The sequence below is a fragment of the Maridesulfovibrio salinus genome (assembly GCF_055394525.1).
Genome location: NZ_AP042461.1, coordinates 2220515 through 2278185, shown reverse-complemented (window position 1 = coordinate 2278185; position 57671 = coordinate 2220515). Strand labels below are relative to the sequence as shown.

Genomic DNA, 57671 nt, shown 5'->3' with positions numbered 1-57671 from the left:
GCGAGAGCTGTTGCGGAAGCAGCGGAACCGGTGATAAATCTGTCGGCGGCATAGGTTGTGGTCATACCCTGTGCAGGAAAAGTGTCCATTAAAAGTTTTTTACCAGCGTAAGCTTCTGCAGCTCCTTTCTGTGGAAGAGCCATGCCGTCACCGATAAAGAAAAATACGTACTTGGCAGGTTTTCCCTTGTAAACACGGACTTTTTTGCCCTTGGCCTGTGCGGGAACTGCAGCAATCAGCAGTACACAGACGAAAAGCAGCATCATCTTCTTGATGGAAACTTTCATCACATTCTCCTAAATTCTTGATTTAATTGATTCAGACCCCGAAGAAGGACTCTTCTTCGTTCAAGAGGGTAATTAACAGTATAATGTTTCTATTACGTCACAGCCTGAATACAATTTAGCAACCACACAACAACAGTTAGTCAGGAATAATTCAGGACTTATAAGGTATGAAAACTACAATAATCATATTGTAAATAATATTAGTAAACAGAAGAAAGCGAACACGCAAATGTTAAACTGCGACCAGAGATCTAAAGCTGTATTCATATTTTAGACACATGACGTTTATAATTTGATTTTATTTTAAATTATATTACTTTAAAATATTATATAAACAAGTTATTATCGCAAAACCATGTTTACAATCCGACAAGACTCTCCACACATAATATATTATCTCGAATATTTTTATTGACCCAAACTATCCATTCACACTCACAAGTTTATGCTGGACAAATTCCGACCAGTTCCATATAGAATAGATAACTAAGATTCTTTACAAAATGAGGATGGACTGTTGAATAAAAAATTCATTCCCGTCTCAATTGTGCTTGCAGTCCTGCTGGGGTTGTCAGTCGTTGGATACGTAACACCGGAAGAAAAACAGGAAATGCCGGTGCGAATTCTTTTCCGCAACAGTGGCGGAAAAGTCATCTTTACTCACATAAAACATCACCGGGACTATGAAATCCCCTGTGACAGCTGCCATCACGAAAAACGGGGGGAGTCACAGGAACCTCTCGCCTGCGGGTCATGCCATCCTGAAGCATTTGACCGAGATTATGTGCGTGATCACATTAACTCGTTTCCTGACAATAGTTACTGTGTGCAGTGCCACCATGCCGAGCTGGGAAAGCTAAATTTCGACCATGCCGCTCATGAGGAATATGCCTTTGACGACTGTCAGGCCTGTCACCATTCCGAAGACATTGAAGATGAACCGCAAAAATGCGGGAACTGTCACACAAATGCCGGAAGCAAAGAGATACCGAGCGTTCGCAATGCAGCACATGCCCGTTGCATAAACTGCCATGATGATATGTTCGAGGAAGGTCTTAAGGGCTGTACCCCGTGTCATAGAATGCGCAACATGGACAATTACAAGGGAGATCATACTCCATGCGCCCAGTGTCATGAACAGAATAATGGCAAGGACCTTGTTCTGAACCGCGTAAGCGCCTTCCACGACCAGTGTAAGGATTGCCACAGAGAGCTCAAACGCGGTCCGTATAAAGATGATGATTGTGCCCAGTGCCATTTAAAATAAGGTGGATGAACAGTATTATGAATCCTCTTTTCTCACTTATCCCGTCAGAACGCGGACCAATAGTGAATATCAGGGAACAGGAGCTTGCCTCCTTTGAAATAACCCTGTGCGTAACCGGGTGCAGACCACTGGTTCAAAAAGATGAGCAGATAGCAAAGGGACAGGCTGTAGCTGTTGACCCGGCAGGTTTGCTGCCTTCCGTGCATACATCTGTTTCAGGAACGGTAACCGACGTCAAAAAAGATTTTATCGGGGTCAGACAGGAAGGAACTCGCATAGCCGCTCCACTTGAATTCAACACAGCCTCACCAATGGAAATGCTCAACTCCCTGCGTAGCGGTGGTATCAACACCCGCCCCCTCAAGGCCGGAAGTACATTGATCATCAACGCGGTTCCTGCCGAAGCTGGGCTTGATGGACATCGTTTTCTCATCGAAGAGTTCAATGACATCATGCTTGAAGGGCTGGCTTATCTGAAGGAAGCCCTTTCACCTAAAGCCTGTGCCCTTGCTTTGCCCAAAGGAATGAACTGGACACTTGCCGGTTGTACGGTTCACGGCATAACTCCGGTCTACCCCAACGGCCTCAACCCCATGGTGGTAAAAGCGGTGACAGGCAGGGAAATACCCGCTGATGTCTGTGTAATCGATGCTGCCACTCTTTACAGAATAGGACGCACTCTGCATGGAAAACAAGCAGTAACGGACATCATAGTAAAAGTCGGCACGACCCTTTTCCTTGCACCCGTTGGAACTCCGGCAGGAGTTCTGGCACGCCTTGCGGGGTTCAAGATTTCTGATCATGACCGGGTAATTCTAGGTGGACCGCTTTCAGGGGATGCAGTTTATACTCTCAGACACGGAGTGACTCCTGAGACACAAGGTGTGACTGTTGTAGCGACAGGGCCCGAGCCAACAACCAAAGACACTCCATGCGTCGGATGCGGAGAGTGCGTGATCAAATGCCCGGCCCGGATTCAACCCAACATGATTTCCCGTCACGCTGAATTCGGGTTATTCGAGAATACTCTTGAATATAATATTGCCTCCTGTTTCGAATGCGGACTTTGTACATACTGGTGTCCGGCCCAGCGTCCGGTTCTCCAGTATATCAGACTGGCCAAAAAAGAACTTTCCAAGCAACCCATACTAGAGGATCTTCGGAAACAGTCATGAGACCCATAACCGGATCACCTGTTTTAACAGTTTCTGCACCTGCACACGTCCACTGCGGAAGGACCATTAAAAATTCCGCACTGGAAACAATACTTGCCCTGCTTCCTGCGGCAGCGTTTGCTGTCTGGCACTACCAGATGATGGCTGTGAGGGTATTGGCCCTGTCCTGCTTCACCGCTGTCATTACTGAGACCATATGTCTTTACATTATGAAAAGAGATGTGGAAGCGGACAACTATACAACTCTGCTCTCCGGGCTACTTTTCGGCTTCCTGATTCCCCCGGCCTCCCCGTGGTGGATGGTGATTGCAGGAAGTGCAATATCCATAATAATCGGGCGCATGATTTTTGGAGGACTGGGGACCAGCCCGCTATGCGCGCCGCTGGTCGGCTGGGCAATTCTGACAATATCCTGGCCGGACCTTATGGATTTTGACATGACCATGTTAGCTTCAGAACTGACCTACCCGCTCAGCCAGCTCAAGAATTTCGGGCCTGAGACTCTGGCTGAATATCCTTTGAAAGACCTTTTTCTCGGTCTTCAACTGGGAGGAACAGGAGCGGCACAGACCGGAGCTGTTCTGCTGGGTGGTATTTATCTGCTATCCAGAAAAGTGATCAGACCGGATATTCCATTCTCCTTTGTGACGGGGGTGACCCTCGCCGCATTCATTTTCTACCTTGTCAATCCTTTGGAATATGCTTCGCCGGAATATCACCTGCTCTGCGGATCAACTCTTTTCGGAGCTTTTTTTCTGGCAACAGACACTTCCTCCTCCCCCGTAGGACATATCCCCATGATTACCTACGGCCTTACAGCAGGGATACTTGTCATAATAATCAGGACTTATGGAATTTATCCTGATGGCGTTCCATTTGCCATACTTCTTGCAAACCTCATGACCCCGCTTTTTGATAAAATAAGGCCTAAGCCTTTCGGCGGTGTCACAAGTATCCACATGCAGAGGTAATCCATGAATGAAGCAATAAAAATGATCGCGGTGCTAACTCTTTTCTGTGGGCTGTCCAGTGTAACTCTTGCCAGCCTGAAAGATGTTACCGGAAACCGCATTGAAGAACAGGTGTTAACCTATGTACAGGGTCCGGCAATAGAGCAGGTACTCAAGGGTTATGAAAATTCTCCGGTTAAGGATCGTAAAAAATTTATGATACCGGGAACCGGGCAGGAAATTACAGTCTTTCCTGCAATAAAGGACGGCAGACTTTCAGGAGTGGCCCTTGAAACAGCATCCAAAGGATACGGCGGAGAGGTGGGGGTCATGGTTGGATTCAATATAAAAGACCTGAACCTTTCCGGCATCGGAATCACTACGATGAAAGAGACTCCGGGCGTCGGATCACGGGTTGCTAAACACGGCTTTACCAACCAGTTCCGCAAGCATCCCCTTGAAGTTGAACTGACCTCCAAAGGTGGTAGTATTGAAGGAATCGCCGGGGCCACAATTTCATCTACAGCCTCTGTCGAGGCTGTCAAAAAGGCTGTAAATATTTTCAACAAAATAAGGCCGCAGCTGAATAACGCATGGGCACAGGGGTCATAAGGGGTCATAGATGAGCAGATTATGGAAAGAATTCTCCAAAGGACTATGGACTGACCTGCCACCGTTCAAAGTTGTACTGGGGCTTTGCCCGGTGCTTGCGGTAACCAAGACAGCTGACAACGGATTCGGAATGGGCATGGCTGTTATCTTCGTGCTTACCATGTCCAACATTCTTGTCTCGATGTTTCGTAAAATAATCCCCCCGAAAGTCAGAATCGCCTGCTTCATTGTTATTGCCGCATCGCTTGTTGTGGCAGTCGAACTGCTTATGCAGGCTTTTGCTTACCCATTGTATCAGCAACTGGGAATTTTCGTACCCCTTATTGTGGTAAACTGTATTATTCTGGGAAGGGCTGAAGCCTTCGCGTCAAAAAACGGAGTGCTGCTTGCGGCTGCAGATGGACTTGGCATGGGGATAGGTTTCACCGCTTCACTCACATTGCTGGGCGGCCTGCGGGAAGTTTTCGGTTATGGGACCTTTTTCGGTAACCAGATAATGCCTCTGGATTACAAACCATTCTCATTCATGGTTGAAGCTCCCGGAGCATTTGTGTGTCTGGGTATTTTACTTTCAGCAATGAACGCCTTCACCAGTTGGGACCGTAAACGCAAAGGCAAGAAAGCACTTGATAACCCCACACACGAATGCCGGACCTGTGGCATGTGCGGCAGATAGAGCCGTTAAATTGATGATATTCTGCACCGATAAGACTCCTCAGAGGGCTACACGCCCGGACGAGTCCGTCAGCAGAAAATCCGGAGACTAAAATGAAAGAATATTTTCTCCTTTTTATATCAGCCATTTTCGTGAACAACATTGTTCTGGCTCAATACCTTGGCAACTGCCCTTTCATCGGCACTTCCAAAAAGATATCAGTGGCTGTCGGAATGGGCGGTGCGGTTGTATTTGTTGCAACGATGGCTGCCTCAATTACCTGGGCCGTGCAGAAATTTCTACTGGACCCCATGGGACTTGCCTATCTGCAGACACTGACCTTCATTCTGGTTATCGCTTCACTGGTGCAGTTTGTTGAAATGTTCCTGAAAAAGGCAGTGCCTCCCCTTTACAAGGCTCTGGGGATTTTTCTCCCTCTCATCACTACAAACTGCGCGGTGATGGGTATTGCCATTATCTGCCAGCGAGAAGAGTTTACCTTCGTAAAAACTGTGGCCTTTTCTTTCGCTTCGGGGCTGGGTTTCATGCTGGCGCTGGTGGTGCTTTCCTCCATACGCGAACGGATTGAAGTCTCAAGAGTACCGAACGCCATGAAAGGCACTCCCATTGCCCTTGTTATGGCGGGACTGATGTCTCTGGCATTCTTCGCTTTCAAAGGCATGATCTCTTAATATGGCAGGTTAACTAATGATACTTTCATCACTGCTTGTTCTTATGGGCCTCGGATTCACCGCCGCTACAATTCTGGCTGTGGCTTCCAGAATCCTGCATGTAAAAGAAGACCCCCGCATTGCTCAAGTGGAAGGAGTTCTACCGGGAGTCAACTGCGGCGGATGCGGATATGCCGGTTGCGCCGGAGCTGCCAATGCTGTTGTGGAAGGCAAATCCGGAGCAAATGTCTGTGTCATCGGTGGTATTGAAACGGCCCAGGCCGTGGGAAAGGTTATGGGGATCGAAGTTCTGGACATGGAACCGGAGCTGGCCTTCCGCGACTGCACCGGAGGAGAACGGGCCGAAGAACTTTTCAATTACGAGGGTGCCGGAGACTGCCGCGCTCAGGCTTTGCTTTATGACGGGAGCAAGACCTGTCCTGAGGGCTGTCTTGGCTTAGGAACCTGCGTAGCAGTCTGTCCCTTTGATGCAATTGATATGGGGCCGGAAGGACTGCCCATTGTGGACCCGCTGGCCTGCCGGGCCTGCCGTAAATGTGTTGAGGCATGTCCCCGTGATGTTCTTTCCATTGTGTCCATGACCTCAAAACTCATTCACATGGAAGAAGTGAATGACTGCCTTGCTCCATGCCAGCAGAAATGCCCGGGACAAATCAATATCCCCCGCTACATCGAAGCCGCCAACAACGGTGACTACGCCGCTGCCGTGAATATCATACGGGAGCGTAACCCGCTGCTGCTGGTCTGCGGCCGGGTATGCCCTAGGCCCTGTGAAGATGTCTGCCGCCGCATCCATGTGGACAAGCCGGTCGGCATCAACATGATAAAACGTTTTGTTGCTGACTGGGAAATGAAAAACGACCTGCGGCTGGAAATACCCTGTGCCAACGACACAGGACGCAAAGTAGCTATCATAGGCGGCGGGCCAGCAGGACTTTCATGCGCTAACTTCCTTCGCCGTCTTGGTCACAGCCCTACTATTTTTGAGGCAATGCCGGCACTTGGCGGACAGCTTCGCTACGGAATTCCCGAATACCGCCTTCCCAAGAAAGATCTGGACTGGGAAATACAAGGGATTTTGAATCTGGGGATAGAAGTCCGTTATAACCAGAAATTCGGTGCCAACCTGACAATAGAAGAAATGGAAAAAGAAGGGTTCGAGGCCTATTTCATGGGTATAGGAGCATGGGACAGCGGATCACTTAGGATTGATGGAGAAGACGCTCAAGGTGTTATCCCCGGAACTGAGTTTCTCACTGCTGTAGGTCTTGGACAGATCCCCAATGTCGGCCCCAGAGTAATCGTGGTCGGAGGCGGAAACACTGCTATTGACGCGGCACGGACAAGCATCCGTTTAGGGTGTGAGGTTACAATGCTTTACCGGCGGACACGGAACGAAATGCCTGCAAATACGGAAGAAATTGATGCAGCTGCTGACGAAGGAGTCAAATTTGTATTTCTTTCCGCTCCTACTAAAATTATTATGGATCATCAGGGGAAGGCAACACACCTTGAATGTGTAAAAATGGAACTTGGTGAACCGGATGAATCAGGACGGAGACGCCCGGTTCCCGTAAAAGGTTCCGAGACTAGATACCCTGTGGATACAATCATTTCGGCAATCGGGCAGAAGCCTGAGCTGACCTGTTTTTATACCGAAGGGGAAGAACAGTGCCAGATAGACTTCACCCGCTGGCGCACAATCAATGCAGACCCTGAGACCCTGCAGACTTCCATCCCTTATATATTTGCCGGAGGTGATGCTTTCTCCGGACCCGACCTCGTCATTTCCGCAGTTGGAGCAGGACGGAGAGCAGCCAGATCTATCCATCACATGCTCACAACTGAGAGCATTCCTGTTGCTGACAACATCATGCGGGACCTGATCCCCTATACCCTTTTCAAGGATGTTGACGGCTGCAAGCAGAAGGAACGTAATAAAATGCCCCACCTATGTGAAGGCAAGGAACGTGTCAGCACTTTTAATGAAGTTGAAGGATGCCTTTGTGAGGATGATCTCCTGCGAGAAACATCAAGATGCCTGCGCTGCGGGCTTATCTGCTATGACCGGGACGTTCCGCTGGAAGATGTAGTCACGGCCCGGGTGGGAGAAAAAGTCGAATAGCTACACTTACCCTGAGAACCCGGGTCTTGGCACATGACGCCTTTGATCCTGTACTATCGAGAGTACTGTTGCCATCGCTAATTTCAAATTGTTGTCCCCGCTTCTGTTAAGCCCCGATAGTAATCCCTGAGCAAAAGACAGAGACATTACAAGTTACTGGTTTTGAAACTTTATATGATTTTGACAGTTATTCAAGTTCGTCCGGCCAAATACACCATCCCAATTGAATTGATATTCTAAAGAGCATTAAAAAAGGCGCAGCGGTTAACCGCTGCGCCTTAAACTTTGAAAAATCAAAGCTATTATTTCTGGAGGCCGGACTGAACGTCCTTGAGGAGCTCCTGAACCTTTGCAAGTTTGGCCTGCTCTTCTTCACTGAGCTGAGCACCAACGTATGCTGCTTTCTGGTTCATTTCTTCGATAATGCCGTCCATGATAATATGTCTGGTCTTAAGGGGAAGCTTTTCAAGTTCCACCAGTCTGCCGTCTACAACTTCCATCTGTGCATTAAGGTCTGCAACTTCGCCGCGTACGGACTGCAGATCTTTAACTTCAGAAGTGAGGCTGCTAAGGTTCTGGTTAAGACCGTAGAAAAAAACTACGAGAAGTACGGAAACCATGATGGAGATGAGCATTGCCACTTTGCCCATGTCTCTCTGTGCGGTATCGCCAACGTTTGCTGCGATTTCATCACCCATTGCTTCTACTTCGGATTTGTTCTGATAATCATCCATCTGGTGCACCTTTTCAGTTGCTGCGCTCATTAGTTAAACCTCCTAAATGATCGTGTTAAAAACGGATCTCAACATACGTCAAGGACCATTTCAAATCAAGAAAATAAACTTGTTTAAAAAAATAATCCTCACCCAGAATTCATTAGGTGAATCTCATAAAAGGACAAAATCCGCAATATTCACAAGCTTAAAATTGAATTTAAATTCAATCGCGAAGGTTTTCCAACTATACTTACACGACCTCTGCCCGAAAAAAGATCGTACATACATAACCTCCCCTGATTCACAACCTAACAACAACACTGCGGCATACATCATGCATAATCTTAAGATAAATTTAAAAGCGGAAAAGATTTCTTAGCAGTTACTTAAGGAGTGGAAATGTACACCAGTTCAATTTTAAGCGGTGGAAGCACAGCGGGGAGCTACTTCACCAATATCGCAAACAGCCCCTCTGCTTCTCAGAAACCTAATATTTCCAGCAATATGACATCCTCGCAGATTCGTCGACAGCTCCAAATGCAGTTTGCGAGCATGAGCTTTGGCCTTACCTCGGATGAACAGCAGCAGGTCAACTCTTACTATTCACAGCTCAACGGTATCTATGGTGTCGAAGATTCATCTGTGCGTGAAGAACAGGAAAAAAAATTAGCTTCTCTTAAGAAAGAGCTTGATGAGCTTTACGGGATCAGTGGCGAACCCAAGGAACTGACTCAGGCGGAAAAAGAAGAACTGGACAAAATCCAGAAGGAACTTGACGAGCTATATAATATTCTGCCCACCAAAGAACCTCAGGGAGCTGAGCTGAGGCGCGCCGAAAGCCTCAAGTGGGAACTGAAAAAGCTCTACTATCCTGAAGGAAAGACCCTTACCGCTGCGGAAAAGAAAAAAGAATCATCTATTCAAGATGAATTAAAAGAACTGTTCGGTATTGAGGGACCTAAAGAACTCACCAAGGAAGAACAACTCAAAGCAGATGAATTGAACAAGCGCATGGATGAAATAATGGGAACCCTCAAGAAGGACCTCACCCCGGAAGAGGAAGAAAAAGCTGACGCAATCATTACCGAGATGGAAAAAATCGTCGGCAACCTCGTTACCCATGGACTGAGCAACACTGAAAAGAATCTTTTCTACACTATGGACGAAGAAGTACAGCAGCTCAAGGACACAGCAAAAGAAAGAGAACTGACCGATACAGAGCAGGATAAGCTAGCTGAACTTAATAAAAATATTGATACATTACTTGAAAAAGCGGCAAGAATTCAGGAACAGCAGGACATGCAGGCAAAACAGGTCCATAATCAGGTCGGCGGATTCTTCTCCCAGCTTGGGATGATGGGCGGCGGGACCCTTCTTTCAAGATCAATTTAATTTCATTGCCAATCAAAACACAGCAAAACCGACTGCTCAATCAGGGTGTGAAAAGGATGTTCTACTGCACTGGATGAAATCCGAAGGCAGCGCGTACATCCTTGAATCTTCCGGTATTATTTTTTCTTGATAAGCGCGCTGTTTTTCCTTACGCCTAGGTCTTGAACAATAAGGAGTACGTCTCCTCATAAATATTACAAGACAGAACAGGAGAAACAGATGCCTATTTACGAATTCAAATGTTCAAAATGCGGTAAGGATTTTGACGAATTAATTATGCCCGGCAAGGAAGCCAAAGCTGATTGTCCGGAATGCGGCAACAAGGACTGCGAAAAGCTCGTTTCCATGGGCAATGTAAGACCCCACGGTATCCCCAAAGGAAAAGGCGGATACTCTATGCCTCCATGCAAGGGCTGCGGAAGCAAGTAATCCCGGCATTAGCTGAAACATTTCGGGGAAGACGATCGTCTTCCCCTTTTTTATTTACCTGAATTCAGGTTTGAAAATAAGCTGAAAAATTCAAATCATCTTTCAGAATTTTCTTCCTTTCTGTTCTTGATCCGCTCCATATCTTCTTCAAATGAGTTGATATTCCAGGGGAATGATTTACGGGCTGTCATAACGGCAAAATTTTCCACTTCCTGTGCCCACTGCCGGTAATCCTCAAGAACTCTCTCTCCCAGCGGAGTCAGACTGCAGCCTTTACGGCCACGGGTCTTCAGCACAAGGGAATCTCCTAATACATCCTCAGTATTCTTCAATCTTCCCCAGGCCGCCCTGTATGACATGCCGAGTGCTTTTGCCGCCTTATTCAACGAGCCCTGTTTTTCTATCTGTTCAAGAAGCTGCGCCCTGCCTAGCCCGAACAGCATACCCTCCTCTGTTTCCAGCCAGAGGTTTAATCTCACTCTAGGGCAGAATTCATCATCACCCGACATTCCATATCCTCCTAATACTAATTATCATGCAAATTGTATGTTTCACTTAACATAAATCGGCATAACTGAAAACAACCCTTGCATTTATCAAAACTGTAATTAACTTAAAGCCCCTGCATGAAATCAGACTTTACTCTGATCACATATAGTTTTAATTTAAAATACGCTTAATATCAGCTTTTTTATCAATCTGGAGAATTATCACTACTATGAATATTAGCACCGATGACATGACCAACTCCCCATACAGGACAATATGGAACCTGTCATGGCCGCAGATATTGATGATGATTTTCCATTTGATGATCGGTCTTGTGGATGTGTGGGTCGCGTCCAAACTGGGGCGCGAGATACAGGCATCCATGGGAATGATAAGCCAGTCGCTTTTTTTCTTTCTGGTTATTGCCGTGGCAACGGCAAACGGCTCAGTCGCTGCTATCAGTCAGTCAATAGGAGCCGGGAAGATTCTGCGGGCCAAACGCTATGTAGGACTCTGCTGCATCCTTGGGGCTGTAATGGGGACATCCATTTTTGTTTTCGGATTCCCTTACCGCAACGGCATACTCAGTCTGCTGCAGGTTCCTGACGCAATGCGTTATGTAATGGAGTACTTTATAGAAGTGTTCCTTTATCTCGTTCCAATATACTACATGCTTATCATCACCAATGCGGTCTTCAGAGCTCAGAAGAAAGTCATGCTTCCTCTTTACAGCATGATCATTGTCACAGTTCTCAACACGATAGGAGATTTGGGACTTGGGATGGGCATGTGGGGCATGCCGGAAATGGGGTACAGGGGGCTGGCCTGGGCTACTTTCGGGTCTATTACAGCCGGAGCTATTTTCAACCTTGGTGTACTGTACCGGTCAGGTTATCTGCGCCGTAAATCGCTCGCTCCATTAAAATGGATGAAGAAAGCCTTTCCTTATCTATTCAAGGTTGCATGGCCCAACGGCTTGATGCAGTTGGTCTGGCATTCGGGCTACATGGTGCTCTATTCCATAACCGCCAGCCTACCCAATGAAAATGTTATTGCCCTTGCCGGAATGACAGCTGGTATTCGCATTGAATCCATACTCTTTCTTCCAGCATTTGCTTTCAACATGACTGCATCAATTATTATCGGTCACTATCTTGGTGATGGAAAACCTGACGAAGCCAAGAAATTCGGGTATAGAATATTGTTTCTGGCAATAGGATTCCTGAGTGTTATAGCTTTAGGGCTCTGGCAGGTTATTTATCCGGTGACATCAATAATCGCTCCGGATCAGGTTGTTCTTGATGAGGCTGTAAACTATCTGTATTTTAATATGCTTGCCATACCGTTCACCCTGACATCCATGATCATGGCCGGGGCTCTGAACGGTGCAGGAGCAACAATTTACAACCTGTTCATTTTCGCAGTAACCGTCTGGGGCTGTAGAATCCCGCTGGCATACTATCTGGGACATCAGGTTTATGAATCTGCGACCGGAATATGGATGGCGATGCTCATTTCACAGGGCGTGCAGGCAAGTATTATTTTTTACACTTTCTCCTGCCGCAATTGGCAGAAATTCAGCATGATAAAAAAAAGAAATAAAAGGATTGCACATGCATAAAGAATTCAAGGCTATCACTCTTGAATGTCAGGATAAATTTGATGAAGCTATCATGGCCTGCCCCCAGCGGACCTCAGATTATACTTTCGCCAACATCTGGGGATGGACCGATCACTACGGTCTTGAAATAAGATGCAGTGATTCAGGGTTGATCCATGTAAGACAGACCAAGCCGCAAGTTATCAACTGGGCTCCCATCGGTGACTGGTTCAGCGCAGACTGGACCAAGTGCAGTCTGATGAACACCCCGGGGACAAAATTCACCCGTGTTCCTGAAAAACTGGCCATGCACCTCAAAGATATCTACGGAGACAAGCTGCTGATCGAAGAGAACCGTGATCATTTTGACTACGTATATTCAGTACAGGAGCTGATTGAACTCCGTGGCAACAAATTCCACAAGAAGAAAAATCTATACCGCCAGTTCATGAAAAAATACGATTTCGAATACCGGGAAATTACAGCGGACTGTGTGGAAGAAGTTCTGGAGATGCAGCTCGAATGGTATCGCTGGCAGGAAGAAAACAACTTCTCCCCTGCTCTGGTTGCCGAAAATGAGGCAATCGCCAAAGTCCTGAAGGAAATGGACACCATAAAGAACCTTACCGGCGGAACCCTGCGCATTGACAAACGTATCATTGCCTACACCATTGCCGAACCACTTGGGGACGACACCATTGTTATTCATTTCGAAAAAGGGAACACATATTTCAAAGGTGTTTATCAGGCTATCAACCAGATGTTCCTCGAAAACAACGCAAGTGACAAAAAATTCGTTAATCGCGAACAGGATCTCGGAGAGCCCGGACTGCGCAAGGCCAAGCAGTCGTACAATCCAGTTGATTTCATGAAAAAGTACGAAATTACTGTTTTATAGTTTTCTGATGCTTTTCACTTCAAAAGAAAGAAAAAGGTTCGTAGTATTGGGGCTGGATGGACTTCCGGCCTCTCTTGCTTTGAAGTGGGCAAAAAAGCTGCCCAATCTGAGCCGCATTGCCGGAAAATGCGGTTCAATTTCAGCTGAAATACCGGAGCTTTCCCCGGTGAACTGGACCTCATTCTTCACGGGCCGCAAGCCGGGAAAGCACGGGCTTTACGGCTTTACCTCGATTGATCCTCAAGAATACAGGCTTTCCATTAACAGCTTCGAACAGGTTCTCTGCCCGACCATTTTTGAAATGATCGGGGAAAAGGGATTGACCAGCAAAGTCATAAACCTGCCGAACACCTACCCGGCTAAGCCTTTGCGGGGTATGCTAGTTTCAGGATTTGTTGCAGAATCCATGGATAAGGCAGTCTATCCTCCCTTCCTGCTCGGCCCGCTCCAGAGCTCAGGCTACCAACTTGAAGCAGATACCTCACGCGGAATAATGGATCCGGATTACCTTTTTAAACAGGTTGAAAAGACTCTTGAAGGCCGCCTCAAAGCCCTTGAGCTGCTTTGGAACGATCTGGCATGGGACCTGTTCACAATAGTTTTTACCGAAACTGACAGACTGTTCCATTTTTTCTACCCCGCATTTGAGGACGAAAATCACCCTCTACACGAAAAAGCAACAAATTTCATGGTCAAATGGGATCATGCGATCGGTGTGGTTCTTGACAAATTCGATTCGCTGCCGGGACAGAAAAAACTCATATCATTTGCTGATCATGGTTTTGCTGCCCTTGAAACAGAAGTGGACCTCAACACTTTTCTGGTTCAAAACGGCTATCTTGAATACAGCCGCCCTGCAGCAGACCAATGGGATTCATCAGTAATAAGCCCATCCAGTAAAGCATTTGCCCTTGATCCCGGAAGAATATATATCCATACCCCGGATCGATTCTCACGAGGATCGGTCGCCAGTGAACAGGTTGAATCTATTGCGGATGGAATCGCCGAAAAACTCAGAAAACTTGAGTTCAACGGAGAAAAAGTTATGGACCTTGTTTTGACCGGGCAAGAGGCTTACGGTGATAAAGCCATCGGCAATCCACCGGACTTGATCTGCATTTCCAGACCCGGATTTGACTTGAAGGCTAAATTTGACAGAAACGAAATTTTCGGATTCCACGGCAGAACCGGAACCCATACCAGAGGCAACGCCTTTTACTACAGTTCCGATGGGCAGCAGATAGAGCATATACATCAGACCGGACAAATGATTCTTGACTGGTTCAACATCTCTTTGCCAGAGTAAGCTGCTTGCGACTGGCCCGATGGGTTCCCCCTGACAGCATAAGGGGAAGTGCCCCTTTGACAAAACACAAAGGAGTAATCCCATCCATTTAAGAATCCTCATTCCCTCTCTCCAAACGCTTTTTAATTGAGCTTCGCAGGGGATGCGGACAATATACAGAATCCCAAAAACATACCCGCTTTTTTTCGCGGGAGATAATTTAAAAATATAAGTCCCCAGTGGCAAAACCCTAAGAAAAGGTTTTGAAGAAATGGGGTCTGGGGAAGGATAACTATTGCAAAAGTGTCCCTCCTCCAGCCGCCGGAGGCATCAGATAACCATGATAGATTTTCAGAAAGAATTAAATCCTGCTCAGTTTGAGGCAGCAACACACCCGCAGGGTCCTGTACTGGTTATTGCCGGTGCAGGCAGCGGCAAAACCCGCACCATCGTTTACCGCCTGGCATGGCTTGTTGAGCAGGGAATACCGCCCGAATCCATCCTCTTGATGACCTTTACCCGCAAGGCTGCGCAGGAAATGCTGCAACGTACTGAGCATATCCTTGGCCGGCCGCTTCACGGTACTCAGGGCGGAACATTTCATGCCTTTGCGTTTTATGTACTGCGTCAGAATGCTGCGGAAATAGGTTTCCCCAACGGTTTCAATCTCATGGACCGCAGTGACTCTGAGGGAGCTGTCAAAGAAGTAAAAGACAACCTCGGCTTTGGTAAAAAGGATAGATCATATCCTAAAAAATCCACACTGCTGGACATGATTACCAAGTCACGCAACAAAGAAATTTCCATCGACACCCTTGTCAACACAGAAGCCTACCACCTCGGTACTTATGCTCAGGAAATGGAAGAAATAGCCAAGGCTTACGCTGTATATAAAAAGCAGCACGGCCTGATGGACTATGACGACCTGCTATTCTATCTGGAAGAACTGCTGGAAAATGATAAATTCCTGCGCAACTCCATGCGCAGCCGTTACCAGTATATCATGGTGGACGAATATCAGGACACCAACCTTGTGCAGGCACGCATCGTCAAACTGCTGGCGGGAGAGAAAGGAAATGTCATGGCCGTTGGCGATGATGCCCAGTCCATTTATTCCTTTCGTGGCGCGGACGTAACCAATATTCTTAAATTTCCTGAAATCTTTGAAGACGTTAAAATTGTCCGGCTTGAACAGAACTACCGTTCTACCCAGCCCATTCTGGACCTGACAAATGCAATTCTGGATGGTGCGGCAACCAAGTTTGACAAAAAACTTTTTACCGAACGCACATGGGGCAACAAACCGCAACTCATGGTTCCTCTCAGTGACTTCAGCCAGTCCAACCGGGTTCTGGACAAGATCATAGAATTGCAGAAAAAATTTGGCCCGGAAGAAGTGGCGGTACTCTTCCGTGCCGGCTACCAGAGTTACGGTCTTGAAGTGGCTTTAAAAAGACTGGGCGTGGGATTCAAGAAATACGGAGGCTTGAAATTCAACGAAGCCGCACACATCAAGGATGTATTGGCTTTCATGCGCCTTGTAAGCAACCCGGCGGACATCATCGCCTGGCAGCGCACATTAGGACACATCAAAGGTGTTGGCCCCAAAACCGCTACAAAAATAGCCAACGCAGTCATTGAAGCAGACAGCAAAGCGCTGGGCAAGTACACCAAGAAGTATGCCCTGCTGCAGGAAATCCTGACTGACCTTGATGGGTTGCGTAAAAAAAATTCCTCTCCCGCCACCTGCCTTGAAGTAATTGTACCACTTTACAAACCCCTGCTGGTTGCCCAGTACCCGGACGATTACCCGCGCAGAGAAGCCGGTATTGAGCAGCTTGCTCAGATTGCGGCCAACTACGATGAAGTTGAAACATTTCTTGCCGACCTGTGTCTTGATCCGGATCAGCACAGCGAAGAGGAAAAGAAAGAAAATGTTGTAACTCTTTCCACTATTCATTCCGCCAAAGGTCTTGAATGGGATGCCGTAATTCTGCTTGATCTGGTTGAAGACCGGTTTCCATCCCGCAAGTCCATGCAGAAGCCTCTTGAGTACGAGGAAGAACGACGCCTGCTCTACGTGGCCTGCACCCGGGCTAAGCAAGAACTTATTATGTCCGCTCCGGCTTCCATCAACCGCAAGAATACTGATTTTTCCGAACCCGCAGTGCCCAGTCCATTTGTGCGTGAATTGGATACCGTTCTTTTTGACGAGCTTCAGGAGTCCTATTCCGGCGGATTGACCAAGAAAAAAAACAATCCCGTTCCACCGCCGGCTTACAGGTCCAGTGCAGCAGATGCAGGCTCAGCGCCCAAACCTAAATCCGCAAATATTAAACTTGGACATTGCAAGCATAAAATTTTCGGACGTGGTAAGATTGTAGAACGCATTGAGCCAAACAAATTAAAGATCAACTTTCCGGGATTCGGATTCAAGGTTATCGTCGAAGACTTCGTTGAGTTGCTTTAGCCGGCAGGCCAACTCCCCGGTGGAGCCTACAGCATTATATATTTGAGGAGAACTGCGGTTTAGAGCTCAATCTTTCAGGAATCCATAATACCGTAGACTTAAGAAAAAAACATCCTGCCCGACCTTTACGGCGATTGACGATTTAATAGATAAACCCTTTGCACTCCCTATTAGTATAAAATTTTTCAAATTGTTCTTTCACTTACAGGACTAGATCAAAAACTATGACCAGATTTTCATCCGAACAGGATTTTCTTGCTCTTATTGATAAATACTTCCCGTCTGAAAACGGGCATGTAACCCTTGGACGTGGTGATGACTGTTCTATCCTGCGTACACGAAAAGATTTATGCATAAGCAAAGATTTATTTCTGGAAGATGTCCACTTCAGACGTTCATACTTCTCTCCCGCAGATATCGGCTACAAGTCTCTGGCGGTAAATATAAGTGATATTGCGGCCATGGGCGGGCAACCGATGGGATTCGCCCTCGGCCTGATCATTCCTGCAGACTTGGAGGTAGAATTCTGGGACCCGTTTTTTCAGTCCATGTCTTTTCTTGCCCAGGAAAATGGCTTGATTCTCGCCGGAGGAGATCTGTCCGGTGGTCAATATCTGGGAATTTCCGTTACGGTTTGGGGAGAACCTGCACAGAAAGGCAGCTTTCTTTCCCGCGGTAATGCCTCCCCCGGAGATATTCTTTTTCTTCAGGGTCCTGCAGGGCTTGCGCGGACTGGATTGTTAGCTCTCGAAGAGATGGGGCCACAGGCAGCAGCCGCTTACCCTGAAAGTGTCAAAGCTCACCTGCGGCCTCCCATGCGGGTTGAAGCAGGGCTCAAGCTTGCATCCTCACCTCACGTCCGTGGCCTCATGGATCTTTCTGATGGACTCGCCAAAGACCTGCCCCGTTTTCTCGACTGCTGTGCCGGGCCAGTAGGAGCTGATATAATTCTTCAGGAAGACTCTCTCCACTCTGAAATCACAACCTACGCTGAAAAAAAAGGGATAGCTCCTGCCGAACATGCATTTCAAGGCGGAGAAGACTACGCCCTTTTGGGTGCGGCAGCTCCAGATGGATTCAAAGAGCTCTCCCGTCATCTCCCCGGACTTACGGCAATCGGTACTATTACCGACCACCCGGTAACCCTTCTTAATGGCATAGAATTCACAAATAGCGGATTTGACCATTTCTCAAAATAGGGAAATTCATTAGCCAGAAATATAAATTCTGTGCTATCAGGCATACTAAATAAATTAAAAGGCTTCTCAGCCAATAAAGATCCCTCAAGCTCACCCAGAATTTCATTTTTTGGGAGCTTAACGGTATTTGAATTTAGCGCCATTCAGCCAGTGAATTAAATCCCCGTCTGCGTTATCAGGAACATGAGTGAAGAAGCTCTGGAGGAGAAATGGATACAAATCTTGATATTATAGGCTACGTCAGTTCTTCAATTAAAACCCGTGAAGAAGCCCCGAAACAGGGCAGCGAAGGCGATATTGAAGCTATTGTGGAAGTAAAGAGAGAATATGCAGCGGCGATGGAAGGACTTGAACCCGGCTGCGATATCATACTGCTTTCATGGCTGCACGAAAGTGACCGCACCTGCATGAGAGTTCACCCTCGTGGAGATCACTCCAGACCCAAGCGGGGAGTATTCTCCACCCGCTCTCCAGACAGACCCAATCCAATAGGATTGCATCCGGTGAAACTGCTTGAAATTGATGGAACGCGGCTGAAAGTACATCCGCTGGAAGTTATTGACGGCACACCTATAGTCGACATCAAAAACGCCGACAGGCCGCAAAAATTCTGTCCGCCAGAAGCGAAACAATAAAAGATTAAAATAAATCAGCTACCACCATCCCACGGGGTCGATCAAAAGCCACCGACCCCGCATGGGGGTATTCCATTTAATGGAATATCGTGAAATGTCGAGAAGTGTTTACTACCGGGGGCGGTAAGTAATTCTTCCGCGAGTAAGATCATAAGGGGACAGCTCAACAGTGACTTTATCACCGGGCATTACTCTGATGCGGAATTTACGCATCTTGCCTGATATATGAGCCAGAACCTCATGACCGTTCTCAAGCTCCACACGGAACATTGCGTTAGGGAGAGCTTCTTCCACGGTACCGTTTACTGAAATGCCTTCTTCTTTAGCCAAAACTTATCCTCGTAACCTTTTAAATATAGTGCAGGAAAAAGCCCGCTTACGCATATGCGACAGCGGGCTCAACTTTCGATTATTCCCGGAATCCGGAAAAAATCAAGACTGTCTTTAGGTACAATATGGTTTAAGTGAGAACCCTTCGTCCTCACTAGCCCAAGAGGGCTTTATACCAAATCGTGACAAATTACCAGCGTCTGGGACGTGGTTCGCGGGGACGAGCTTCGTTTACTTTGAGATTGCGGCCACCGAATACACTGCCATCAAGGTTTTCAATAGCCTGAACAGCGCCCTCATCTTCCATTTCAACAAAACCGAATCCACGGGGGCGGCCTGTTTCACGATCGTTGATGAGTTTAACAGAAATAACTTCACCAAACTCTTCAAAAGCTGCCCTTACATCTTCCTCAGATGAGCTCCAGGGAAGATTACCCACGTAAATGTTCTTCGACATTCCAAAAACTCCATAAAACGTTAATACTTAAAACAACCCAGACAGCCGGCCCGAATCATAAAATTCGTCACCACACTTTGGCCTATCTAACAGTTTCGAACCCGATTATAGACCATTCAACTAAATACCCATAAAGACAACCTATGATATTCGGCTGAAATCCGGTTTCCTAACTACGCCCTTACCTCATTATAGAGAAAAGAGCAATAGGCCCACAAAAAAAAGATTATTAAAAAATCACCTTTTTTTACGTGGGCCTATTAAATATTATAAGAGTCCTGCTATTTTTTCAGCCAGCTCATCATTTTACGGAGTTCGCCACCGACCTGCTCAATCTGGTGCTCTTTGCCGATACGACGCATAGCACTGAAGTGGGCCTTGCCGGTCATGTTCTCAGCGATGAATTCCCTTGCGAACTCACCCTGCTGGATTTCCTTGAGAATCTTCTTCATTTCCTTACGGCTTTCCTCGTTGATAACACGGGGACCGCGGGTAAGATCACCGTACTCAGCAGTATCGGAAATGGAATCACGCATTTTGGCGAGACCACCTTCGTAGATGAGGTCGATGATCAGCTTGCACTCGTGCAGGCACTCGAAATATGCGATTTCAGGTCTGTAGCCTGCTTCAACCAAAGTTTCAAAACCGGCTTTGATCAGTTCGGAAAGACCTCCGCAGAGAACTGCCTGCTCACCGAAAAGGTCCGTTTCAGTTTCTTCGCGGAAAGTGGTTTCCAATACACCTGAACGGGTTGCGCCGATACCTTTGGCGTAAGCAAGAGCGATATCAAAAGCTTTACCGGATGCATTCTGGTGAACAGCGATGATTGCCGGAACAGCTCCACCTTCAGTGTAGGTACGGCGAACGAGATGGCCGGGGCCCTTGGGTGCAGCCATGATGACGTCAACATCAGGAGTGGGCACAATCTGCTCAAAATGAATGTTGAAACCGTGTCCGAAAGCAAGAATATTGCCGGGCTTGAGGTTGGGGGCGATGTCATTTTTGTAGACATCAGCCTGAACCTGATCGGGAAGAAGAATCATAATGAGGTCTGCCTGTGCAGCAGCTTCAGCAGCACTTACGGGCTCGAAGCCGTGTTCCTTGGCAAGCTCGTAGTTGGGACCGCCGGGACGCTGGCCGATAACAACCTTGATACCGGAATCGCGAAGGTTCTGTGCGTGGGCATGGCCCTGGCTACCGTAACCGATGATCGCTACAGTCTTGTCTTTGAGCAGACCCAGATCAGCGTCATTTTCATAATAAACTTTCATTGCTTTCTCCTGATTTTTATCTTTGGCTCGGACACGAAACATAAGTGCAGTAAACTGGCTGGCCCATCCTTGAAAAAGGCCATCCGGTTAAATGCTGTGCCGATTTTGTTCGAAATTCAATTACCCTTGGAGGGCTCTCTTCATGGCGACGGTTCCGGTGCGGTGGATTTCCTTGATGCCGAATCTTGACATCAGATTGATCAGAGCTTCAATCTTGCCGTGGTCACCGGTAACCTCGATAGACAGTTCATCCACGCTTACATCAACTACCTTGCAGCGAAAAATATCTACAATCCTTAGTATTTCTGCACGCTTGGCATCTTCAGCATTTATCTTGATCAAAGCCATTTCCCGCTCAACAGAATTGTGCTCAACGAGATCAACAACCTTGATGACAGTAACAAGCTTGCGGAGCTGCTTAACAATCTGCTCCACAATCTGCTCATCTCCGACAGTTGTGATGGTCATGTGGGATACGCCCTCCTCAAGGGTGGGAGCAACATTCAAGGACTCAATATTAAATCCCCGTCCACTGAACAATCCTGCAACTCTGGAGAGAACCCCGGGCTCGTTTTCCACTGTGATGGATAATGTATGTCTCATTACATCCCCCTAAACGAGCAGCATCTCGGTTAACGAAGCACCGGCAGGAACCATAGGATACACGTTCTCTTCCGGATCAACACGGACATCGATTATGCAAGGCTTGTCGAGAGCAAAGGCCTCCCGGAGCACAGGTTCGACATCCTTTTCCTCGGTAACCCTGAAACCGGCAGCCCCGAACGCTTCAGCCAGCTTTACAAAATCAGGCTGCGCATCCATGCAGGTTTCACAGTAGTTCCGGTTGTAAAAAAGCTCCTGCCACTGGCGGACCATACCAAGATAACCATTGTTAAGAATAACGATTTTAACAGGCAGGTTGTTGCAGACGGCTGTCATCATTTCCTGAATATTCATCTGAATCGAACCGTCTCCGGCAATATTAACAACCAATTTATCCGGGAAGGCCATCTGAGCACCTATGGCTGCGGGAAATCCGTATCCCATAGTTCCCAATCCGCCTGATGAAAGGAATGTCTTGGAGCTTTTGAACTTGTAAAATTGGGCAGCCCACATCTGGTTCTGTCCGACTTCAGTGGCGATAATCGCATCTCCGTTGCTGATTTCGTAGACTTTCTCCACGACAAACTGCGGTTTGATATGATTGTTATCGCTTTTTTTATAACGCAGAGGATGAGTTTCGGACCATTCCTGAACCTGACGGACCCACACGGCATGAGCGACTTCCCAGTCGATCTCGCCAGTCTTTGGTTCCATTTCACTCTTTAATGCTGAAAGTGCGCTTTTGCAGTCGGCAACCAGCGGCACATGTACGGCTACGTTCTTTTGAATTGAAGTGGGGTCAATATCGATGTGAACAAGAGTGGCTTTAGGGGCAAACGTGCTGACTTTACCAGTCACACGGTCATCGAACCTCGCCCCGATAGCCAGGACGAGGTCCGCGTTATTTATGGCCATGTTTGCGGCATAGGTGCCATGCATCCCGAGCATCCCCAGCCAAAGCGGGTCAGTTCCGGGAAAGGCGCCCAGCCCCATCAGAGTAGCGGTCACCGGAATGTTCAGGCTCCTGGCAAGCCAGGTCAAATCATCCTCAGCTCCAGAGCTGATAACTCCTCCGCCGGCATAAATCAAGGGCCTTTCTGCCTCTTCGATCAATTTTGCGACTTTTTTAATCTGTCGCGCATGCGGCTTGAGGTTGGGGTTATAGCTTCGAAGCGACACATCTTCAGGCCACTCAAACTCGAATTTCTGCTGCATAATGTCTTTGGGAAGGTCTACAAGAACCGGGCCGGGTCTTCCGGAACGGGCGAGATAAAATGCCTGCCGGATGGTGTAAGCGAGATCCTTGATGTCCTTGACCAGATAATTATGCTTGGTACAAGGTCGGGTAATTCCCACAATGTCCACTTCCTGAAAAGCATCGTTTCCAATCAGAGGAGTGGGAACCTGCCCGGTGAAAATAACCACCGGGATTGAATCCATATACGCTGTTGCTATGCCGGTTACCGTGTTGGTAGCCCCGGGACCTGAAGTCACGAGGCAGACTCCTGCATCGCCTGTAGCACGCGCATAACCGTCCGCAGCGTGGATTGCACCCTGTTCGTGCCTTACCAATATGTGCTTGAGCGGATAATTGGGCAGTTCGTCGTAGATATCGATAACGGCTCCTCCCGGAAACCCGAATACGACGTCAACACCCTCCTTTTTCAGACATTCAAGAAATATCTGAGCTCCGGTGAGCTCCATAACTACTCTCCCTTCTAGTTACGCTGATCGAGCAAAGCCTGCAGCTTAGTCTTTCCAGCCAGTTTCTTCTTTTTAAGTTCTTTAACTTCCTGAGATTCAGTCTCACTCAGGTAAGATTTGGATTCCATTTTCGCGATGAGTTTCTTGTATTCATTATGCTGAGTCCATAGGGCATTGACCTGGCTGTCCTGTGCTGCTAGCTGCTCGATTCTTTCAATGTCTCTCTGTTCCATTTGAAACTCCTTTACAAAGGGTTGCAATTCAAGCGCCGTCAGGAATTATTCCGTTCCAGCGCGGTTCAACATCGGACTCAACCAGTAAAACCTTTTTACGGTTGGTCTGTCCGGATGCAATGGAAATATTGCGTGATTTGATGCCCAGACGGGCTGCGATAAACTTGGCAAGAGCCTTGTTGGCCTTGTTATCAACAGCTGGTGCGTTTATTCTGACGCGAACGCTGTCCTGATACTCCCCGGTGACACCTTCATTTTTGGCACCAGGCTGCACCCATACGGAAACCTTCCATGAATGGTTTCCGCAGGGCCGGATGTAAGAGGGGAGTTCTGTTATAACTTCGGTCACTTGGCTTTTTTAAAGAATTTAAGTTTAGATTCTATTGCTTCAACTTTCTCAAGCTCGGGATCACCGATCTCAAGAGTTTTGAGGTGGGATTCAAGCAACGCTTTCAGCTCGACCTCAAATCTTGTTCTCTGCCGCTTAAGTTCGTTGATGTCTTCATGGATCTGCGCCAGCCTGTTATGAGCCTGCTGCAATATCCCCTCCGCCCTTGAGTGAGCCTCGTTTATGATAACTTCAGCTTCCTTTCTTGCGGTGGCCTTAAGATCATCAACCATTTTCTGAGTAGTCATCAGGGTATCGCGCAACGTTTCCTCACGCTGGCGAAATTCCGCTATTGTATTGTCGCGTCGGCCCACTTTTTTAAGAAGCTGCTTTTTCTCGTCAGCAGAAGCTCCGAGAACCTCGGCAAGCTCCACCATAAGCTGGTCCACTTCGCTTTTCGAATACCCGAAAAATGATTTGGAGAACTTTTTATTAAGAAGGTCAATTTTGGAAAGACTCATTCCCACCTCCGGGTTTTACATCCCGTATGCCACTCTGGCTACGCCTCGAACAAGGATATTGTTCAGAATCTGAATAACAACAAGAACAACTATGGGAGAAAGGTCAAATCCGCCGATGTTAACAAAGGGAAGAAACTGCCTTACTTTGGCAAAAACAGGCTCGGTTACACTGCGGAGAAAACGAACAATGGGATTGTAAGGATCAGGATTGACCCAGGTAATGAGAGCGGAAATGATAACCACCCACATGTAGAGACTCAGAAGGGTGCTGATAACCTCTACCAGAGACATAATAACTATATCCATGAAATTAACTCCTTACGGACTGGACCGGAGAGGCGACCCTCCAGCCTTGACTTTAAATTGTCACAGCAGGGGCCAATAATCAACTCTTTTCAGCCCCAATAAGTGATTTCTGGTCAATTTAATAATTAAAAACCGGACAAATAAGCTTTAAGAAGCCCAAAAATCCGGATTTATTCAATATCCAACTAACAGGAACAGCTTCCCCAGACCTGATTGCGGGCTTTTTCAAGCAGATTGCAAAGCGTCCAGTAGCTGTCTATGTGCAGACGGGCATTAAGTCCGGGACTTCGATAGGCCCAGAATTCAACTCCCGCCCTTTCAGCACAACTTTCATCAACCCATGTGTCGCCGATGTAAACAACTTCCTCCGGCTTCATTTTCCATTTATCAAGGATGTAATGGACTCCGGCCGGATGTGGTTTTGTCACCGATAAAGTCGTAGAGGTAACGGCTGGATTAAAAAAATCTTCAATGTTGAATTTCTGAAGCACCATTGGAAGAGTATCAGTGCGATTGGTGTTTATTCCCATTTTGATTCTGTTGGTTCGCAACCATTCAAGAAGCCTGCTCAACCCGTCTTCAACCTGAATGTAGTTGAGCCCTTCCCTCAGTTCAGGAAGACCACAAAGGCTCATGGCCTCCTCCAGCGAATCAGCGGGCATTATATGCTTCATGGATTCGGCATGAGTGTGGGCGTGAACGAACTTCTCCTCTTCGGAAGTCATTGGCTCAAGTCCAAACCTGTTTTTAAACCAGTTGTAATACCATTTGTTTGCTTCAAATGAATTGATCAGCACACCATCACAATCAAAAATAATTCCTTTGACCTCTTTAACAAAGTCAGGAGGGGTGATGTCGCTGATGTGTATGGATTCCATCTTAAGGACAGCTCCGTTTAATAGTTTGCGGAAATCATCGTGCCAGTATGTTGTCCTGACTATTGAGAAGCCTAATCGGCAACAAGCGCGATAGTGAACTCACGATCCAGCCATGGTTTCTCTTCAGGCAATGAAGACATTCCGAGAAGCTTCCAGGCTTTTTCGCGCAATGCCAGGGTCTTGCCGCTCAAAAGGTCTTCTTTTTCAAAAATTTCGATATCCCTGTCCCGCCAATAGGAAACAGCTTCAGCATCAGATGTAACCAAAGCAGTATTTTCAGGAAGCAACAGTGCAAATCCTTCCAGAACCTTCTGCCAGGGAAGTTGAAATGAACCGCCGCCGATGCCCGGGAGATTAGCCATCAACCCTCCCAGAGCCATTGTTTTCCGGTCATCTTCACTTTCGACATCAAGTCCGAGACTCTCACCGAAGCCGGACCATTTTTCGCCAAGGCTTTCCTCAAGCCCTTTAAGTTCGATATGCTTAGCCTCGTAGGCATACACAAGAGCAAGCACAATCTGATTCTGTTTTCTGACCGCTTCATCTTTTACAGTGTCAACGGTCGGGTCCAGACTTGCGAGAAGAGCGCTCTGAATTGCGGAAGTTCTCTCTCCGAACTGATCCTTATCTGCAGACTGGGGATTTGCAATCACCTTGAACATATCCCCTAAGCTCTCACCGTAGCTGACAAAGTCATCTACCATACGACGGCAGGTAACAGGCTCCACAGGCAGGTCATCCGGTCGAAAAACGGGTATTTCGCCACTCTGCTCCCGGTCAATACCCGGATCAAAAAGTACAGCACCCTCGACTTTCTCCGAAACAAGTTCCTCATGCATTTGCGGGAAATATATCAGCACGGTAAAACTCCCTTACATTTACTTATAGTAAAAAAATAAATTCTGCGGCTGTATCGGACTGCCATTTGATAGAAACTTAAACTATCAGTCCCTTTCAAGTTCGAACTTTTTGCAGATTCCCATACAGTTCTCAAGTTCAAAAAGACAGACTTCATCATACAAAGCAGCGCAGAACGGATAACCATCCTCTTCGGAAGGAATCATTTTGCGACACACAACCGAGGATTTCAAGTGTTCTTCGATCCTATGTTCCCAAAGCTCGGTAAAAGCCTGTTCATCCAGCCTGAAAGCTTCCGCCTGCCGCAGCAGATTGTCATACTCGCCTTCGAGCTCTTTAATCACCCGGCAACGCCACCCGCGATTATACCCGGGATTAAGCATCTCTTCATAAAGGCATCTGCCGGAGACAAAATAACGGCATTTGCGCCCCGGCATTTTAGTAACTTTAGCCAAAAAAACCTCCGGGCAATCCTTTTCCAATCGACCATTGCCCAATTTCGCTTCAACTGAAGAACTATGTTCGCATCTGCGGTTTGTAAAGTTTAAAAATGTATATTTTCCGTGCCGTTCCGGGATAAGAAGACATTCTTGACCTTACTCCCCTGCCCGTGTAGAAAGTGCGTAACCGTCTATCATTGGAGGAAGAAAATGTTCGGTCTTGGAATAACAGAAATACTTTTAATTGTGGTCATTATCGTATTGATTTTCGGTGCCAAAAAGCTGCCCGAAGTCGGAAGCGGACTGGGCCGCGCCATTCAAAATTTCAAAAAAGCAAGCAGTGAACCTGAAGAAATTGACGTGACACCGTCAAAAGATAAGGACAAAGAAGCTTAAAATCTACAGGATGTTAAACTCTTAAGCTGTTAGCCAAGCCCCGGTCCGTTGAAAAGCTGGCCGGGGTTTATATTACCCTTCTATCTCCGCAAACATGGCCATCCCTCTCTTAAGATAAACAGCCCCGGAAATAAGCGTGAACAAAGCGGCCGTAATTTCCAGCCCCGGCAGGACACCCCCGACTTCCCAACCGAAAGCCAAGCCACAAAGCACTATAAATACAACCATTATTTGCAAAGCGGTCGTTATCTTACTGCTCCATAGCGGGTCAATTCTTTTCTCTACGTCCATACCGTAAAACTTCAACAGACTGAGTCCGCCAACTATCACAAGATCCCTGAATATCACCAGCACGGTCAGCCAATTCGAAATAAATCCCTGAGCTGACAGGCAGAGAAAAGACGTAATAAGCAAAATTTTATCAGCCAGCGGGTCAATCATGGCCCCGAATTCAGTCCTCTGCCTGAGAATCCGGGCCAGAAAACCATCCAGTGCATCTGAAAATCCGGCCACCATGAAAAGCAGCCATGCCGCGACAAAATTCTGATCCAGATAAGCAATCACAAATCCCGGAGTCAGTAAAATCCGGAAAATAGTTATCAAATTAGGTATGGTCCAGATTTTTTGTCTCGACACACTTTCTGCCTTCTATTGCTCCGTTTCCAACCCTTCCAGGTTGAAACTCAGCCCACGGGGGGGGAGGTAATCATTAAGATAGCTGCGCAGTACCCACTGATCAGAAACTTCCAGAGACCAGCTTGCCGAGACTGAGGTGGGTTTCATTTCCACATCCTGCAGCACGACCTCCTGTACAGCGGAATCCCAGGACTTGAGCTTGCGCCCGAACTCACGGACTCCATCGGGATTAAACCAGCCTCTTACTACTAACAGAGCTTTGGGGTTGCTTAAAATATCGGCACTTTTAGCTCCGTAATACTTTTCCCAGAGCTGACGCCAGACAGACTCAAGGTCAGCTCCTGCTGCATACCACTTATCAGCCGCTATTTTCAGATCACCGCTCCATCTCTTCTTACTGACATGGTTAACGTTGAAAATTACGGTTCCATTTCCGGCAGTTGTGACTTTCTCGATGTTATAGAGGTTCATGAGATTCTGAACGTCTTCATCCTGATTATTCTGCTGCCATGCACTCAGTTCATATTTTCCATTAGAAATATTAATCTGGCTCTCAACCTTCCCGCTCTGGGCGGAAAACATACCCATCTTTTTCAAAGACTCCCGAAGGAACTTCCGGTTGATATTAACATCAATACTTACCGAAACACCGGCTTCTTCCTGCCTGACGTCCATGTCCTTGTAACCGGTAATATAGTTTTCATAATTTTTCCCGAAAATCCATTTAAGGGCTTCACCCCTTTCCGGAGAGAGAGTACCGGGAATCATGCGAACTGATTCCGAATAAAGAGCCTGTGCAAAAGCCTGCGTCACAGCCTGATCCTGCAAAACCCGGGAGGAAACCTCTTTCTCTGGATCAACTGCCTTGAAAATCTGGACCTTGGCTGCATAAGCAGGAGCTATTGTTCCTAAAAGGACTGCCGCAAGTACAGCAACGAAAAACTTCTTGGTATGCATTGAAAAAAACACTTTTTCTCCGGATAATTATTTACTGCTGAGCCGGCAAGGGCTTGCTGTCATTGAGAGGTTCTTCCTGAATCCCGCTTTCTGCATCAATTACTTTGTCCGCCTCCGTTGCAATGCTTTCCGCTGATACTCCTGAAGCTGAGTCATCTGACTGTTCAAGTCCGCCAGCGGAATCATCAACCAGAATCACAACCGAGCATTTATCTATGACAGACTTCCTTTTCAATACGGATTTGACCTTCGCGCCATCTTCAAGGGATAAAATAAGATCGGAATGTCCGGTGCCGGTAACATTTACAGGCTTGACTTTCAGGGGAAAATTACCCACACGATTCCTAAGATTCTCAGAATTTTCATCAGTCATGTAAGCCACAAGACCATTCTTTATCACAGCCTCACGGCTAACTGAAAAAGCGCCGTAAACTCCCACTCCACGTCCGTCATATATGAGAGGAAGCAGTACAGGATTCAACCTGAATCCTCTGGCGTCGATAACTACTCCGCTGTGAACTCCGGCTTCACGGCCATTGAAACCAGCTGCATCTGATAATTCCTGCACCATATCCACATCAGAGCGTTTCCCTGACAGAGTCGGAGCTATGCCGGAAAGGAAGGGGATAGTAGGAGGAATAATGATTGATGAAAGACCGTCACGAAGATCAAGAGAAGCTGAAATAGTCACAGTTCCGGACTCCTGAACGGAAGTCTCAAGAAGTGAATTCTGAATGAATCCCCTAAGCGAATTCATCACTTTGATATCATCCCCATGCACATCGGAAATGCTCTTGGATCCGTCAAGACTCAGCGATAGAACTGTATCCAGCAGTTTTTTTCTCGTTTCAACTCCTCCCTGACGAACAGCCAGGGCCCGGGTCCTCTGTGGATCAATTGTGTCCTGCATGGGAAGTATTTCCGAAGTAGCGGAAATATATCCGTCCCCCCAGTTGACCTTACTTCCGGCCATCTCGATAACCAGTCCGCCGAAACCGTTACCGCTATTAGGTGCAGGCTCCTGTGCGCAGGCTGCAGAAGCAAACGCGAGCAGCATGAACAATGCTAGAGCTGTATACTTTTTCATATCTATCCTTCTTTAGCTGACTCCGGCACTATCCGGGTCCAAAATCTGATCATTCCCGTCTCGGTCAATACCCTTCCAAAAGCCGCTGCCGGACGGGTTCCGCCTTAATGCATGTTTCAATTATGTTTCCCCTAAAGAGAGGCCATATAAAAGAGAATAAATGCCTTACGGTCCAGATTTCCGAAAATTTCTCTATGTATTATCCTTCCCGGCCGCAATCCGCAAGCCACTGTTCCACGTATTCAACAGCCTTTGCATGATCCTCCGGCGCGAACCAGTGGATGTCTTTTTCGCGCTTGAACCATGTCAGCTGCCGTTTAGCATAGGCACGGGTGTTTTTGGCCCATAACCGTTTTGTCTCCTCCATATCAATTTCCCCTTTGATATAACGGAGCAATTCGCTGCAACCGATTCCCGTCCAGCCCGGGGCCTTCTCATCAGGACAGATCTCCCATGCTTTCCGAGCCTCTTCCACAGCTCCGGCTTCAATCATTTTTTCTATGCGGTAGTTTAAAAGCGGAGTCAGTGCATCAAGATCAACCATTATGCCGATCTTGAGAAAACTGTATGAAGAAGGGGGAACCTCACGGTTATGCCACCAGGTGAATGTCTTCCCTGTGGCTTCGTAAACTTCAAGAGCCCTGGCATTGCGCTGGCGGTTATTGGGGTGGGTGCGCTTGCAGTATTCCGGGTCAATCTTTTCAAGCTCAGCGTAGAGAGCAGGGCCTCCCTCCTCTTCCGCCCGCCTTCTTATCCTTTCCCGGATATCTTCAGGGATATCAGGTATCGGAGCAAGACCTGAAGTCAGGCTTTGCAGATACATGCCTGTGCCACCGACCAGAACTGGAATTTCACCTGAAGATGTTCTTTCAATCCGGTCTTCAGCCAGCTTAACAAAACCGGCAGCGTTAATGGTTTCTGTCGTTGGCAGAAATCCATATAGCTCATGTGGACAGACAGCCCTTTCTTCTTCACTGGGCTGGGCGGTGATAACCGGAAAATCACTGTATACCTGCCGGGAATCGAAATTGATAACCCGCACAGGAAATCTCCGGGCCATACCAAGAGACGTTGAGGTCTTACCGGCCCCCGTGGGACCGAGAATACAGACGACAGGTCTTTTACTCATTCCTTAATTCCGGGGGCACGAGTCTCTCAACAACTTCATCATAAATCTGACGGGGAACGAGGCCCTTGATATCTCCGCCATTTACTGCAACATCTTTTATAATGGTGGAACTGAGATACATCCACTTGTAGTCAGTCATCAGAAATACAGTCTGGATTTCATTATCCAGCCTTCGGTTCATGAGAGCCATCTGAAATTCATATTCAAAATCTGAAACAGCACGGAGTCCGCGCATAATGACATTGGCTGGGCTTTTCTTCGCATAATGGACAAGCAGCCCATCGAAGGACTCTACCTCAACCTGAGGGTGGTGCTCAAAAATTCTTTTGGCCATATCCACCCGCTCATCGAGGGAGAATTTACAACGCTTGGATGTGCTCCCCGCAACAGCCACAATCACTTTGTTGAAAGTCTTGATCCCACGCATGACCAGTGAAAAATGGCCGCGGGTGAAAGGGTCGAATGTTCCGGGAAATACTGCTGTTACGGGTTTTGCTTCTGCCATAATAATATCCTTGTTTGACCATAAAGTTTGTTCACCAGAAGATCGAGACAATCAGTCAGGGGTGACTCAGGCGCTCCGGCCTTTTCCTCTACTTCCGCCAGAACAAAACCGTCTTCGGATAGCCAGCCTTTCTCCAAAACCATATCAAGGGCTTTAGGCAGCAGGTCATAGCCATACGGAGGGTCGATGAAAATCAAGTCGTAAGGTTTATCCGGTGTTTTTGAAAGAACCTTGAACAGATCCGCTTTCAAAACCCGGTATTCTTTAGACGACACACCCAGATCCTTGAGGTTTACTCCAATCAGGGATGCGGCACGTCCATTCTTCTCCACGAAAAGGGTATACTCGGCTCCCCTGCTCAAAGCTTCAATGGCAAGGGAGCCACTTCCGGCAAACATATCAGCAACACGCAAACCGTCCCACTCAACGCCCCGGGATTCAAGCATTGAAAACACAGCCTGTCTAACCTTGGAGGTAGCAGGACGATATCCGGGCCCACTGGCAGTTTTAATTACACGTCCGCCGTATTTACCGCTTATCAGTCTCATTTATCTACAATTCCGAAATGAGTTCAATAACCTGCCGGTTGATATCCAGCAGTTTATCTCTCAGGTCTGTCTGGTTTATGAAAGACTTGGCTTTAACCTTGTCCAGCCGGGTGCGAAATTCAGTAAAAAGATTCTCAGAATCCTTCAACAGAAACTCCCAATCAACCTGCTGCTCAGGCTTTTCCTTAACCACCGGCTGCATTTCACCACTGGGAACAAGCATCAGTTCTTCCCTGTAGTCGGCAATATGTACCTTGTAGCCTAGCTCCTGTTTAATACGCCCCGAAAGAACTTTCTGACCTTTTGCCTCGCCGTGGGTCAATATGACTTTCATGCCCGGACTGTCAAAGTTTTTCAGCCAGTCAATCATTTCATCCTGCCCGGCGTGACCGGAAAAGCCGTTGATTGTGAAAATCTTTGCTTCAACCTTAAGCTTTTCACCGAACAGAGTGATATTGTCGGCACCGTTTACCAGCCGGCGTCCCGGAGTTCCGACACCCTGGTAGCCAACAAAGACAACGGAAGATTCCTTTCTCCAGATATTGTGACGCAGATGATGTTTTATTCGTCCCGCGTTAGCCATTCCGCTGGCCGAAATAACAACAGCAGGTCCTTTGGTATTATTGATCGCCTGTGAAGATGCGGTATCGAGTGTGAACTTCAGATTGGGCAGTGAAAGAGGATCTTCTCCGTTATGGATCAGCTCCGTGGTATCCATGTCAAAAAATTCTGGATGATTCCGAAAAACTTCAGTGGCCTTGATCGCCAAAGGGCTGTCCAGATAAACCGGCATATCCTCCGGCAGCTTGCCTTCTTTGTAAAGAAGGAACAGAGTATAGATAAGCTGCTGTGAACGTTCAACCGCAAAAGCGGGAATAACAACTTTTCCCCCTTGGGAATAACTCCATTCTATAGCTTCAGCCAGTTCATTCAGACTGTTTGAGGAATCCTTATGGTTACGGTCACCGTACGTTGACTCCATCAGCAGATAATCAGCTTTTTCAATGATACTGGGATTTCGGACAATCAACTGATCTTTATGTCCAAGGTCGCCTGAAAAAACGACTTTAGTGGTATCCCCGTTTTCCTTCACCCATAATTCAATGAAAGCCGATCCCAAGATATGCCCTGCATCCCGGAAGCTGACGGTAATACCTTCAACCGGCTCAAAAGAAGAACCGTACTGGACTGTCCGCATCAAAGGAGTGGTTTTTACTGCGTCTTCCTGCTCATACAAAGGGCTGATGGGAGCCTGGCCTTTACGCAACCTTTTACGGTTCGCCCACTCGGTTTCCATTTCCTGAATATAGGCACTGTCAAGCAGCATTATATCAAGAAGATCTCGGGTGGGCTGAGTCATATATATAGGCCCGTCAAACCCAGCTCTTACAGCTGCGGGAAGCAGCCCGGTATGATCAATATGTGCGTGTGTTATAAGGATAAAATCAAGATCTTTAGGACGGTAGTCCTCAATCCCTCTGTTTCTCTTCTCGATTTCGGCATTACCCTGATGCAGGCCGCAATCCACGGCAAATCTGGCATTTTCCGTCTCAATAATATAGCAGGAACCGGTAACGGTTTTAGCTGCCCCCATAAAAGTGATCTTCATTCATCCTCCAATATATCCGCAATTGACGCCAAGATATCAGCCCGCAACCAATGACCGGGCCTTTTCAGACTATCCTTATCATTCGTTTTTTGATAGTTCGAATGCACTGTTACATGCACCAATTATGGATTTCAGGCAACACCGTAAAGCAATACCCGATGGATATATAACTGCAAGAGGTTGAAATGCACAAATCGAAACAATACGTGATTGATGATCTTTCCATGAAGGAATCATGGAGACTTTTCAAAATTATGGCCGAAGTGGTGGACGGATTCGAAACCATGAGCGAAATAGGTCCGGCTGTCTCCATATTCGGCTCTGCACGTGTCCCGCAGGACCATCCTCTCTATCATCAGACAGAACATCTGGCCCAACTGCTTACCGGAGCCGGGTATTCGGTTATTACCGGAGGCGGGCCGGGACTGATGGAAGCTGGTAACAAAGGGGCTTATGAGGCTGGCGGAGAATCAATAGGTCTGCATATCCACCTTCCGTTTGAACAGCACTCAAACCCTTACCTGAATGTTAAAAGTGACTACAATTACTTTTTCATCCGCAAGGTAATGTTCATAAAATATGCGTTAGCATACATCGCCATGCCCGGCGGCTACGGCACTCTCGATGAACTCTCGGAAGCACTGGTACTGATTCAGACCAAACGGATCAAACCGTTCCCTATCATCCTCATGGGCAGTGAATACTGGGAAGGATTGATAGACTGGTTTAAGAACAGAATGGTCAAAGACGGCTACTGCAACGAGGATGACCTGAATCTCTTCTACGTAACGGATTCTCCGGAAGAAGCCGTGGCCCATATCAAGAGACATGTCATAATTTAAGTTTTTTCCACTGAAACATCAGATCATCCAGACCTGATACGCAGGATGATACTTGAACATGGTCCCACCGCCCCTTAAGTGGGACTGTCACAGAACCATTATCAATCTCCGGGGACTTACCCTTTAATGAGAAGTGTAGGTCCCCATATTTCTAACGGAGCCAGACATGCAACAGTTCGACCAGAAAAAAGCGTACCTGTACGGAATATCCGCTGTTCTAATCTGGTCTACTGTCGCATCGGCTTTCAAAATTGCCTTATCGCGCATGCAGCCTCTGCATCTGCTTTTCTACGCGGTCATATTTTCCATTATCTCTTTACTGATCATCCTGAAAATTCAAAACAAAACTGACCTGATAACCCGGATGAGCACCAAAGACCTGATCAAAAACGGTATGCTTGGTGCGCTCAACCCTTTCCTTTACTACGTGGTCCTTTTCAAAGCCTACGATCTTCTTCCCGCGCAGGAAGCCCAGCCACTGAACTATACCTGGGCTATCACCCTTTCTCTACTGTCAATTCCTTTGCTGGGACAGAAAATGAGCATCAGAGAACTGCTTGCTATTTTTATCAGTTATTTAGGTGTAGTTGTCATTTCAACACACGGAAATCTTCTGGATATAAACTTCAGTAACGGTTACGGGGTATTCCTCGCCTTATTCAGCACAATTCTCTGGGCCCTTTACTGGATTTACAATGCCAAAAGCAAAACCGACCCGCTGGTGGGGCTGTTTCTTAATTTCTGTTTCGGATTACCACTTGTAACCGTAACCATGCTGATTATCAGCGGCCTTCCGCCTTTCAATGTTCCCGCCATTCTTTCAGCTGCCTACGTGGGTTTTTTCGAGATGGGAATCACCTTTGCCTTATGGCTCAGCGCGATGAAACTGACTGAAAAAGTTTCACGTATAAGTAATCTTATCTTTCTCTCGCCATTCCTTTCTCTGATTTTTATTCATTTTTTAGTCGGAGAAGAAATTCTTTTTTCCACACTGGTGGGGCTTGTATTTATTGTGGCGGGCAATATCGTCCAGCAATCCGGTCAGAAAAGCTGAAACCTTTGTAGAACATACCGGAAAAACAATCCGCTACGCTCTTTAATTAAAAACGGAAAGATCTCATAAATAAAACATGGCAGAGCTCTTATGGCTTCGTAAAGCCACAGTAAATTAATCTGCCTATCGTTTTTAGCTTATCTTCTAAGTTACGGAGAATCCTTCATGTAATTTCCAACAAATTTGCAGATGCTAAAATAAAAACCGGCTTTCACCGTTCGTTATGGTAAAAGCCGGTTAATTAATATTTCAATTCTGATTGTTCGGCGGTGGCAATAATGAAAAGGCCTCCCCCAGCAAAACTCAAGAAATAAACTCTATTCCCTTACGCCTGCCATCAGCAGACCTATGCTGTCTACCTTAGCCTTATCGTTTACAGAAAACTCGTCCATGATCTGTCCGCAATACATTACAGCAACACGATCCGCCAATTGAAGAGCCTCGCCAAGGTCACCAGTCACAAGCAGTACACCGGCCATTTCACGAGCTTCAAGCAGTCTTTTCCAAACTTCTTCCGTAGCAGAAATATCGAGCCCCTGTGTAGGCTGCTCTGCAACGATCAGATGCGGCTGACGATAGAGTTCACGGGCTAGCACCATTTTCTGCAGGTTACCGCCGGAAAGCTGCCAGGCCAGAGCCTGAGTACGCCCGGGACGGACATCATAAGATTCTACAAGCTCCTCGGCAACTTTGGCTGCTTTATCACGGTTAAGCAGTGGGCCGGTTGAGAATCCCTGTCTGGTTGTCAAAAGCAGATTGTCCACCAGATCAAGATTGCGGGCGGTGGCAAGATCCAAGCGATCTTCAGGAATATAAGACATGGAATTATTCCAGGTCATCTCAGAGAAAAATTTGCGCCAGGGCTTACCCATTATGAAAATTGTATCCTTGGGAGGCTTGCGCATCCCGCAAACACCTTCGACAAGCTCCTGCTGCCCGTTGCCTGCAACTCCAACAATGGCGACCACTTCGCCTTTTCTGACCTCGAGATTGATATCACGCAGCCCGATTCCGGTCATATTCTTTACTTCAAGAACTTTATCACCGATCTCAACTTCAGCCTTGTCAACCTCAAGTAAAACTTCCTTACCCACCATTCGGCAGGCAAGATCGGCTTTAGAAACAATCTTGTCCCGAGGAACTTCAGCGTCAATATTACCACGGCGGAGTATAGCCACCTCATCAGCAATGGCCATGACTTCTTCCAGCTTATGGCTGATAAATACCACGGATTTACCCTGACGGGTCATGGCCCACAAGGCTTCAAAAAGACGGAAGGCTTCCCTTGGAGTAAGAACAGCTGTGGGTTCATCAAAGATGAGCACCCTGCTCTCACGGTAAAGCAGCTTGATGATTTCAACGCGCTGCTTTTCTCCCATGGACAGATCCTTGACCATAGCGCGGGGGTCAATCTCAAGCTCGTAATCCTCGGCAAGCTTGCGGACACGCTCTTCCATCTCACGCGGGTTCACGAACATGCCCCCTTCCTGACCGAGCAGGACATTCTGGGCGACAGTCATGGTATCCACGAGCATGAAGTGCTGGTAAACCATTCCAATCCCGGCCTTGATGGCATCCTTGGAATTGGAAAAATCAACTCGCTGGCCATCAACTTCGATAAAACCCTCATCAGGACGGAAGCGTCCTGCCAGCATGGACATGAGTGTACTTTTCCCTGCGCCGTTCTCGCCGAGAAGAGCCTTGATGCGTCCGGGGTAAAGGTCCAGAGAAATTTTATTGTTAGCAACCACCTTTCCGAAGCGTTTGGTGATTCCTTTTAAGGAAATTATTGGATCGCAACCTTCAAAACCGGTTGCTTTCTGGCATTCGGGACGGGTGAAATCAGGCTGTGAACTCATTGTGACCACCTATCCTTCGGGTTCGATGTTTACGCCAAGGTGGGCCGGAGCTTCGCCGCTGCGGCCACGTACCGCGGAAAAGATCAGCACCAGAATGGTCAACGCATAAGGCAGCATCAGCAGCAGGGAGGAAGGTATATGTGTGCCCACAGCCTGCAATCGCAACTGAAAAGCCATAACTCCGCCAAACAGATAAGCGCCGAAAACAGCACGTCCGGGTTTCCAGAATGCGAAAATTACCAGAGCAACAGCAATCCACCCACGTCCTCCGGATAGACCGTTAGCCCACAGGTGAGTGTAGGCAAGAGACAGGTATGACCCCCCGAGCCCGATAAGAAATCCACCGCCGAGAAGAGCAATCCAGCGGAGCCGGATGGCTTTTAATCCGACAGCGGCCGCAGCAGCCGGTTTTTCTCCCACCGCAGTGATTGCAAGCCCAAGGCTGGTTCGGTTCATGAAAAGCATAAACAGCACAGGAATCAGATAGGAGACATAAACAAGGGCGTCCTGTTTGAAAAAGATATCACCGAGGAAAGGAATCGCGGAAAGCAGAGGAAAGCTGAATTTGTCAAAACCTTCAGTTGCAGTCCCGATATAAGGTGTGCCGAGAAAGTTGCAGAGTCCCACACCGAGAATAGTCAAAGCCAGACCGGAAACAACCTGGTTGCCGAGGCAGGTGATACAGACAAGACCATGCAGGGAAGCCATCAGGGAACCTGCTAGACCTCCGGCAATGAAACCGAGCCAGGGGTTACCGGTGGTAAGTGTGACGAAAAAAGCCGCAAACGCAGCCATGCTCATCATGCCTTCGACACCAAGGTTGAGCACCCCGCCCTTCTCAGTGAGAATTTCTCCCAGAGTGGCGTAAAGTATAGGCGTTCCTGACTGTACAGTCGCAGCCAGCAGGGGAACAATAAAACTTTCCAACATTATATCACCCGGAATGATCAGATGGACTAACCATCATAATTTATGTTGCCTTCGGTGACCCGGCCGGGGCCTCTCCAAGGGCCGGATTAACTTTTAAATAGTTGATCCGGACTCTAAATCTTTAACAGAATCTGGAAGCTGCTCAATTATGGAGACCGGTCAAGACTCCTCAGGAGACACCCAGTTGAAAATCTGGGGCTGACACAACCTCTTTTAGAGCAACGGCAAACCTTTTGAAAAATAAAAAGACCTTTGCCAGAAGGCTCAAAACACCAGATCCGAACTAATTCTTTTTGACTATCTTATAAGTAACCAGCATCTGACCGGCCAAAACGGACATAAGAATAAGCCCTTCCATAATCGAGCCGAATGATGCGGGTGTCTGCAGCTCAAGCTGCATATTCTCAACACCAACCCGCAGTGCGGCCAGAAGATAGGCGGAAATACCGATATAAAGTGGATGCAGGCGGGCAAGCCATGCCACAACAATCGCAGTATATCCATAACCGACCATGATCGAAGGCTGTAGCCTGTTTATTGTAGCTGAAGCCTCGATACATCCAGCCCAGCCCGCCAGAGCACCGGAAAGAGCCATAACGAGAATGGTCAGCATACCGTAAGGAAGTCTGGAGTACATTGCGACCTTGACGCCCTCACCGGCAACCTTGATTTCAAATCCTAGGCGGGTGAAACGCATAAAAGCCCACATAGCGACTCCAGCCCCAACGCATACGGCAAAACCCCAGTGAAGTCGGGTATCACCAATCTGATCTATGATGGCCGCGGGAGAAAATTCCGGAGTAACCGGAAAACCGAAACTGGCGGGATCTTTCCAGACTCCGAAAACAAGATATTCCAACAGAAGAATGGCTATATAATTAAGCATCAACGTGGAAATAATCTCGTTAACCTGAAGCTTCAGTCGCAGTATTGCCGGGATATAGGCCCAAAAAGCACCAAACAGCGCGGCACAGGCAAACATCAGCGGCATCAGAACCAATCCCGGGAGATCCGGAAAAGTGAGCGCAGCCCAAGTGGCACCAATGGCGCCAAGGGCGAACTGTCCTTCAGCACCAATGTTCCAGACCTGCATTCTGAATGCGATTGCAACACCCAGTGCGCAAAGAAAAATAGGGATAGATTTTAAAAGGGCATCTTCCAAAGCCCATGAAGCACCAAAGGACCCCTGCCAAAGCACAAGAAGTCCCTGAACGGCGGATTTACCCTGCAATTCAAGCAGGAGCGCGCTGATCCCGAAGGATAAAACCAGAGCGCCCACGACAATAATCGGGACGCCCCAGTTCCAGGGTTCGTCGCGCTTTTGTAAGCGATAACCCATCATAAATAATTACTTGGTATTTCCGATTACGCCTTCAACAAACCAGTTCATACCGAGCATCTCGGGATCAGTCATGGTTTTTCCGGCGGGGACGATTTCCTTGCCGTTCTGGTCTTTGAGGGGACCTACGAAAACAGCATTTTTTCCTTCGACAATGGCTTTTTTGGCCTCAAGGACTTTATCCTTGACGTTCTGGGGAACCATGGGACCGAAAGGAGCGATATCAACTACGCCCTGATCCATGCCCCACCAGAGGGATTCATTGCCCTGCCAGACACCGTCACGAACCTGCTCAACTGTGTTCTTGAACAGGGGAGCCCAGTTCCAAACAGCAGCGGTGAGATGGGCCTTGGGAGCCATCTTGGACATATCGGAGTTGTAAGCGATGGAATATTTGCCACGTTCCTGTGCAGCTTCCTGAGGACCGGGAGAATCCTGATGCTGAGTGATGATGTCAGCTTTCATGTCCAGAAGGGAAATAGCGGCGTCTTTTTCCAATGCAGGGTCATACCAGGTCTTGGTCCAGACAACACGGACTTTTGCATCGGGGTTAACGGAGCGCACACCAAGAGTGAAAGCGTTGATACCACGGATGACTTCGGGGATGGGGAAAGCTGCAACGTAACCGATAACGTCAGATTCAGTCATCATACCAGCAACGATACCGGTTAGGTAACGGGCCTGGTACATACGTCCGAAGTAGTTGCTCATGTTCGGGGTGGACTTGAAACCGGAGCAGTGCATGAAAGCAACTTTGGGGAACTTCTTGGAAACTTTGACCATGGGGTCCATGTAACCGAAGCTGGTTCCGAAAATTACGTCAAAACCCTTACGGGCAAAGTTGAGAACAACACGCTCAGAGTCAGGACCTTCGGGTACGGACTCAACATACTTAGTTTCAACCCAGGGAAGAGCATCAATTGCCTTACGGCCCTGATCCTGGGCATAGGAGTAACCTTCGTCACCCACGGGAGAAATGTAGACAAAACCGACTTTGAGCTTATCTTTCTTAGCTCCGGCAAAAGCCACGGACGCCACAGTTACGGACATAGCCGCAACAAGGGCCATAAGCAGAACTTTACGCATCATCCACTCCTTGATTCAATTTTGAAACAGTCAACGAAGTTCCGTACCAACGAATCTTCCCTCTAACATAACAGACAAGGCTCAAAACAAATAAAAAACAAATACACAACCAGCCCCCGGACTCCCTGGCCCGGCAGCTGGCATGCAAATGTCTGTTCTGATCCTTAAATTATCTTAAAGCCTTGAAATACAGGCCTTAAACTTCCGATTTTTCCTGCGAAACCTTTACAATGGGTTGTGCAAACTGTGTTGCACTGTCCCACGGAAAGAGTATCCAGGTGTCCTGGCTTACTTCAGTTATGAAGGTGTCAACCAGAGGACGGCCTTCAGGTTTGGCGTACACTGTTGCGAAATGGGCTTTAGGAACCATTTCACGGACAAGCTTTGCTGTTCCTCCGGTATCAACGAGATCGTCAACCAGAAGCCATCCTTCGCCGTCACCTTTGAAGTCCTTAAGCACAGTAGCTTTCTTTTCCTGAGTTTTCCAATCATAAGTGGAAATGCAGACTGTGTCGATAAGTCTCACTTCCAGTTCGCGGGCAATAATTGCAGCGGGAACAAGCCCGCCACGGGTAATTGCCAGAATACCTTCAAAAGGTCCCAGCTCAAGCAGCCGCCATGACAATGCTCTGCAATCTCGGTGCAGTTGCTCCCATGAAATGGGATACATTTTAGAATATCTGTCTGCCTTGGACAATTTTATTCTCCTTGGATTTCCTTCTGTGCACGCGGATTCCCTAGCTCAAGGAATGCATAAGGGCAACAGAAAAATACACGCAATTCCGCATTTGTGTAAAAAAGATGTTTGTATGCGGAAGCTCCTAAAGAGACAATAACTGCCGATTTAAATGTTCTCAAGACCTCTTCAGCCTGACAAGATAGCAGTTTCATCCGCAAAACGTCTACTGCTTAAGAGCACAACGAAAAATCAATAATTCACTTACAATTGTATCCGGCATATTTTGATTTTACATAATTTACCGGCAAGGCTAGAATCAAGATAGTCTGGGGAAATTAACGACAAACAAGCTACAAGGTAAAATACATGCGACACAAAGACGCAAATCAGCTCAAATATAAAATAACCCTGCCTCTGATAATGCTGCTGTCACTGGCAGCGGCTGCTTTTTTCCATAACATCATCATTGACCAACGGGGCTACAACGACGTTCAGGCCAAACTGAACGGAATAAAGCTCAATGCATATGACACAATGAATTCTGAAACCGGTACGGATTATGATTTTCACCGTATGCAGACTTTTCTGGAAGAGCTTGAAAAATATCCCAAAAATCAAAGATTTTATAAAGACCTGCACCATGAAAACACTGACCTTTTCAACAGGGCTCTAAATTTCATAGCTGCAGCTCAATCAAAAAATACAGAAAAGATGACCATCACTCTGAAGAGACTCGATGAAGCATTGTCTATGGCTCTTAACGATATCTACCAGACTCACAAATCCGATGCCAACCGGAAGATTAAAATAGAATACGCAATTCTTTTCATGATCTGTCTTCTGGTCGGAATTCACTTTTTTTTCGTGGATAATCCCATGAAAGAAGAACTGATCCGAAACGCCCGCGAAAAGGAGGTCAGCAAGTCTACAATTCAGAAACTTGCCGAAAGAGATACCCTGACCAACCTTCCGGGCCGCATGAAATTCTACGAAGAGTCTGATCGCGAAGTCGCGGCGGCTACCCGCTATGGCGCAGATCTCGTCCTGATTAAAATGGATATACACAAATTTAAGGATATAAACCGTGCCCACGGCCAGAAAGCCGGGGACAAACTTCTGGCATCTTTTGCCAGAACCATACGCAAAAACCTGCGCCGCCCAGACAGTTTTTACAGAGTGGGAGGTGATAAATTCATAATTCTCGCCCCGCACACCAGCATAAAAAACGCCCGCAATCTGGTGGAAAAAATAAGCAGATTGATAGAATCAAACAAAAATACAGGCAATATCTCTTTCGATGTTAACATCGGTATTGCGGCCTGCACCCCGGATGACAACGCGGAGACACTGCTGAAAAAAGTTGATTCAGCTCTACATGAATCTAAAAAGGAAGGTGCTGGAGCTGTATTTTTTTACCCGGAACCAACTCAAACTCAAACTGAAAATTAAAAATGAAAAACATCAAACAACTGACCTGCCTGCTTATTGTTTTTGTCCTCTTGTCCTGTGCAATTTCCTGCAGCTCTATTCAAAATACCACTCCTCAGGCTTTACCGGATACCCCGGCTCTTAATAATTCCGGTCAGATTCCACTGCGGGATTTTTTCCGTAATCCTGTAGCTGAAGCTTTTACGATTTCGCCAGACGGGACAAAAGTTGCCTGGACTGCCCCCTGGCAGGATCGTATGAATATTTTTGTAAAAGACCTTTCAAGTGGAAGAATCACACAGGTAACTAATGCCACCAGACGAGGTATAGCAGGATATTTCTGGGTCGGTAACGAAAATATAGTTTACGGGCAGGACACAGGCGGAGATGAAAATTTTCATACCTACGCAGCCAGTCTTGACGGGAGTGGAACAAAAAACCTGACTCCATTCGAAAACGTACGGACCAACCTTCTTGATGATCTGGAAAACGATGACGAACACATCCTGATTACCATGAATAGACGCGATCCGCGCCTGTTTGACGTTTACCGTCTCAACATATTGAGTGGGGAGCTGAAACTTAAGGCGAAAAATCCCGGTGATATAACTGGCTGGATTACAGATAATGATGGAGTCCTGCGCATGGCTATAGCCAGCCGGGGCGGTTACAACGTCATCCTTTACCGAGAAAATGAACAGGAGTTGTTCAAAGCCATCAAGACTGTGGACTTCCGAACCAGATTCGCTCCCCTGTTCTTTGATTTTGATAACCGCAAAATCTATGTCTCTTCCAACCTTAATCGTGACAAGGCCGCTATATATCTATTCAATCCCGAATCCCTTGAGCTTGAACAACTTGTTTTCGAGCATCCGGATGTTGATGTCTCGCAGTTATTGCGCTCTAAAAAGCGCCGGATAATCACCGGTGCAGGTTACTACTCCGATAAGCATCATTACGTTTTCTTTGACGACCTACGGGAGGAAATCCAGAATGACCTCGAGAGCCAATTGCCTGGCTATGAGGTAGTGGTAAGCGGTTTAGATAAAGAGGAATCAAAATTCATTATCCGGACTTATTCTGACCGGAATCTGGGAGCGGGGTACATCTATGACATTGAATCTCGAAAGTTGGAAAAGATAGCTGACGTCAGTCCTTGGCTGGATGAATCCCGAATGGCCAAAATGCGCCCCATATCTTTCACCTCACGGGATAAGCTGCCCATCAACGGCTACCTGACCCTACCCGTGGGCAAGAAACCCGAAAACCTTCCAGTAGTACTCAACCCGCATGGTGGTCCATGGGCTCGAGACCACTGGGGATTCAACCCGGAAGTCCAGTTCCTTGCCAATCGGGGAATAGCGGTTCTACAAGTGAACTTTCGCGGTTCCACCGGATACGGACGCTCCTTCTGGGAAAAGGGATTCAAGCAATGGGGCCGCAAAATGCAGGACGACCTCACCGATGCTGTAAACTGGCTTGTTGAACAAGGTATCGCCGATCCCGAACGTGTTGCCATCTACGGAGCTTCATATGGCGGCTATGCCACCCTCGCGGGACTGACATTCACCCCGGATCTATATGCCTGCGGAATAGATTTTGTTGGACCTTCAAACCTGTTTACTCTTCTGGAAACACTGCCGCCTTACTGGGAAACTGAGCGGGACCGATTTTACACAATGATAGGAGACCCGGTCCGTGATTACAAAATGTTGCGGGAAGTGTCCCCGGTTTTTCATGTGGACCGCATCAAGGCACCATTATTTGTGGCTCAAGGGGCAAATGATCCCAGAGTCAAAAAAGCCGAATCCGACCAGATTGTGCAAGCCTTAAGAAGCAGGGGAATAAATGTGGAATACATGGTGAAGGAGGACGAGGGACACGGTTTCATGAATCAGGAAAACAAGTTTGATTTCTATGAGGCAATGGAAAAATTCTTGATAGACTGCCTTGAAATCTAAGCTTTGAAGATCCTTCAGGACCGACTTGAAGACCACCAAAAAAAAGACCGGCAGGATAATCCAATCCTGCCGGTTTATCTTTGTTTTTAATTTACGGAAGTACAAGTCCCCCGTAAAAGAAGTTCTAAAACGGTCCTATCTGCGCATCAGAGAAATACCTGAAATCTTGTTGAAAGTGCGAACTGCAAAGGCGTCTGTCATACCGGAAACATAATCAACGATCTTCTGAGTATTCTTGTACACACCTGCCCCCTCGACCGGTTTGTACAGATCAGGCAGAAGTTTCACCGACTTCCTGCTTTTGGAGCTGAGTTTTTCTTCTGTATGAAGCTCGCATACAATCTGACCGAAAAAGTCCAGTATCTTCCATAAAACTTCGTACGCTGCGGCCTCTGTATCAATAACTTCGGTAGAGTTATAAACCTTCTCTATGGCAACTTTCTTTAAAAGGCTGAACTCTTCAGCTTTTTCAATAGACTCCGTCAGGCTGTAATCAAATTCACCTTTTAAAATGGCTTCTTCTTTATCGAGAAAGACCTCACAGGAACTGGTCACAAGAGCATTGATGGCCATCGCGCGCAGATATTCCACTTTCTCTTTCTGCTCATCCATTTTATCCATCCGCTCCGCAATTGCTGGAGCATTACCGAGAATATCCATAAACATATCACGTATATTCTCAAAGGATACCAGTCCCAGCCGAAAACCGTCTTCCATATCCACAATATGATAGCAGATGTCATCAGCAGCTTCCACGAGATAAGCAAATGGATGCCTTGCCCACCTGTTTTCAGCTATGTTTATAAGCCCTAAATGCTCGGCTATCTCAGAATAAACATCCGCTTCACTGAGAAAAATTCCGAATTTCTTTTTTTTGCCCGCATGCTCAGACGTGAAGGGATACTTGGTGAAAGCCGCAAGTGTCGCGCATGTGAGCTGCATTCCGCCCGGATTTCCGGCTCGCTGTAAGGCCAGAACATTACGCAGCCCCTGAGCATTACCTTCAAAAATCTTAAAATCATCGCGCTTCTTTTTGCCTATCCAGGTACAAAGATTGTTTCCGGTTTCAGTGCTTTCAAACCAGTCACGGATAGCGTCTTCCCCGGAATGGCCGAACGGAGGATTCCCTATATCGTGCATCAGACAAGCCGTGGCAACAATGGTGGCAGGTTCAGCAGGCATGAAATCGAGACCATGCTTTTCAATCAGCCTGCTGCCGACCATGAAGCCCAGAGAACGCCCGACAGAAGAAGTCTCAAGACTGTGAGTCAGACGGGTGCGCACATAATCGCTCTTGGAAAGAGGAAAAACCTGAGTTTTGTCCTGCAGCCTGCGAAAAGCCGAAGAAAAAATTATGCGGTCAAAATCCTTCTGGAACTCACTGCGGTCCGGGCTGATCTCAACTATTTTTTCCCTGCCGATTCTCTGTCTGCTGAGTAATTTATCCCACTGCATTATTTATCCTTTTATTTATCCGAAATGCACAAGAAACTATGTTGCAAAAAGTTTAACCCATAACGCTGACATTCTGCCGTGCACCACCCGCACTGAGCTTCTTGCGCTTAGAACACGCAATTCATTTACATTGATATCTTCCATTCTTCAATAAAGCTTTGAATATCTGACTGGTTTTAATGAAAAACATCCAGCTTCCGGGCCAAATAAAACAAATACCACTTACCCACGATAAGAGAACAGCAGCTTTAATATTTTTCTTACCCGATCTGAAAAGAGCTTTTCACCCAAGGGTTTTCCCGCCACTTTTTTATTGATTTCCCCTAGAGTAGGATAAGGATGAACCGCTCCGGCGAGAGTTGCCAGCCCGACCTTTCCGTTCACAGCCGCCACCCACTCGGACAGCAGCTCCCCGGCATGGACCGCGGCAATCTGGCAGCCCAGAGGCTTACCGCGTTTATCAAGTAGAAGCTTGATCCGCCCTTTCGCCTCCCCCTCCGCCAAAGCACGATCGCTGGATGAAAATTCTTCCACTACGGTACGGTATTCAATATTCTGCTCCCTTGCCCTCTTTTCATTCATTCCCACACTTGCAAGCTCAGGATCAGTATATGTGCACCACGGAAGCCATTTATAGTCAGCCTTGCGTGGAAGATTAAAAACCGCATTGGATATTACAATTCCGCCTTCATATCCTGCGGCATGTGTAAAACGGTACTTGCCTGTCACATCCCCGGCAGCGAAAATGTGTGGAACCGAAGTCCGCAAGCGTGAATCAACCACCACAGAACCACGTTTCAAATTTACCCCCGCATTTTCAAGCCCCAGATCTTCCGTATTGGAACGACGGCCCAGAGCCACCAGCAGCTTCTGCCCTTTAACTGTTTCTGCTTTCCCCCGGGATTCCAGCAGGACTTCGACTCCTCCAGCAGTTTCCCGCACTTCATTTACTTTTGAATCAAGAACAAATCTGACCCCATCCTCACACATTCCCTCCATTACAAATTGGGCCATATCCTCATCTTCCTTACTCAAAATATGGCTGCTACGCTGGATAACGGTAACCGGGCAGCCTAGACGGCTGAAGGATTGGGCCATTTCAACAGCAATTGGCCCACCACCAAGGATGACCAGAGACTCGGGAAGTTCAGTGAGAGAAAAAATATCAAGATTTGTAAGATAAGGAGTTTTTTCCAAACCTTTTATAGCCGGAACAGAAGGGGATGACCCGCTTGCAATAACCCATTTACGGGCGGATAGCATTCGTCCGTTAAGCTCAACAGTATGCTTATCAACAAAATGACAATGCCCGAATTTAACATCAACTCCCAGTGAAGTGGATCTTTCAACGGAATCATGGACCTGAATTACTGAAATGACCTCGGCAATACGCTGAGCCACCTTTGAATAATCTACAGGAGATAGCTCCACACCCGGCAAGCCGAAATCCTCTGCCCTGCTCATTAGTTTTCTTACACGGGCGGTTCTGATCAGGGTCTTGCTCGGAACACAGCCATAGTGAAGACAATCGCCGCCAAGCTTTTCTTCTTTCTCTATCAGAAGAACCTTAACTCCCAATTGGGCCGCTCCGGCGGAAACGGTCAAGCCTGCGGCTCCCCCACCGATCACTCCAAGATCGTATTCATAGTCAGCCATCATGACTCCATATTTTATAAATCCATCATTCCGCGTAAAGCCGCCCCGTAAAGTCCACTATCCTGATTGTCGTTCAGAAAAACCGGAATACATCCTAAAAGGTCTTTCATGGAAGATGAATTCATAAATTCCTGCATGAATACGGGCTGATCCACCACAAATTGATTTTTAGCGACAATTCCCCCCGAGATATAAAGCCCTCCCGTGGCGCAGACACTTAGAGCATAATTGCGGCAGCAGCGAGCTGTGAAACGAGAATACCACTCAAGAGTTCTGCCCCCTTCCTTCATCCTTGCGGCAACCTCGCTGGCCTCAAGCTCTTCTCCTGTCAGATATAGATGAAGTGCCGTCAGCCCTCTGCCTGTCAGAACCTCGTCTCCACAGGAGTATTTAATCCCACGGTATTCCTTTATGAAATTGCACAATTCCAGCTCTTCGGCATTTTCAACCGGAAAAGAGATGTGTCCCGCCTCGGACGGAGCAGGAACATATCCATAATCCGAAACCGGAATCAGGGCACAATGCCCCAGCCCGGTTCCAGCTCCGATAACGGCAACAGTTCCGGTCGGAGAAACATCCACATCATGAATAACTTTGCAGTTCTCTACAGCCGGAGTCCGGCAGGCATAGGCCTGCGCAACAAAATCATTTATTAGTACGGCCTCACTGAAGCCGTACTTTCCACAGCCGTCCCGAAAATCAACATCCCAGCTCACGTTGGTTACATTGCAGTACGTTCCGCGTATTACCGGTCCGGCAAGGGCAAATACAGCCACATCAAAATCCTGCGCAGAATACGAAAACTCACTCTCTTTGAGCATCTCCATAAGGTGCTCAAAACTTTCAGCCTTGATGCTTGAAAGCCACACCGTCTCCTTCATCACAAGGCTGCCCCCAGCGCTGCCTTCGAAGGCGGCAAAACGGCTGTTTGTCCCCCCAATATCCACTGCAAGTACACGTTTCATATATTTTATCCTTTGCTTACTGTTTCAGTACCTTGAGCATGAAACACATCCAACTGAAGATAGTATGATTATTCTATCAAAGTAAACTCGCAACAGGTCATTTTATTAAAAGTAAGCACAATGTCAAAAACCGGACGCAAAAAAGCGGCACTGCCAGAAGGCAGTGCCGCCCGATCGACTCTGATTATGCCGTAAGGTCTGTAAAACCGATACCTAAGAAGCCTTTGCCTTAACGAGAGGAACTTCATGTAAAAGCTTGTCTTTAGCTCCCTTCTCCTCTCTGCGCATTTTTATGTATTTGCGGGTAATATTTCTGAGTTCTTCACTCTTGGCTTCGCGGTCTTCAGGACAAAGAAAAGCAACCAGTTTTCTTTCAAGCTTGTAAGGGTTCTGCTCTTTCTTGATCGCCAGTACGCCGTCCATGATCATTTTCTGATTAATAAGCTCGTTGCGGGTTCTGGCGCGGACAGTTTCAGCCATTGGCGCAAAAATCATATTGCTGAGAATTACACCGTAAAGTGTTGAAATAAAGGCCACCGGAATATGTTTGAGAATCAGTTCAGGATTATCAATCCCCATAAGCAGGCCGATTAGTCCTATGACTGATCCGGCTACACCAAAAGCAGGAGCATAGCGGGCCATAGCCTGAAAAACCCTCTCGGACTCACTCCTGCGCATATGGAAAAATGACATCTCGGTTTTAAGGCAATCCTTGATTTCATCTTCCTCGAAATTATCTACAAGAAGAGTCAATGAGTTGCGGAGAAAAGATATGGTTGTTTTCTCTCCGGCCTTTTCAAGCGACAGCATTCCATCCATTCTGGACCGAACACTAAGGTCGAGCAGAGTATCCACAATCTCTTCATGTGTGGTAAGCCTTCCGGAATATGTTTCGTGAACAACCTTGAAGGCATCCTTAAGTTGCTCCACAGGATAACTGAGCAGTACAGCTACCGCCAGACCGGAAAGAACTATAGCCAGAGCCGCGGCATTCCAATAAAGGGCAATACCACCACTCAGCCAGAAGCTGGCCATAAAAATACTTGAGGCGAGAACCACGCCTGCCAGATTCTTTTTATTCATAACAGACCTCCTTACTTGGCATTCATGTCGGTGTTTATGACTATTATTTCCACCCTGCGGTTATTGCCCTTCACCTCTCCCATATCACCGGGAAGCTCCGGGGCGGAATCACCGCGTCCGCTTACAACTATGCGGACCGGGTCGATGGCTTTTTCGTAAACCAGATAACCCGCAACGCGTGCCGCACGGGTAGCAGAAAGCTCAAAAGCGGCCTTCTGCCCAACTCTGGACACATCACTTTGATCAACATGCCCTACAATATGAATAGCATGGGTACTGGTTTTCAATACTTCAGCAACTTCGGCAAGATATTGACGGGTTTTGGATTCAAAACGGCTGTTGCCCGGTGCGAAAAAAGCATCACCGCGCATAACGATTTTGAGTTCCCCATCTTCCTCATTCATACTGACAGCACCGTCATCGCTTCGATAAAGCGTATCCTGAGGAGTCAATAGCACCTGAGCACTGCTGCTCATGGCGTCACGGTGGAAGGAAATCATCTGAACAAGATCTTCGGCGGGATTGGTAGCCACCTGCTCACGGGCGTTTCCACTGAAAATCACTTTGATATTCTCTTTGGACTGGCTGTAGATAAACAACACAACAAAAAGAACAAACATGACCATCATAAGATCAGCCCAGGGAACAGACCAACCGCTCATGCCCGTATTTTCAGCCTCGGACGAATTGAAATCCAGCAGGCCGAGTTCGTTTTTAAGATCGTCAAATTTCATACCGTGCTCCATGATTCAGATGCACCGGAAAACAGTTCCAGTGCTTTTATCAGAATCTATAGCAATGGTAATGCCAACGTTCTAAAAAGTGTATATTCAGGGGATTAACAATGATTAATGCAGGAATAAGAAATGCTAAAAATTGAAAAAGTCAAAAACAGGACATAAACGGTTCAGAAAAATCACCCCAACCCGACAAAAGGTCATTTTGCCGAACAGAAGACCATCAGGTATCCCATATTGATATTTGCAGATGGAAAGAAAAATTCCGAAATCAAGGGAAGGAGCTGCAATTACTCAAAAGAAAGTAAACTTAGAACGAGAACAGGCTGCCAGGATAACGCTCGCATCAAAACAAACTCAAAATTTTATATTTGCCGTAAAACCGCACTTTGCATGTGGCAGAACCCCCTGCAACCAGCCCCCTTAAAGCTCCAGGCAAAGTCCATCCTGAGCCATTATTATATTTTGCGGTTTTCTTTCAACCAGTTCGGCGAATTCGATCGTATCATCCAGAAATTTCTGTAATTGAAAATCATCAAGTACCGGTTCCTGATGAAAGAGGCACAAAGTCTTTACTCCGGCCATTCCAGAGAGCTCCACCGCAATGATGTTGTTGGAATGCCCCCAGTCTTCTTTAATGGAGTTTGCCTCTGCGAATGAATACTGGGCATCCATGATAAGCAGGTCGGCATCCTTGAAGAACTCTACAAACCCCGTATCACTGAGAGCAGTGGCACTTTTGTGCTCACAATCGGTTGAGTAAACAGCAACCTTACCGTCTTTTTCGAACCTGTATCCGTAGGAACCACCGGGATGATACTGCGCTTTGATGGTAATATTGATTCCGCAGATCTCAATCTGATCTCCGTTTCTCAATCTGGTAAAATCTATTTCAGACTGCAGATGCTCGAAGTGAACCGGAAAACAGGGGTCGCTCTGCTGCATGCGCATTGTCTTTTCAAGGCCCGGATGCCCACCGTAAAATGATATTTTGTTGCCCGGTATGTAAGCTGGAACAAAAAAAGGAAAACCCTGCAAATGGTCCCAGTGAAGATGGGACATCAGGATATGGAAATGCGCCCCGGTTTTGCCCTGCCGCTCAGCCATAACCTTGTTGCCGAAATCCCGCAGTCCGGTTCCGCAATCGCAGATGATATACTCATCCTCTCTGCCTTCAATCTGTATGCAGGGAGTGTTTGTTCCATAGGAACCGCGGACAGGAAAAGGAAGTTCATTATCTATGAATGAATCAAGATCAGTGCTGGAATCCACACCCTTTGCCACTGCTATTTCAAGAGCAGCCTTAACCTTGGCTCTGGCCCTCTCCTCATTGAAAGTGGCAGGCAGGGACCCCCGCGCCCCCCAGATACAAACATTCATTTATGACTCCTAGTAATATAGTTCACGGATATTATTACCTTTAGATCAGCAAAAGCGCAACAATTCTATAAAAGAATAATAATAATTTATTCTATACAAGCAGATATGAATGTCTGACCTGTTTTTATACTCTCTGAAAAGAGCCAGTCATTGACCTTTACAGGGATTAAGGTAAATCTCCAATGCAAAACTATTTGAGATAAACACCAGTAAACCAAACAACATCTGATAAAATGTACACAACAGTTAGACCACTTATACTAGGATCAGCATCTCCACGTAGAAAAGACCTGCTCCATTCTGCGGGTATTGAATTTAATATCCACCCTGCAACCTGCGATGAACCCCGCCCTGAAAAAGATCAGCTCCCTGAAGATTACGCGCGAAAGATGGCTGAACTGAAAGCGAAAAATGTGGCTGGCAACCATCCCGGCAGCTATGTTTTAGGGTCGGACACAATAGTTGTAAGGGATAATGATATTCTGGGAAAACCGGTTAACAGGGAAGAAGCTTTTGGAATGGTCAAAAGCCTTTGCGGGCGTAGCCACAAGGTAGTTTCAGCATGTGCTGTTATCTGCCCCGATGGAAAAACAGAATCATTCTGTGTAAGCACAAAAGTGGAATTCATAGAGTACGATGAAAAAGCAATTCAAGCCTACATCGCCACAGGAGAACCGGACGACAAAGCCGGAGCATACGCCATTCAGGGACAGGGAGCGTTTCTGGTAAAAAGTATCTGCGGGTCATACACCAACGTGGTTGGCCTGCCGCTGGCGCGGGTGATAGAAAGCTTGGTATCTTACGGAGTTATCGTTCCGGGGGATGGGTAGGAAATCGTACATTCTGGGTGTTTTACTGGGGTGGGTCCCACGGGATTCCTACTGGGGATAGCCAATATCTGGTAAACTTCAACGGTTGTTATATCTCAAAAACATCGCTACGTTGTAGCAGAAACAGCTCGAAGATATCCTTTGGTTGAAACATGAATTTTAAATTTAGACAAAACATGCAACACCATTTCTTCAACAGCATCGTATTTTCTTTTTAAATCATTATGGGTATACCTGCTTCCAATTTCAGCAGCTGTTTTCCGTCCATGAGCAATTGCATTTCTATGTTCTTTTATTTCATTTAAGATATGTTGGTGCTGGACATTTGCCAACACAGGCTCTGGCAAACAGAAAAAATTCCAAATATCAACCAGTTGGCTATATCCAATATTGGAACCATCCGTAGGTAAAATAGTATTCACAATATCAGTATCATCATTAAACAGCTCTTCAACCAGCTCTTCTCTTTTTTTCCATAAATTTCTCTTGCCGCAGTTACGAATAGAGTCGAACTTGCCATCAAGAACAACACATATCATATTGTTTTTAAAGTCCAATGTCGTCTTATCATCAGAATTAATATTACTCAAAAAAGTTTGCGATAAACTGACAACCGTATACTCTACAGTTGAATATAGACTAACAAAAAAAAGACCTTTTTCAATCTTAGACAAATCATTCCTAAATTCATCCTCAGAACCCTCATGACTATCTATCTGTTGAAGCAGAATTCTACATTGGTTTAGTCTAATATAAAATTCATTTTCTACAGTAGTAAACATTATTCAACAAACCTATCATAGCAAAATTTAACTCTTTCCTTGATTCTTTTTCTCGAATTTGTTGCTCCTGAAGTTAGCTTGGTTAGCTGTGCGTCATTTATCCATTCGTCAATATTTGATCCAAGAATAGCATGACCTTCCAATATGGCATTTGCTGCACCTACAGCAATGGCTTCATAAAGATTAACAGGAGTAAGTTTCCGGGTTCCACGTTTAATCCCATTAGGCAGTTCTTGAGCTAGCTGGGAGAAAGTATCCACAAACAATTGCTCATTCTTCCTATAATCAAATCTTTTAGCGGCTTCTCCCATATATTCATTTAAAAAGTCGATAACACTATGGTCAAACTGCTCAGTATTATGCAGATAGGCGAAAAATTTAAGCACAAGCTCTTCTTTACTTCCATCAGTTGAAGCTGTTTTTTTCATATTAACAACTTTATTAAAATCCTCATTTTGCGCTAATTCTTTAATGAAATCATTAAAATTGCCACGGTAAACACATGCTCTAATTTCTTGATCTGAAAGCCTAATTCCTCCAGTATTCAATCTTTCAAACAAATCAAATCGTACCTTCAGATCACTTTTATCACTGAGAGTCGTCACTTTGAGTGGCCTAAGTGAAAACTTAATTTGTATACTTGTCGGAAGCTTATGAAATGTATTATTGTTAAAGTCTGTTAAGATACCCAACCCCTTAAGCTTTAAAGGTTCTTCTAATCCAAACTTCTCTATCTGCTCTAAGGTTCCAACAAAATGAATCAACGAACTCAGTCGCTGAACCCCATCAATAAGTTCCCATGACCCATCCTTGTTTGCAGCCATAAATAAACTAGGCACAGGAATTCCAAGAAACACAGACTCAACAAATCGCGATTGATTTTCAGCAGGCCACCTAAATTGCCTTTGATATTCTGGAGCGATATCAATTAACCCTGTGTCAGACATTGAAACCAATTCTTTTACCGTAATATCAAATGAATCAAAATCAACTTTTCGTCTTTGAGTATCTAGCTGTACTTGTAAATCCTTCATAACAAACATCCTAATTATTCAAAAAGTTATTTCATAAAGTCGATACGTCAAATTGCGCCATTCATCAATAGGATCAAATTCCCATAGAACGACAAACAAACTCAAGAATAACTCAACACTTCAATCGCTTATTCCCACCAAATTAAACCAAAGATAATTCAAAAATCTAGTCCATAAAACATTCTGATAGAACCAATCTCTAGTGACCAACCCTACCCCCACAGGATACCCTCCAAATTTTACCACCAAAATTTGAAAGAGAATCATGATGGTCATTTATTACGATCCACTTTTTCAGATAATCTTTTCGTATGCCAGAAAAAAGGCTCTGGAAGACGGCAACCTTATTAATGTGACCGAACAGGCTAAAAAAGCCGTATTTGATAGGCAAAACCTCCACAATCCAACTTGCCAACACAGTTGCACGGTCTTATAAATATAAGTAGGATTAAATCCTACACATCACTGGAGGACAATATGAGATCAACAAAACAGATGAGCATTACGCTGCCTCATGAAATGGCGCAATTGGTAAAAGAAAAAGTTGCTAAAGGCGAATATGCATCTGAAAGCGAAGTTATTCGCGATGGACTGAGGGCTTTGCTGGCGCGCGACCGTGCTGTTGAGGAGTGGCTTAGACAACAGGTGGCTCCTGTTTACGACGCTATGAAGGAAGATAAATCCCGTGGCAGAAGCCTTGATCAGGTTCGGGCCAAATTATCTGAAGAACATGAAGCGTAGGTCATAAAATTCAGATGTCCTACTCAATAATTTTCTCACCGGAAGCAAAAGAGCAGCTTGTCGGATTATACCGATATGTTGCCAAAGCCGCATCATCCGAAACTGCAAAAGAATTTACAGATGCCATTATCAAACATTGCGAATAGTTAAAATCTTTTCCGCAACGAGGAACATTACGTGAAGACATCCGCCCCGGCCTGAGAATTACCCATTTCAAAAAAACGTACAATTATTGCGTTCGCTATTATGGACGAAAATGTTGTCATTCTCAGCATCTACTACGGCGGTCAAAACTATGAAGAAAAGCTCAATGATGATGCGCAACAATGATCAATTTGAATAGTCCATCCAGCATCGCACACTCCCACATAACTACCCTCATAAATAAGTCCTGTAATCTTAACAGTTACAGGTCAAAATCAATGATCAACGTGGTAGGTCTGCCCTTGGCGCGGGTGATAGAAAGCTTGGTGTCTTTCGGTGTTGTTCCGGGGGATTGCGCTTTCCCCGGAAATTAGGATCACGAGTTATGGTGGAATCTTCGTCCTAAAACCGATAAGGATGGACGTTGGTTTAAACTGTCCACTACTTATTAATCTGGCTTAAAAATAATTTCCCGCCTTAAAACCGCCACACAAACTTTGCAAGTCCCCCGAACGCATTGCCCAAATCCTGAGTCGACAGAGTTCGTCCGTTACTGCTGTAAAAAGTGTAACTGCGTTCATAAACATATTCCGGACCAATTGAGAGGGTCCAATTGTCGTAGGGAGAATAGTCCAGATATAGAGCGAACTTTGACTGGGTTTCTTTTACATAACCCTCAGTTTCATATATTTTGTTAGACCCTGTAATGGCCACGGTCATCCCTATTGTTTTCTTCTTACCATCATCAATCTCCACCCCGAGCATCTTAAGGGTTTCGACAATTGCTTCATATGATACGGACAAAACTAATCCCAATTCGATATCACCGAACAGTTCATCGTTTATAGGACTGACGGCAACAGCTTTGACTCCACTTCCCAGAATTGTTCCTTTCCACAAATCGTAAGCCAGCCCTCCCTGCATACCCAGCCCCAAGGCTCCGGGGAAGTCCTTTTCAAAAGCGGAAGTGGCGGTACAATCTAACCAGTAAATCCAGTCTTCATAAAACCTACCGTTTACTAAATGCACCTCAAGGGTAAGATCCTGCAGATAATCAAAAGGAGGAGAAGAGTTTTTCCCTCCGCTGATCTGCCGTGAGATTTCACCTGCATCTTCCCAGATAAAATGGGATAATCCGTATGATAGCTCAAAAATTGAATAGCCGACTTTTATTGTGTTGCGTAATACACTTACCTTGCCCGATGCATCAGCAAAAGATGCTGGCAATATATATTCAGAATCTAATGTAATACTTGGTCTTTTATCAAATCTGGACGCGGTATCCATTAGTGCATCATCTATAAGATCTACAGATCCCAACCCCATTGCTGAGGCAAGTCCGGGACAGCAAAATAAGCACATAATAACGCATAAAATAAATTTAATAAATGGCATCTATATTCTGTTACTGACTTCGTGATCAGCTTTTTTAAAACTTTATCAATATTCCAACTGTCTGATTCATTTTCCAGCTACTTTAAGTTCATCAAGTAAAATTACTGTTTATTATATCACGTAACTTAAACATATTAGGCATGCTTAGTAAAAATAATTCCGGTCAATTCATCCGCAAATGATTCATCCATAGGTAAATGCCCCAGAAGTAAACGATACCACATCGCCCCGAAGACTATATCCACCAGCAAATCCAGATTCTGATGCCTCTCCAGTTCTCCCACATATACTGCCTGCTGAAGAATTGAATATAGCACCCTGCGTCTCTGGTTCGTGAATTTTTCCCTGAACCTTATCCTGAACTCATCATCCACCTGAGCCTGAGCCATCAGATAACACAGATGAACTCCAACCCCGGCGGTAATAGTCTGCATTGATTGTCTTAAAAAAAGGCGCAGAGTTTCCTGAACAGTTTCACACGACGGCACCTTGATTTCAGCGCTTGCCTGACTAAGAAGTACCTCCAGAACAACGTCCGCCAGTGAAGGCCACCAACGATAAATAGTCGGTTTTCCCACCCCGGCCCGTCTGGCAATAGCCTCAATTGTCAGTTTCCTGC

At 46.5% G+C, this 57671-nt stretch carries 59 protein-coding genes (2 of these 59 running past the window's edge); 22 read left to right on the top strand and 37 right to left on the bottom strand.

Going from position 1 to position 57671, the window contains the following annotated elements; genetic code table 11:
• On the bottom strand, window positions 1–287 hold the 5' end (the start) of the coding sequence (locus ACZ5PW_RS10255) for an alkaline phosphatase (RefSeq protein WP_464552926.1). It extends 1219 nt beyond the left edge of the window; the window shows 287 of its 1506 coding nt (coding positions 1–287); the start codon lies at window positions 285–287; its stop codon lies off the left edge, out of view.
• A 517-nt stretch (window positions 288–804) separates the two neighbouring features.
• On the opposite strand from ACZ5PW_RS10255, the gene ACZ5PW_RS10250 reads away from it, so the two are divergent.
• From ACZ5PW_RS10250 to ACZ5PW_RS10220, 7 genes are all read left to right on the top strand, one after another.
• Window positions 805–1554, top strand: a complete 750-nt coding sequence (locus tag ACZ5PW_RS10250) for a cytochrome c3 family protein (protein WP_464552924.1) — start codon at window positions 805–807, stop codon at window positions 1552–1554.
• Between the two features lie 17 nt (window positions 1555–1571).
• Window positions 1572–2729 carry a 4Fe-4S dicluster domain-containing protein gene (locus tag ACZ5PW_RS10245; protein ID WP_464552920.1) on the top strand — a complete coding sequence of 386 codons (1158 nt, stop codon included), beginning with the start codon at window positions 1572–1574 and terminating at the stop codon, window positions 2727–2729.
• A complete protein-coding gene (locus tag ACZ5PW_RS10240; protein WP_464552918.1) occupies window positions 2726–3700 on the top strand; it encodes an RnfABCDGE type electron transport complex subunit D in 975 nt (324 codons plus the stop codon). Before ACZ5PW_RS10245 ends, ACZ5PW_RS10240 begins: the two co-directional genes overlap by 4 nt.
• A gap of 3 nt (window positions 3701–3703) precedes the next feature.
• The gene (gene rnfG, locus ACZ5PW_RS10235) at window positions 3704–4291 is read left to right on the top strand and encodes an RnfABCDGE type electron transport complex subunit G (RefSeq protein ID WP_464552914.1); all 588 of its coding nucleotides are present in this window, start codon (window positions 3704–3706) and stop codon (window positions 4289–4291) included.
• A 10-nt stretch (window positions 4292–4301) separates the two neighbouring features.
• Window positions 4302–4967, top strand: a complete 666-nt coding sequence (gene rsxE, locus ACZ5PW_RS10230) for an electron transport complex subunit RsxE (protein ID WP_464552912.1) — start codon at window positions 4302–4304, stop codon at window positions 4965–4967.
• Between the two features lie 92 nt (window positions 4968–5059).
• Entirely contained in the window at window positions 5060–5638 is a 579-nt protein-coding gene (locus ACZ5PW_RS10225) for an electron transport complex protein RnfA (RefSeq protein ID WP_464552909.1), read from the top strand.
• Between the two features lie 16 nt (window positions 5639–5654).
• The gene (locus ACZ5PW_RS10220) at window positions 5655–7763 is read left to right on the top strand and encodes an FAD-dependent oxidoreductase (protein ID WP_464552906.1); all 2109 of its coding nucleotides are present in this window, start codon (window positions 5655–5657) and stop codon (window positions 7761–7763) included.
• A 302-nt stretch (window positions 7764–8065) separates the two neighbouring features.
• On the opposite strand, the gene ACZ5PW_RS10215 is transcribed toward ACZ5PW_RS10220, so the two are convergent.
• Entirely contained in the window at window positions 8066–8527 is a 462-nt protein-coding gene (locus ACZ5PW_RS10215; protein WP_464552903.1) for a hypothetical protein, read from the bottom strand.
• 351 nt (window positions 8528–8878) lie between these two features.
• On the opposite strand from ACZ5PW_RS10215, the gene ACZ5PW_RS10210 reads away from it, so the two are divergent.
• Window positions 8879–9871: a hypothetical protein gene (locus tag ACZ5PW_RS10210; RefSeq protein ID WP_464552899.1), complete on the top strand. Its 993-nt coding sequence runs from the start codon at window positions 8879–8881 to the stop codon at window positions 9869–9871.
• 219 nt (window positions 9872–10090) lie between these two features.
• A complete protein-coding gene (locus tag ACZ5PW_RS10205; RefSeq protein ID WP_464552896.1) occupies window positions 10091–10300 on the top strand; it encodes an FmdB family zinc ribbon protein in 210 nt (69 codons plus the stop codon).
• A gap of 95 nt (window positions 10301–10395) precedes the next feature.
• Here the strand turns inward: ACZ5PW_RS10205 and ACZ5PW_RS10200 are convergent, their stop codons facing one another.
• A complete protein-coding gene (locus ACZ5PW_RS10200; protein WP_464552892.1) occupies window positions 10396–10809 on the bottom strand; it encodes a winged helix-turn-helix domain-containing protein in 414 nt (137 codons plus the stop codon).
• A 209-nt stretch (window positions 10810–11018) separates the two neighbouring features.
• On the opposite strand from ACZ5PW_RS10200, the gene ACZ5PW_RS10195 reads away from it, so the two are divergent.
• The 6 genes from ACZ5PW_RS10195 (at window position 11019) to tsaA (ending at window position 18876) form a co-directional block, all read left to right on the top strand.
• Window positions 11019–12410, top strand: a complete 1392-nt coding sequence (locus tag ACZ5PW_RS10195) for an MATE family efflux transporter (RefSeq protein WP_464552890.1) — start codon at window positions 11019–11021, stop codon at window positions 12408–12410.
• Complete coding sequence (locus ACZ5PW_RS10190; protein ID WP_464552889.1) at window positions 12403–13287, top strand: DUF2156 domain-containing protein; 885 nt, start codon at window positions 12403–12405, stop codon at window positions 13285–13287. Before ACZ5PW_RS10195 ends, ACZ5PW_RS10190 begins: the two co-directional genes overlap by 8 nt.
• 7 nt (window positions 13288–13294) lie before the next feature.
• The gene (locus tag ACZ5PW_RS10185; RefSeq protein ID WP_464552887.1) at window positions 13295–14593 is read left to right on the top strand and encodes an alkaline phosphatase family protein; all 1299 of its coding nucleotides are present in this window, start codon (window positions 13295–13297) and stop codon (window positions 14591–14593) included.
• Between the two features lie 319 nt (window positions 14594–14912).
• A complete protein-coding gene (locus ACZ5PW_RS10180) occupies window positions 14913–17042 on the top strand; it encodes an ATP-dependent helicase (RefSeq protein ID WP_464552886.1) in 2130 nt (709 codons plus the stop codon).
• A 224-nt stretch (window positions 17043–17266) separates the two neighbouring features.
• A complete protein-coding gene (thiL, locus tag ACZ5PW_RS10175; RefSeq protein ID WP_464552884.1) occupies window positions 17267–18241 on the top strand; it encodes a thiamine-phosphate kinase in 975 nt (324 codons plus the stop codon).
• A 209-nt stretch (window positions 18242–18450) separates the two neighbouring features.
• Entirely contained in the window at window positions 18451–18876 is a 426-nt protein-coding gene (gene tsaA / locus ACZ5PW_RS10170) for a tRNA (N6-threonylcarbamoyladenosine(37)-N6)-methyltransferase TrmO (protein WP_464552880.1), read from the top strand.
• Window positions 18877–18987: 111 nt separating this feature from the next.
• On the opposite strand, the gene infA is transcribed toward tsaA, so the two are convergent.
• The 12 genes from infA to ACZ5PW_RS10110 form a co-directional block, all read right to left on the bottom strand.
• Window positions 18988–19206 (bottom strand): translation initiation factor IF-1, encoded by a 219-nt coding sequence (gene infA, locus ACZ5PW_RS10165; protein WP_320008717.1) that lies wholly within the window; start codon window positions 19204–19206, stop codon window positions 18988–18990.
• A 190-nt stretch (window positions 19207–19396) separates the two neighbouring features.
• Window positions 19397–19663, bottom strand: coding sequence for an RNA recognition motif domain-containing protein (locus ACZ5PW_RS10160; protein ID WP_464552874.1), 267 nt, complete (start codon window positions 19661–19663; stop codon window positions 19397–19399).
• A 281-nt stretch (window positions 19664–19944) separates the two neighbouring features.
• Entirely contained in the window at window positions 19945–20934 is a 990-nt protein-coding gene (gene ilvC / locus ACZ5PW_RS10155; protein WP_464552871.1) for a ketol-acid reductoisomerase, read from the bottom strand.
• 120 nt (window positions 20935–21054) lie between these two features.
• Window positions 21055–21537 (bottom strand): acetolactate synthase small subunit, encoded by a 483-nt coding sequence (gene ilvN, locus ACZ5PW_RS10150; protein WP_464552868.1) that lies wholly within the window; start codon window positions 21535–21537, stop codon window positions 21055–21057.
• Window positions 21538–21546: 9 nt separating this feature from the next.
• Window positions 21547–23241, bottom strand: a complete 1695-nt coding sequence (gene ilvB / locus ACZ5PW_RS10145) for a biosynthetic-type acetolactate synthase large subunit (RefSeq protein WP_464552865.1) — start codon at window positions 23239–23241, stop codon at window positions 21547–21549.
• 14 nt (window positions 23242–23255) lie between these two features.
• On the bottom strand, window positions 23256–23474 hold the full coding sequence (locus tag ACZ5PW_RS10140; RefSeq protein WP_464552861.1) for a DUF465 domain-containing protein: 219 nt from the start codon (window positions 23472–23474) through the stop codon (window positions 23256–23258).
• Between the two features lie 28 nt (window positions 23475–23502).
• Complete coding sequence (locus ACZ5PW_RS10135; RefSeq protein ID WP_464552857.1) at window positions 23503–23823, bottom strand: DUF167 domain-containing protein; 321 nt, start codon at window positions 23821–23823, stop codon at window positions 23503–23505.
• Window positions 23820–24323 (bottom strand): DivIVA domain-containing protein, encoded by a 504-nt coding sequence (locus tag ACZ5PW_RS10130; protein ID WP_464552854.1) that lies wholly within the window; start codon window positions 24321–24323, stop codon window positions 23820–23822. The genes ACZ5PW_RS10135 and ACZ5PW_RS10130 overlap by 4 nt, the downstream gene beginning before the upstream one ends.
• Before the next feature lie 15 nt (window positions 24324–24338).
• Entirely contained in the window at window positions 24339–24629 is a 291-nt protein-coding gene (locus ACZ5PW_RS10125; RefSeq protein WP_464552851.1) for a YggT family protein, read from the bottom strand.
• 185 nt (window positions 24630–24814) lie between these two features.
• Complete coding sequence (locus tag ACZ5PW_RS10120; protein WP_464552847.1) at window positions 24815–25507, bottom strand: HAD family hydrolase; 693 nt, start codon at window positions 25505–25507, stop codon at window positions 24815–24817.
• A 71-nt stretch (window positions 25508–25578) separates the two neighbouring features.
• Complete coding sequence (locus tag ACZ5PW_RS10115; RefSeq protein ID WP_464552844.1) at window positions 25579–26367, bottom strand: hypothetical protein; 789 nt, start codon at window positions 26365–26367, stop codon at window positions 25579–25581.
• An 84-nt stretch (window positions 26368–26451) separates the two neighbouring features.
• Entirely contained in the window at window positions 26452–26820 is a 369-nt protein-coding gene (locus tag ACZ5PW_RS10110; RefSeq protein ID WP_464552840.1) for a hypothetical protein, read from the bottom strand.
• 195 nt (window positions 26821–27015) lie between these two features.
• Between ACZ5PW_RS10110 and ACZ5PW_RS10105 the strand changes: the two genes are divergently transcribed.
• Complete coding sequence (locus tag ACZ5PW_RS10105; RefSeq protein ID WP_464552837.1) at window positions 27016–27201, top strand: twin-arginine translocase TatA/TatE family subunit; 186 nt, start codon at window positions 27016–27018, stop codon at window positions 27199–27201.
• Window positions 27202–27273: 72 nt separating this feature from the next.
• Here ACZ5PW_RS10105 and ACZ5PW_RS10100 read toward each other — a convergent pair whose 3' ends face one another.
• The 7 genes from ACZ5PW_RS10100 to ACZ5PW_RS10070 form a co-directional block, all read right to left on the bottom strand.
• Entirely contained in the window at window positions 27274–27837 is a 564-nt protein-coding gene (locus ACZ5PW_RS10100; protein ID WP_464552834.1) for a CDP-alcohol phosphatidyltransferase family protein, read from the bottom strand.
• A gap of 12 nt (window positions 27838–27849) precedes the next feature.
• Window positions 27850–28806 carry a hypothetical protein gene (locus ACZ5PW_RS10095; RefSeq protein WP_464552831.1) on the bottom strand — a complete coding sequence of 319 codons (957 nt, stop codon included), beginning with the start codon at window positions 28804–28806 and terminating at the stop codon, window positions 27850–27852.
• Between the two features lie 19 nt (window positions 28807–28825).
• Window positions 28826–29881: a hypothetical protein gene (locus ACZ5PW_RS10090; protein ID WP_464552827.1), complete on the bottom strand. Its 1056-nt coding sequence runs from the start codon at window positions 29879–29881 to the stop codon at window positions 28826–28828.
• Window positions 29882–30080: 199 nt separating this feature from the next.
• Window positions 30081–31010 carry a tRNA (adenosine(37)-N6)-dimethylallyltransferase MiaA gene (miaA, locus tag ACZ5PW_RS10085; RefSeq protein ID WP_464552824.1) on the bottom strand — a complete coding sequence of 310 codons (930 nt, stop codon included), beginning with the start codon at window positions 31008–31010 and terminating at the stop codon, window positions 30081–30083.
• Entirely contained in the window at window positions 31003–31515 is a 513-nt protein-coding gene (gene coaD, locus ACZ5PW_RS10080) for a pantetheine-phosphate adenylyltransferase (RefSeq protein WP_464552821.1), read from the bottom strand. Before coaD ends, miaA begins: the two co-directional genes overlap by 8 nt.
• Window positions 31494–32063, bottom strand: coding sequence for a 16S rRNA (guanine(966)-N(2))-methyltransferase RsmD (gene rsmD / locus ACZ5PW_RS10075; RefSeq protein WP_464552818.1), 570 nt, complete (start codon window positions 32061–32063; stop codon window positions 31494–31496). The genes coaD and rsmD overlap by 22 nt, the downstream gene beginning before the upstream one ends.
• A 4-nt stretch (window positions 32064–32067) precedes the next feature.
• Window positions 32068–33672, bottom strand: coding sequence for an MBL fold metallo-hydrolase RNA specificity domain-containing protein (locus tag ACZ5PW_RS10070; protein ID WP_464552815.1), 1605 nt, complete (start codon window positions 33670–33672; stop codon window positions 32068–32070).
• Window positions 33673–33857: 185 nt separating this feature from the next.
• On the opposite strand from ACZ5PW_RS10070, the gene ACZ5PW_RS10065 reads away from it, so the two are divergent.
• Together ACZ5PW_RS10065 and ACZ5PW_RS10060 are read left to right on the top strand one after the other, a co-directional pair.
• Window positions 33858–34514: an LOG family protein gene (locus ACZ5PW_RS10065; protein WP_464552812.1), complete on the top strand. Its 657-nt coding sequence runs from the start codon at window positions 33858–33860 to the stop codon at window positions 34512–34514.
• 166 nt (window positions 34515–34680) lie between these two features.
• Window positions 34681–35568 carry a DMT family transporter gene (locus ACZ5PW_RS10060; protein WP_464552809.1) on the top strand — a complete coding sequence of 296 codons (888 nt, stop codon included), beginning with the start codon at window positions 34681–34683 and terminating at the stop codon, window positions 35566–35568.
• Window positions 35569–35885: 317 nt separating this feature from the next.
• Here the strand turns inward: ACZ5PW_RS10060 and ACZ5PW_RS10055 are convergent, their stop codons facing one another.
• From ACZ5PW_RS10055 to gpt, 5 genes are all read right to left on the bottom strand, one after another.
• Window positions 35886–37427 (bottom strand): ABC transporter ATP-binding protein, encoded by a 1542-nt coding sequence (locus ACZ5PW_RS10055; protein WP_464552806.1) that lies wholly within the window; start codon window positions 37425–37427, stop codon window positions 35886–35888.
• Between the two features lie 9 nt (window positions 37428–37436).
• Window positions 37437–38357, bottom strand: a complete 921-nt coding sequence (locus tag ACZ5PW_RS10050; RefSeq protein ID WP_464552803.1) for an ABC transporter permease — start codon at window positions 38355–38357, stop codon at window positions 37437–37439.
• A gap of 283 nt (window positions 38358–38640) precedes the next feature.
• Window positions 38641–39699, bottom strand: a complete 1059-nt coding sequence (locus ACZ5PW_RS10045) for an ABC transporter permease (protein WP_464552800.1) — start codon at window positions 39697–39699, stop codon at window positions 38641–38643.
• 6 nt (window positions 39700–39705) lie between these two features.
• A complete protein-coding gene (locus ACZ5PW_RS10040; protein WP_464560389.1) occupies window positions 39706–40782 on the bottom strand; it encodes a BMP family ABC transporter substrate-binding protein in 1077 nt (358 codons plus the stop codon).
• A 196-nt stretch (window positions 40783–40978) separates the two neighbouring features.
• Window positions 40979–41479, bottom strand: a complete 501-nt coding sequence (gpt, locus tag ACZ5PW_RS10035; protein ID WP_464552797.1) for a xanthine phosphoribosyltransferase — start codon at window positions 41477–41479, stop codon at window positions 40979–40981.
• Window positions 41480–41827: 348 nt separating this feature from the next.
• On the opposite strand from gpt, the gene ACZ5PW_RS10030 reads away from it, so the two are divergent.
• On the top strand, window positions 41828–42910 hold the full coding sequence (locus ACZ5PW_RS10030; RefSeq protein WP_464552794.1) for a GGDEF domain-containing protein: 1083 nt from the start codon (window positions 41828–41830) through the stop codon (window positions 42908–42910).
• Between the two features lie 2 nt (window positions 42911–42912).
• Entirely contained in the window at window positions 42913–44850 is a 1938-nt protein-coding gene (locus ACZ5PW_RS10025; protein WP_464552791.1) for a S9 family peptidase, read from the top strand.
• A gap of 135 nt (window positions 44851–44985) precedes the next feature.
• Here ACZ5PW_RS10025 and ACZ5PW_RS10020 read toward each other — a convergent pair whose 3' ends face one another.
• From ACZ5PW_RS10020 to ACZ5PW_RS09995, 6 genes are all read right to left on the bottom strand, one after another.
• A complete protein-coding gene (locus ACZ5PW_RS10020) occupies window positions 44986–46305 on the bottom strand; it encodes a deoxyguanosinetriphosphate triphosphohydrolase (RefSeq protein WP_464552788.1) in 1320 nt (439 codons plus the stop codon).
• 222 nt (window positions 46306–46527) lie between these two features.
• Entirely contained in the window at window positions 46528–47961 is a 1434-nt protein-coding gene (locus ACZ5PW_RS10015; RefSeq protein WP_464552786.1) for a dihydrolipoyl dehydrogenase family protein, read from the bottom strand.
• 14 nt (window positions 47962–47975) lie between these two features.
• On the bottom strand, window positions 47976–48926 hold the full coding sequence (locus ACZ5PW_RS10010) for a glucokinase (protein ID WP_464552783.1): 951 nt from the start codon (window positions 48924–48926) through the stop codon (window positions 47976–47978).
• A gap of 213 nt (window positions 48927–49139) precedes the next feature.
• Window positions 49140–50009, bottom strand: coding sequence for a motility protein A (locus ACZ5PW_RS10005; protein ID WP_464552780.1), 870 nt, complete (start codon window positions 50007–50009; stop codon window positions 49140–49142).
• An 11-nt stretch (window positions 50010–50020) separates the two neighbouring features.
• Window positions 50021–50743 (bottom strand): OmpA/MotB family protein, encoded by a 723-nt coding sequence (locus tag ACZ5PW_RS10000; protein WP_464552778.1) that lies wholly within the window; start codon window positions 50741–50743, stop codon window positions 50021–50023.
• 426 nt (window positions 50744–51169) lie between these two features.
• On the bottom strand, window positions 51170–52126 hold the full coding sequence (locus tag ACZ5PW_RS09995; RefSeq protein ID WP_464552775.1) for an MBL fold metallo-hydrolase: 957 nt from the start codon (window positions 52124–52126) through the stop codon (window positions 51170–51172).
• Window positions 52127–52359: 233 nt separating this feature from the next.
• Here ACZ5PW_RS09995 and ACZ5PW_RS09990 point away from each other — a divergent pair, with 233 nt between their 5' ends.
• Window positions 52360–52956 (top strand): Maf family protein, encoded by a 597-nt coding sequence (locus tag ACZ5PW_RS09990; RefSeq protein WP_464552772.1) that lies wholly within the window; start codon window positions 52360–52362, stop codon window positions 52954–52956.
• A gap of 107 nt (window positions 52957–53063) precedes the next feature.
• Here ACZ5PW_RS09990 and ACZ5PW_RS09985 read toward each other — a convergent pair whose 3' ends face one another.
• Window positions 53064–53738 (bottom strand): MAE_28990/MAE_18760 family HEPN-like nuclease, encoded by a 675-nt coding sequence (locus ACZ5PW_RS09985; RefSeq protein ID WP_464552770.1) that lies wholly within the window; start codon window positions 53736–53738, stop codon window positions 53064–53066.
• Complete coding sequence (locus ACZ5PW_RS09980) at window positions 53738–54772, bottom strand: GmrSD restriction endonuclease domain-containing protein (protein ID WP_464552767.1); 1035 nt, start codon at window positions 54770–54772, stop codon at window positions 53738–53740. Before ACZ5PW_RS09980 ends, ACZ5PW_RS09985 begins: the two co-directional genes overlap by 1 nt.
• 477 nt (window positions 54773–55249) lie before the next feature.
• On the opposite strand from ACZ5PW_RS09980, the gene ACZ5PW_RS09975 reads away from it, so the two are divergent.
• Window positions 55250–55513, top strand: coding sequence for a type II toxin-antitoxin system ParD family antitoxin (locus tag ACZ5PW_RS09975; protein WP_464552764.1), 264 nt, complete (start codon window positions 55250–55252; stop codon window positions 55511–55513).
• Between the two features lie 621 nt (window positions 55514–56134).
• Here the strand turns inward: ACZ5PW_RS09975 and ACZ5PW_RS09970 are convergent.
• Both ACZ5PW_RS09970 and ACZ5PW_RS09965 read right to left on the bottom strand, forming a co-directional pair.
• Window positions 56135–56884, bottom strand: a complete 750-nt coding sequence (locus tag ACZ5PW_RS09970) for a hypothetical protein (protein ID WP_464552762.1) — start codon at window positions 56882–56884, stop codon at window positions 56135–56137.
• A 302-nt stretch (window positions 56885–57186) separates the two neighbouring features.
• A protein-coding gene (locus ACZ5PW_RS09965; protein WP_464552758.1) for a TetR/AcrR family transcriptional regulator crosses the window boundary here: on the bottom strand, window positions 57187–57671 show its 3' portion. Its footprint extends 91 nt past the window's final position; the window shows 485 of its 576 coding nt (coding positions 92–576); its start codon lies beyond the right edge, outside the window; its stop codon occupies window positions 57187–57189.

Coding starts and splice junctions, on each gene's coding strand:
- ACZ5PW_RS10030 (WP_464552794.1), top strand. CDS start 41,828: ATGCGACACAAAGACGCAAATCAGCTCAAATATAAAATAACCCTGCCT.
- ACZ5PW_RS10020 (WP_464552788.1), bottom strand. CDS start 46,305: ATGCAGTGGGATAAATTACTCAGCAGACAGAGAATCGGCAGGGAAAAA.
- ilvB (WP_464552865.1), bottom strand. CDS start 23,241: ATGGAGCTCACCGGAGCTCAGATATTTCTTGAATGTCTGAAAAAGGAG.
- ACZ5PW_RS10045 (WP_464552800.1), bottom strand. CDS start 39,699: ATGATGGGTTATCGCTTACAAAAGCGCGACGAACCCTGGAACTGGGGC.
- ACZ5PW_RS09980 (WP_464552767.1), bottom strand. CDS start 54,772: ATGAAGGATTTACAAGTACAGCTAGATACTCAAAGACGAAAAGTTGAT.
- ACZ5PW_RS10245 (WP_464552920.1), top strand. CDS start 1,572: ATGAATCCTCTTTTCTCACTTATCCCGTCAGAACGCGGACCAATAGTG.
- ACZ5PW_RS10140 (WP_464552861.1), bottom strand. CDS start 23,474: ATGGAACAGAGAGACATTGAAAGAATCGAGCAGCTAGCAGCACAGGAC.
- rnfG (WP_464552914.1), top strand. CDS start 3,704: ATGAATGAAGCAATAAAAATGATCGCGGTGCTAACTCTTTTCTGTGGG.
- thiL (WP_464552884.1), top strand. CDS start 17,267: ATGACCAGATTTTCATCCGAACAGGATTTTCTTGCTCTTATTGATAAA.
- ACZ5PW_RS09985 (WP_464552770.1), bottom strand. CDS start 53,738: ATGTTTACTACTGTAGAAAATGAATTTTATATTAGACTAAACCAATGT.
- ACZ5PW_RS09995 (WP_464552775.1), bottom strand. CDS start 52,126: ATGAATGTTTGTATCTGGGGGGCGCGGGGGTCCCTGCCTGCCACTTTC.
- ACZ5PW_RS10200 (WP_464552892.1), bottom strand. CDS start 10,809: ATGTCGGGTGATGATGAATTCTGCCCTAGAGTGAGATTAAACCTCTGG.
- ACZ5PW_RS10180 (WP_464552886.1), top strand. CDS start 14,913: ATGATAGATTTTCAGAAAGAATTAAATCCTGCTCAGTTTGAGGCAGCA.
- ACZ5PW_RS10195 (WP_464552890.1), top strand. CDS start 11,019: ATGAATATTAGCACCGATGACATGACCAACTCCCCATACAGGACAATA.
- ACZ5PW_RS10210 (WP_464552899.1), top strand. CDS start 8,879: ATGTACACCAGTTCAATTTTAAGCGGTGGAAGCACAGCGGGGAGCTAC.
- rsmD (WP_464552818.1), bottom strand. CDS start 32,063: ATGAGACTGATAAGCGGTAAATACGGCGGACGTGTAATTAAAACTGCC.
- ilvN (WP_464552868.1), bottom strand. CDS start 21,537: ATGAGACATACATTATCCATCACAGTGGAAAACGAGCCCGGGGTTCTC.
- coaD (WP_464552821.1), bottom strand. CDS start 31,515: ATGGCAGAAGCAAAACCCGTAACAGCAGTATTTCCCGGAACATTCGAC.
- ACZ5PW_RS10120 (WP_464552847.1), bottom strand. CDS start 25,507: ATGGAATCCATACACATCAGCGACATCACCCCTCCTGACTTTGTTAAA.
- ACZ5PW_RS10025 (WP_464552791.1), top strand. CDS start 42,913: ATGAAAAACATCAAACAACTGACCTGCCTGCTTATTGTTTTTGTCCTC.
- ACZ5PW_RS10040 (WP_464560389.1), bottom strand. CDS start 40,782: ATGCGTAAAGTTCTGCTTATGGCCCTTGTTGCGGCTATGTCCGTAACT.
- ACZ5PW_RS10050 (WP_464552803.1), bottom strand. CDS start 38,357: ATGTTGGAAAGTTTTATTGTTCCCCTGCTGGCTGCGACTGTACAGTCA.
- ilvC (WP_464552871.1), bottom strand. CDS start 20,934: ATGAAAGTTTATTATGAAAATGACGCTGATCTGGGTCTGCTCAAAGAC.
- ACZ5PW_RS09975 (WP_464552764.1), top strand. CDS start 55,250: ATGAGATCAACAAAACAGATGAGCATTACGCTGCCTCATGAAATGGCG.
- ACZ5PW_RS10015 (WP_464552786.1), bottom strand. CDS start 47,961: ATGGCTGACTATGAATACGATCTTGGAGTGATCGGTGGGGGAGCCGCA.
- ACZ5PW_RS10185 (WP_464552887.1), top strand. CDS start 13,295: ATGCTTTTCACTTCAAAAGAAAGAAAAAGGTTCGTAGTATTGGGGCTG.
- ACZ5PW_RS10000 (WP_464552778.1), bottom strand. CDS start 50,743: ATGAAATTTGACGATCTTAAAAACGAACTCGGCCTGCTGGATTTCAAT.
- ACZ5PW_RS10005 (WP_464552780.1), bottom strand. CDS start 50,009: ATGAATAAAAAGAATCTGGCAGGCGTGGTTCTCGCCTCAAGTATTTTT.
- ACZ5PW_RS10215 (WP_464552903.1), bottom strand. CDS start 8,527: ATGAGCGCAGCAACTGAAAAGGTGCACCAGATGGATGATTATCAGAAC.
- ACZ5PW_RS10225 (WP_464552909.1), top strand. CDS start 5,060: ATGAAAGAATATTTTCTCCTTTTTATATCAGCCATTTTCGTGAACAAC.
- ACZ5PW_RS10220 (WP_464552906.1), top strand. CDS start 5,655: ATGATACTTTCATCACTGCTTGTTCTTATGGGCCTCGGATTCACCGCC.
- ACZ5PW_RS10190 (WP_464552889.1), top strand. CDS start 12,403: ATGCATAAAGAATTCAAGGCTATCACTCTTGAATGTCAGGATAAATTT.
- ACZ5PW_RS10065 (WP_464552812.1), top strand. CDS start 33,858: ATGCACAAATCGAAACAATACGTGATTGATGATCTTTCCATGAAGGAA.
- rsxE (WP_464552912.1), top strand. CDS start 4,302: ATGAGCAGATTATGGAAAGAATTCTCCAAAGGACTATGGACTGACCTG.
- ACZ5PW_RS10105 (WP_464552837.1), top strand. CDS start 27,016: ATGTTCGGTCTTGGAATAACAGAAATACTTTTAATTGTGGTCATTATC.
- ACZ5PW_RS10130 (WP_464552854.1), bottom strand. CDS start 24,323: ATGAGTCTTTCCAAAATTGACCTTCTTAATAAAAAGTTCTCCAAATCA.
- ACZ5PW_RS10060 (WP_464552809.1), top strand. CDS start 34,681: ATGCAACAGTTCGACCAGAAAAAAGCGTACCTGTACGGAATATCCGCT.
- tsaA (WP_464552880.1), top strand. CDS start 18,451: ATGGATACAAATCTTGATATTATAGGCTACGTCAGTTCTTCAATTAAA.
- ACZ5PW_RS10205 (WP_464552896.1), top strand. CDS start 10,091: ATGCCTATTTACGAATTCAAATGTTCAAAATGCGGTAAGGATTTTGAC.
- ACZ5PW_RS10240 (WP_464552918.1), top strand. CDS start 2,726: ATGAGACCCATAACCGGATCACCTGTTTTAACAGTTTCTGCACCTGCA.
- miaA (WP_464552824.1), bottom strand. CDS start 31,010: ATGAGTAAAAGACCTGTCGTCTGTATTCTCGGTCCCACGGGGGCCGGT.
- ACZ5PW_RS10055 (WP_464552806.1), bottom strand. CDS start 37,427: ATGAGTTCACAGCCTGATTTCACCCGTCCCGAATGCCAGAAAGCAACC.
- ACZ5PW_RS10160 (WP_464552874.1), bottom strand. CDS start 19,663: ATGTCGAAGAACATTTACGTGGGTAATCTTCCCTGGAGCTCATCTGAG.
- ACZ5PW_RS09990 (WP_464552772.1), top strand. CDS start 52,360: ATGTACACAACAGTTAGACCACTTATACTAGGATCAGCATCTCCACGT.
- ACZ5PW_RS10125 (WP_464552851.1), bottom strand. CDS start 24,629: ATGGATATAGTTATTATGTCTCTGGTAGAGGTTATCAGCACCCTTCTG.
- ACZ5PW_RS10070 (WP_464552815.1), bottom strand. CDS start 33,672: ATGAAGATCACTTTTATGGGGGCAGCTAAAACCGTTACCGGTTCCTGC.
- ACZ5PW_RS10010 (WP_464552783.1), bottom strand. CDS start 48,926: ATGAAACGTGTACTTGCAGTGGATATTGGGGGGACAAACAGCCGTTTT.
- ACZ5PW_RS10090 (WP_464552827.1), bottom strand. CDS start 29,881: ATGAAAAAGTATACAGCTCTAGCATTGTTCATGCTGCTCGCGTTTGCT.